Below are 52,519 nucleotides of genomic sequence, written 5' to 3'. Positions count from 1 at the left end.
ATCCAGTTGTTATGACTTTGGAAGCCATACTAGCCATCCCTGAGTATTTTTACTCATTTCGGCTAAACGAATCGCACACAAACCAATCTTATTATAGTGGTTCGAGGGGACATGATATTAATTGTTGACTGTTTACTGTTCATATCTTGTGATGTAGGGTGCGCGGGGCGCACCTTTTTGATGTAAGTGCGATCGAAAGTCTTCCTCAACCAATCGTCTCACCTCCAAAGTCGATAAATTCATCATTTGCGCCATCTGTTCCAGATTCATCCCAGAACTTAAAAGTTGACTTAAGAGGGGGGAAACGGCATAGTCGTGTGCGGCTCTTGGGATGCCAACGAAAGATAATTTGTATAAAAGTGATAATTGTAGCAAAACTTTTCAATATTGGCATAATACAAGCAGAGGCGCGATCGCTCCTGGGTGAATAAAGTATGATGAATAGTGTAAACATAAAAGACCTTTGCTAGGATAGTTATGGACAAAGAAGAATTGCTCATACGCTATGCCGATGGCGAGAGAGATTTCTCAGGAATCAGCTTAGTCGATGCCAATCTAGCAAACATGAACTTGAGTGGCATCGATTTCAGTGGTGCTGATTTGAGGGGTGCTAATTTCCGAGAAACCAATCTCAGCGGAGCGCATCTAGCTTCTTCTAACCTGAGCACTGCTAATCTCAGTCGCGCTAACTTAAGTAATGCTTGCTTAGAAGAAGCTGACTTCAGTGATGCTGACTTAGGACTGGCTGACTTGGAAGGTGCTAATCTCAGTCACGCTAATTTGTGGGGAGCTGATTTGACGGATGTTTATTTGATTGATGCTAATTGTACCTCGGCAAATTTTAGCATGACATTCTTGGTTGACGCGAATACTAAAGGTGCTAACTTTCAGGGAGCGCAGATAGATACCGCTATTTTCCAAATGGAAAAGATGCTGTTTACAGATATCATCAATCGTTATGCGGCTGGGGAAAGAAATTTCAGTGGCTTGATGGTAGAGAGTCCCAATTGCAGCCGGGAACGCAGGTCTTGGGAACTCGGACAATTAAAAGGATTGGATTTGAGCGGTATTATTTTGCGTAATAGTAGTATCCAAGAGCTCGGACCCTACATGAATGGAGTGATTTTGCGAGGAGCTGACTTGACTAGGGTTGATTTCGATCAAAGCAATTTTGAAGGAGCAGATTTGAGCAATGCTATTTTGCGGGAAACCGGTTTCTTCCAATCAGTTTTTGACCATGCCAATTTGAGCGGAGCCGACTTGACGGGAGCTGGGTTCTCGGAGGATAGTTTTTGGTGTGCCGATTTCAGTAGAGCCAAATTTAATAAGGCAAGAATAGGCAGTTTCAGCTTTATCTGCAATAATTTGACGGAGGCAACCTTCAAGGGAGCTATGTTACACAGTGTTTATTTTCAAAAAGCCAAGTTGACCAGAACTGACTTCCGTGAAGCCGACTTCGGGATTAAAGATGATCGTGTTTTCGGGGGCGACTTCCGAGATTGCCATTTTGAGGAGACGCTGATGCCCGATGGCAGCGTGCGAAACAATAGCTAAAGTAAATAAATAGACTTCCCATCAGGGAAGTCTATTGCAGCTATCAGGTGAGTTATCCTGGAAGGATAGCCTTCACTTCCTTAAGCTTTTTCTTGGCAGCAGAATTGGGGATATTAGAAAGAAAATCGTACTGACTGTCTTTCGGTAAATCTTTGTTAAGTCTGCCTTCCAATGCTTCTATCGTGATGGTAAAGGCTTGATCGTTCCACGCTCGATTTTCTGTTGTTGGTGCAAGACCATCTGGAGTCTTAATGGGATTTGTGTAGTCGAGCAATTTTTTAATGCTGTAGGAATTGTTAGGTATCCACCAGGCAAAGTGGATGTCGGGATACTCAGATTTGTTCTGGGGTGAAAAGCCTAAGACAACTTTCCAAAGTGCATCCGGTACTTGAATCTTTGTTGGATTTTTGGTATCTGTTCCCGGATGAAAACTGGCAAATTGGTTTGGGTTAGCATCTCCCCTTTGAATTGGGGTAACTCCGATCACATTTTCATTTGTAGGTAGGGGCCCGTAGGTTACTTTATCGCCACCTTGACCGGAACCTCCTGCAAAGAGTACGAACTGATAACCTTTTTTTGCAAGTTTTTGAAGTTCTCCTTCCTGAGTTGCCCAAACCCCTGAGTTTTGCTTGCTATCTTGAGGGATAATATTTGTGGTCAAAAACGTGGCTAGGTTATCCTTAATGCTTCTTTGGCGATCTGCTGAAGGAGTCAAGTGACCGCGAGCTGAAAGGAAGAAAGCTTTCTTTGTCCACAAAAACCGATTATATTCCTGCTTAGTGTATTTTTCGGCAATCTGAGGCTCAAAGTCGTAATCACCATCCTGAACCTTGTAGAAACTTGATCCAGGCAATTGAGGATCTTCAGCGAATTCGTCTGCTGCTCTGCCTGCTTTACCATCTGTCCAACCTTTGTCAAGTACCCAGCTAACCCAGTTCGGTGTATTTTTGGCACCATTGTACGAAAGAGTATATTGAGGCTTCTCTATCAAGTAGTTAGTTTGATAGGTGTTATTCAGCTCGGTTCTAGCATTATTAGGATTGCCAAACTTCAGCGACTCGCTGCGGAAAAAGACATTATCTAGATAGACAGGAATAGATGCTTCGAGCTTGAATTCAACAGTTGCCGGCTGACCGCGCAGTCTTTCTGGTACGTCAACATAGAAAGATTCAAAACCCTTTATCCCGTAATCTACTTTGAATTGATCTATTAGGTAACTAGCCGGAGCTTTATTACTGTCCGTTTGATTTTCAGATTTTTGAAGAGTTATTGTTTGAGAAAACGCTGGAATTGATGGATCTGAGGGTCGAATAGTAACATCAAGCGTACCTTTAGATTTGGCCTTAGAGCTATTGGCAATCTTTGGTGCGTGCAGATCGAATCGAAGAGCGCCCCAATCGGGTACAACAAACCGATTGTGAACAATTTCCTTCACCCCGCTGCTTTCTAACTTAAAGGCATAGTTTGGTTCGCTGTTTCCTTGGATGGACTTTACGTCCTCCAAACTTTGAACCAAATCAATGTTTGGATCGGATTGACCGTTGTGGAACGACCACCCAGGTAGACCCTTAGACAAAGGAGTTCGAGTCACTCCCTTCGGATCGAAAACAGCATCAAAATTCCCATTAAACAAAGTAGGAACCGCCGCGTCTCCTCGCATCCTGGCATCATAAGTATTGTCAAAATCTAGCGGGATACGCTCTACATTTGTTTTAGGGCGCGAACTATAACCGCCACCCAAAGCCGAATAAAACCAGCCCGTACCAATTCCCTCCCAAGGAGCAGTATCAACACCGTGTTTTGGGAAACTGGTTTCCGGCGTATACCAAGGGCTAACGCGAGCCGGGCCTGTCAAAACACTATTGCTAAATGAAAAGTCTTTATCGAACAACCGTTCCCGATACCCATCACCCCGCCGACGAAATAGAGGATTAACTTCTAAGTTTTCATTGGACGGAAAGTTAGTTGGAAACAAGTCAGATGTTCCTCCGTACCAACTCACAACACGTCCGTGTACATCTCCCGGTCTAATCACAGGATCTGTCGTAAACCCAGCACGGCTGTTATTGTAACCTGGGTTATTTTTATTAGTTCCCAAGAAAACCGACAAATCCGGTTCTCCTAACAGCGGAGCATTAGGATTGGGATTTTCTGACCTCCAACCTTCTCGTGGAAACTTAAGTCCTGGGGCCGTTCCCTTCTCAGTAGACGGTAGATTTGGAATATCGCGACCGGCCGGCGTAAATGTATTGCTCGATAAATTCGGGACTGTCTGGTAGTAATTATCGGCAAAAGTAACATTTTTCCACACCTGAACTTTCGGTTCGCGGAAATCGCCGAAATTTTTGGTCACCACATTTAGCGACGGTTGGTTGAAATCATGGGGGTCTAAAGTTGTCATCTGAAGGTCGCGAATATCAGAGTTTTCTTTGCCGCCAGCATCAGGAAAATAAGTACCCAAACGCTGAATAATTTCGCTGTTAACAACTGTACCCCGACTAAAACCAACAAAATGCAGCGGTGAATTGAAAAGTGCACCTTGTTTAGCCGTGCTAGTTTCATCCTTCAGCACTCCATCCAATTGCACGAGGGAAGTAAAGAAAGCATCTGCTGCTCCCTCTGTGAACCCTGAATCAGGAACTGCCGATTCATTATTTTCTGACCAGTTATTCAGCAGAACTAACGGTTGTTTTTTTGCCAGGTATGGAGCTATATAACTTCCCAGTTTAGTGAGATAGTTCGGGTCGGTTTTGGGATTCAAACCTGCTTGGAAGTCTGGGGAAACTGCCCCATATTTGTTGACAGGAACCCAGTAACCGGTAGGCAGGTCGTACCTCATCATCAAACCGCCACCGTCGATACCTGCATTGGCAATGCTGTTACCCATTTGGTAAAACTCTGAAGGAATTCCCGGCTCGTTAAAAAATGGAGGTTTAAAGCCGTGAGTCAGCACGGTGACGCTGCTGAAGGTATTGTCACCGTTGAGGGCTGGCGGTAGCGGCGTCCAGAAATTACCAAACTCCTCGTTGCGTTTTCCTTCTTTATTCCAAGCTTCAACTGCCCAATTATACTCCTGACCCGCCGTCAGTTTGAGACTGGGAGGAAGTGTAAAGCTGGTATTTGTTCCCTGAGTAAATGTTTTACCGCCATCGAAAGTCCACTTGCCGATATTGGTGCTATCTTTCTGCCAAGTCGCAGTTAAAATGCGGTTGGGATTGAAATCGTTTGCTTGACCGTGATAAGAAGATGTACTCCAAGGTTTTGTCAGTAAATCTAACTGCTGCGGTTTGCTCAATCCTTGATTGAAAAGGAATTCGTTACCGTTAGGGTCGGGTAAATCAACTACTTTATCCCAGGGCAATAAACCCTCACCTTCGTCAAACACGCTAACGAAGAGATTAACCTCTTCAATGTCCGGAGTAGGTAGATTGTCAAAAGTCCATTGGAACTTTGGGTTAAGGGGATTTTCTGAAGTCTCGCTAGTACCTATCGGCTCTTTCAAATCCAGCCAATCCAGCGGTGTCGCCGCCAAACCGCGAGGGTTAGTCACAGAAACGGGAGCTTTCTTGCTTCCCGGCGGCACGCCGTAAGTATATTGGTTATTCGCATCAGTCAGAATCTGAAAATCAGCAGCAACACTAACTGCCGGATTAATATTGTCAATTGGTATCGCCGCCAAGTCAGCAACCGTAGCATTTCGTGCCGTAGCGCTGTTAAACAACGGCAGCCCAACACCCCGACCTTTATTATCTACTTGGAATAGACTGGGGTTGGTCAGCGTTTTGACAAATTCCTCCACATCAAAAACATAAACTTTGCCGCCAGCACCGCTTAAATTTGGATAGGAAGCTTCATTCAGTTGACAGTTGACAGTTGACAGTTGACAGTTGAGGGAGACCTCTACCTGGAAGTCCGAGGATTGGAGTAATGAATAGTCGGATTTTAATTTCTCCCTAGAATGGTTCCGGCTTTAAACCAATTCTTTTTGGTAAAGAAACTTGCTATCACTTGACAGCGCTAAGTCGGTAGCGAATCCATCGGGAATTGGTCTAGTTGCCGCGATTAATTGCGGATTTGTTAGCGGGTCTTTGATAATGCCGATGTTGCTGCCTGCTCGCGGGTCTCCATCTATGCTGGGGATTTCTTGACCGAAGAATTTCGTGTCGGAATTGCGGCCGACCACAAAGGCATAACTGGCATCCGGCAGTACCGTTACCGCGACTCCCTCATTCACATCAAAATAATCAAAATCGGAACCCAGCCCTAAATTTGTATATCTGGTGGTAGCAGCAAAACTCACCGGGTCATTATTAGTAATTTCCAGTACCCCAAATCCCTTGCTATCTTTGCCGCTGTTCGTGAAGGTCATGGCTAAGGGATTGACGGTGCTTGCTATTCCTTCTAGCCCTTCGTCTGCTGTGATGCTTCCGATTAATTGATTCCACTTTTTGGGGTTCTGACTGGGGTCGCGGGGTCGGTCTTTGGGGTCGATATTAACAGCGTAAATTTTGCTATTGACACCGTTTGGTGCAGTAACAAATAGCTTTTTGCCGTCGCTGCTAAGGGCTATTTGCCGCAAACCGCTTGGGGCTGTACCGACTGGGATGGTTTGGGTGACTTGGTGATAGGTTGAGGAAAACGGGTTGATATCGAGAACGTAGATGGAGTTGCTGCCAGTTTTTCCGTCTGCGATGTAGGCGTATTCGTCGCGGGGGTCAATGACTATCGATCGACCTTCTGCACCGCTAGGCAAATTTATCGAGTTGATACCAGCGGTATTCGGCTGAGTGTCTACCTGCTGCCGCGTCATCGGATCGACCACAGCAACGCGCCCAGAGCGATCCATTACTACATAAGCACGGCTACCGTCGCTGGTTACGGTTAGTTCTCGCGGGCGATCGAGTATATCATCCGTGCCTACAGAAACGCTGGCAATGGACAAGTCGCTGGTATTAGTAGCTGCGACGACTGATTTGGGATTTGCACCGTTAATAATTGCAACTTTATCTGCTGTCCACTGCGCGGCAAAAATGTATTCTGTATTGTTTTCAATTCGGTAAGGACTGCTATCGTACTTAACCTCTTTTGCTGCTTCTGAAGGATTTGGGCTAACTTTTTCGTTTTGTTTGCGGCCCAGGACGATGCGGGATTCACCTAACGGTACGGTGTTGGGAACAAGAACAGCTATTTCAAATTGATTGTTTCCCAATGTGCGATTTTTGTCTGTCAAAACTGTTGCTTCGTAAGCTTGTTTGCCGACTATAAATTTGACGGTTAAGTCGCTGAATCGGCTGCCTAGCGGGTCGCCAAAGTTGTCTACTAATACATTGGTAGCCGTGATGAAGAGAACGGGTTGATTGTTGGGAAAAGGTTGATTGTTGCTGTCTGTAAACTTAAGTTCGGCTTAACAGCAGCAAATATGTGAATCTTGCTGCGCTTGTTAGCTTTTTTTACTCAGTCCAGGACGCACCAAGATCCAAGAAACCGGGTTTTTTGTCTAATTTATGGGCTGCGGCGGATAATTTTCGTAAAAAACCCGGTTTCTAGCCACTCGTGCGTAAGTCCTATTAATGATAAATTGTGATTTAATTGTTAAAAGTTTACAGATTCTTTATCAAAGTAATGTACTTTACTCAGCAAAAATACTTAAATTGTTGTAGGCTCGCATGGAAAGCCTACTCAAATTTACTGCCTTGAAATTACGGAACAATGTTGTTCCTTTCTTCATAATAAATGAAAGAATTTCCTGACACCTAAACATCCGAACGCTTTTGAAAGTAAAGGTTCGCAGCTTCTACAGTATAAGTCATGCGATCGCGCGCGATGTCGCTTTCAGCGATCGCATCTGGGTCGCTGCTGGGATATTTAATTTCTACTTGTTGGACTTGAGTTAAAATTGTCATCTTTCAATTTTTCTCAAAATTAATTTAATCTCCCATAAATCAGCCTTTTAAGGTTCGCAGCATCGGACTTCAGTCCTCATCAAATGAGAGAGGACTGAAGTCCTCACTACAAGCCTACAAAATTAGATTTTGCGTCCTGGACTTTTCGGCTAATCTGACTGTTGGCAGATACAGAGGATTTAAACTTTATTAATCCCTCTTTCTAAAATAATCATCTCCGAGCCAACAACCGGACTTCTAGCTATTAACTTCCCTTCCAAATTGGCAATTTGTAACTTGCTGAAATCGAGGGAGTTAGCTTCTTTCCACATTTGACTTGCGAGCTGATTTTGCTCTAGATCGCTGAGTTTGTACCAATCTTCAGCTACTTTGACAGTCAAAAGACCGATCGAGAAATCAGCATCAACAGACTTAACTAAACCGCCGCCGAGTCGATCGGTAATTTCAGCAACTTGATTTTGAATCGCAGCAATCAGAGACTGTTCCGGCGTCAGCGGCGGCGGCGGGATAATTTCTACAGGTTCCGGTTTTTTCGGAGCCGCTAAATCTGGCAAGTTGCTTTTAAAATTAGCGGGTGTAGGCTGAGAATTTGCGATCGCCTCTGGAGATTTCGCTGTTCCCGGCGCCACAAAATCGTCAAAGCTGGGCGGTAACTGCTGTGCTGCTGGGATAGGCACTTTTGCTACTTTCTGGGGCGGTTTTGCCGAGAAACTGTTGAGAGTTAAACCGATCGCAACGATGATAATTGCTGCTAACCCCGCGTTTAAAATTGGATCGGACAGCTTGGCGTTCGCAGATGCAGGTAGCAGATCCCGCACTAGACGCACAATACTTTGCCAAAGTACGCTGACTTTCTCTAAAAAACTGCCGCCCGTCGGTTTTGATACAGACTTTTTATCGAATTTTACCGCAACTTTTGGCGGGGGCGCGCTGTTAACTTCCGCAGCAACAGCCGGAGGAGTTGTTGTTGCTGAGTCAGAAGCGGTGGGCGCGATCGGCTTTTGGGCCTGCAACGGAGGTTCTGCTGCTAATTTTTTTCCCCCTTTTCCCAAATTCCCGATCGAAGCAATCAAAGCTTTGATTTTCTGATTTGTGGGAACAGCGCTGCTGGCCTTTTTAGCTGGGCTGCGAGTCGCGGCGGACTTTTTCGGCGAGTCTACCTCCGGTGTCGGAGATTGAGACGGTTCTGGAGTTGGTGGGTTTAGTGGTTCTTCTGACATTTTCTCTGCCTTGGAGCGTTACAAATATATATCTAAACAGGATAAATTTTAGTTGAGCCATCTCAGCCTTAATTTATCATTTCATTAGTTGTAACTGAATCAAAATGAGCATCAAACGCCGTCACTTTCTAATTTTAGGCAGTCTGGGCACCTTAGGTTTGGCCGGAGTCTGGAAAATGCTTCAGCTTCGGACTTCCTGGGGTACAGACGCCAACGCTGCTGTACCTTCTAACGTTGAGGCGCAAAGGGCGATCGTCCAATTGCCGGCCTCACCGCCTATTTTACGCTTTATTTCGGTAGCCGACACCGGTACCGGTGCTGAGGGTCAGTATGCTGTAGCTGGGGCGATGGCGCAATATCACCGGGAAAATCCTTTTAATATTGCTGTTCTCGCCGGCGACAATATCTACACTAACGGCGAATTTGAAAAAATTAATGCTGTTTTCGAGCGGCCTTATCAGCCGTTATTGCAGCAAAACGTCAAATTTTATGCTTGTCTGGGAAATCACGACATCCGCACTGCTAACGGCGATTTGCAAGTTAAATATCCGGGTTTTAATATGCAAGGTCGCTACTATACTTTTCGGCGCGATCCGGTACAGTTTTTTGCTTTAGATACCAATCACAATGCTGACTGGGAAAATCAGCTTGTTTGGCTGGAAAAAGAGTTGAGTCAGAGCAGCGCACCGTGGAAAGTTGTGTTCGGCCACCACCCGATTTATTCCTCTGGCGTGTACGGCTCGAATCAATCTTTTATTAAGACTTTTACGCCTTTGTTTCAAAAGTACGGCGTGCAGGTTTATATCAACGGACACGAGCACAGTTACGAACGCACTCGCTCGATTGACGGTACTACTTATCTAGTTTGCGGTGCCGGCGCGGGCACTCGTCCGGTGGGGCGTTCTGAGTGGACGGAGTTTTCTGCGACGCGCCTGAGTTTTGCGACGTTTGATGTCTATGAAGACCGGATGTTTGTCAGTTCTATCGGTACTGACAACCGGGTTTTTGACCGGGGAGTGCTAAAAGTGCGATCGGCTTAATTCACATTATATTCAGGAGCCAACAATATGAATAGGGGTTGGAGAGCCAATAAAACTGGTTTGGTTTTAGAAGCAACTGTAGAAGGTACGTTGAGAGGCCACGGATATCTCGAAATATGTCCCGAGTTGCCGAAAAAGCGCAAGCGAGATTGGCTCTTGCTCTCTACTGCAAATCCCAAGCGATATGCTAAACAGGTTTATATCGGGTCTAGCATTTATGAAACTGAAATAAATGTGGATTTTTATATTGTTGGTTCTGGTTCGTTTCCTCTCGGTCTAATTGTTGAGTGCAAGTGGCAAGAAGATAAAGGTTCCGTTGACGAGAAGTATCCTTATCTCAATTTAAATATTAAAAATTGCTATCGGGTTCCAACTATTGTGATCGTGGGCGGTGACGGTATGAGGCAAGGTTCGATCGACTGGTTTAAAAAACAAATTCCCGACAATCACAATTTGTTGGCAGTTTATAAGCTTGAAGCTTTCATTACCTGGGCCAACAAACATCTTTAATCAGGAATTACCTATCAATGCTTGTTGGTTGCCGATCGCCGTTGCGCTCTTCCCTACACTTGCATTTTTTGGGGAAACTGCTATTATTCACCGTAACGCAGCATTCAGAAATTTTTTTATATGTTTAAATAAAAAAAACGCTTTTTTTTTCGGGTTGAGATCTTGACTCTGACACTTTTAGGAAGTATAATTTAATAATGGGAATAGTGGAAAAAATAAATTTTTACTTGCCACTCCCATTATTAAATTATACCCCAAAAGTCCCGACAAATCAATAGGTAATAATTCCTTTTTTTCGGGCGGATTTTGAAACCCAGTTTCTACGATTTTTTTGTTTGGTAACGATAAATATACGAAGAAACCGGGTTTCACTTTCGTCACAGTTTCAGTGTTTATACATGAGGGCGAGAAACCCGGTTTCTATGATTTTTCCGTTGAATAACGATAAATATACGAAGAAACCGGGTTTCACTTTCGTCAAAGGCTGCCGTACAAAATATGTTTAGGTAGAGACTTTGCAAAGAGTGTTTATTTAAACTGAACTTATTAATAATTCCTTGACGGGGCCGCGCTTGCAACTCTTAGAGTTAATTCCCCTAGATGCTGATATTTCAATTAGTTTGGGGAACCGCTCTCTTGGAAAAGATTGAGGAACGCTGTAGATTTCTTTAATGAAATCGCAGTTAGAATTAGACAGCATAACTTTGACGCCCCGCTCGGCAAGTTCTGCAAAAACATTTCTCAGTTGAAGCTGTTCGGATTCTTTGAAATTATCCCGGCTGTAAGCGGTGAAGTTACTCGTGGTACTGATAGGATAGTAAGGTGGGTCAAAATAAACAAAGTCTTCGCTGCTTGTAGCAAAATCTAAAATTTCAGGGAATTTTCTGACTTGAATTTGAGCGGGCTTGAGTAAAGATGAGACCGATCGCAGTAAATCTGCCTGACAAATGTTAGGATTTTTGTATCTGCCTATGGGAACATTAAATTCACCTTTGGAGTTTTCTCTGTAGAGGCCGTTGTAACAAGTTTTATTCAGGTAGATCAGGCGCGCTGCTTTTTCTGTATCTGTGTTGCAGGAGCGCGATCGCACCGAGTAATAATATTCTTTATTGTCCTTGCTGTGCTCTGAAGCGTGCTCTAACAAAAGCTCAATCAGATCCTCAACTTTATCCCTGACACAGCGATAAGCATTAATCAACTCAGGATTAATATCTGTTAACACAGCTTGCACAGAAGGGTGCTGTTGTGCTAAGTAAAAAAATACGGCTCCGCCGCCCAAAAAAGGCTCGTAGTAAGTGGTGAACTTTTCAGGAAAATAAGGTTGATATTGTCCAATCAACCTAGTTTTACCTCCCGCCCATTTCAGAAACGGACGCGGCAAGACGAAAGAATGTGCGGCAGCAGACATTTAGGTAGAAATAACAGCCTTATAATGTTTATCACAACTAGAACTCAATAGAAATACTTCTGAAGTTGTCACCGGAGGTCGCGTGGCATTGAACAGACAGCGCCCGATCGATCGGCAAAAAGTTTTCGTTAGAATTATATATGTCAGCCTCACCGGCAAAAATGCCCGATCGCCCGAGGAGGCAGATTTAGCTCCGGCTGTGCCAAAATTGTCTAACTCGCTCACAAGTGTTACCAGTCAAAGATCGAGCTGTAACACTTTACCCCACCTGTACTCATGCAAGATTTCATTAATAACGTCTCTCGCTACCCCCGCTTTTTCATTACGATTTGTCTGGGGATTTTCTTTTTCCTGTTCGAGCGACTCAAGCCCCTGCTCGATCGACCGGCAACTGCGATCGCCCTGATTACTTCGATCGTAGCGACTTTTGTCTTTCTAACTTTTACACTGCGCGCCATGTTAGGCCTGAGTTCGGTTTAAAGGCAAAGTTGCTGCCGGTTTGGCGCCGGCGGACTCTGACAACCTATAGCCTATAAACAAGGCACACAGAGGATTTGGGGAAGTTGCAAATTTTGAGTTAAAAGTTAAAATACCAACTCCCGAATTAGCTGCAACTCGCTCGTGGCGATCGCACACTTAGCAATAGTCGCTGCGATAGATTGGAAGGGGAACTGAGTAAGCTAGTTACGTCAGCGCTCCTCAACCTTGGTGCAAGCAAACATTACCGAAGTGCAGGACAAGCATTTGGGGCGATCGAAATTCACCGGGGAACTACTGCACCTGTGTTTCCCCCATTCCCAGTTAAACCTTAGGAAGCGGCACACCCCGCCCCGCTTTCCTCTCCCGTTAACCTGACGGTATCACGAGAGTTTCCAGCGGACAAGACAGATGAAATTTGAACACATCTATCAATTTTTTCAAGACCCCCCTCCTGTTTATCTAAACAAGGAACTAGCAGTGTGCTACATCCTCTCGGTGTTATTGCGCTCAGATTCCTACGGTACAGAACTCATCGGACAACTAGAGAGGGAATTCCCCATCTACCGACTTTCTGATACCGTCCTCTACAGCGCTCTAAAATTTCTCGAAGATGAAGCCGTAATCACCGGTTACTGGAAAAAAGTAGAAGGACGCGGCCGCCCCCGCCGGATGTATCAAATCCTGCCGGAGTGGCGGCACCAAGCTCAAGACCTGGCTCGTCTGTGGCACGACTATATCGGTCAAGCCAACGGCGCGTCTGGGCGTCGGCCCCGAGCCTTAGAAACTGGTCACACGGGTTAGCCTGCGTTTGAATCGGATGCCTAAACCCTTGAGATGCTGGCGCTACTAGCAAAGCGAATTGCCTTCCTTGCCTTCGCTTTGCCAGCATCGCCGCACAGCGATTAGAGCAAAAAATACGACGTAAAATATCGTCACAGCAGCTACACTACGTCAGGACTTACGCATTGCCACTTGAGAATTAGGGATGATGGGGAGATATGGGAATTGGGTGATGGGGAGAAAAACGCCTTGCTGCAAAGCTTGTTGGGAATTTTGGTAAAAAAGTGTCTGCGTAAGTCCTCGATCGCTTTCGTCTGTAAACTTATGTAAAGTAATAGTAGATAATTTCACTTACACAAACTTCTACCGATGGATACTACTGTTCTTTCTTCAACCTTTGTGATGACGCTGCTGTTGGCTGTTGGCTTGTTTTTCTTCATCAAGGCCTCAGTCAAAGATCGAATCGAACAAGTCAAGCTTGCTTCCGAGAGCGCCCAAGAGTCACTGTTAACCCAGCTACAAGAGTATTTTGCTTCTAGGGCTTACCGAGTTGCAGCCGTCGATGCTCCCAACTATAAAGTCACTTTTGAGGGTTTTGTGCGGCCGAGTTGGTTTTTAGCTATTTTTTTAACCGTGCTGAGTGCAGGCGGCGCTCTGTGCTTGGGACTGGTTTTGGCAATGCTAGTTCCCTCGGAAGGTCAAATTTTCCTAGCTTTGGTACTGCTGTCGCCGCTGGCGGGAGTATTTTACTGGAAAAAAGCTGCACGCTCGGAGCAAGTTTCCCTCAAACTCGAATCAGTCGCTGACTCGGGAAGCCAAACCAAGAGCTTTGTTACTGTCAGAGCTCACCGCGATGAACTAGCAGCTATGCAAAAAGCTTTAGATTTGAAACCGCTAGAAGATTAAAAGTTGGGTGCGGAACGTTTTTTGATATGCTAGATGCCGTACTTAGACTTCCAGCAGACAAATCTATGACGGATTGTGGCTCTCTGGTTGGCTGTGCGTGCGATCGACCGTCACAGTCAAACGATTTTCGATTTATGCCACAGATGAATCTGGGCTCGGGAATTTTGGTCTAAAATTTTGGGTCGAGCGCTCCTAGCGTCGGGGGCTGGTATCCGTTTTTGGGCCCGCGTCAAAAAAAACCATTATCCTGAGAGTGCCAATTGTGCCGATCGCCCTTTCTTGGCGATCTATCTTGTTGCGATGGCTCCTTATACCCTAACTCAATCAGGACTTTTCGCGTAAATTTCAGTTGGCACTCTCCAGACAATGAGAACTATCGCGCTTTTGTTAAAAGAGCTAGAAAAACATTGCTGTCAATGTTTTGATCTAAACATTTCGAGCTATGCGCGACTGGCGGACACCACAGGAATTTTTTCTGCGGTTGCTTCCAGCATCACCTTTAAGCTGGGAAACAAGAAATGGTTCTCTTCTACGTATTGGGCTCCAAATAAACCTTTTTCAGCCCAGAAGTATCTGTCGGTGGTATGCTCGTTACGCTTGACCAACAGTAAAGCTGGGGGAGCAATGCCTTCGGCATGGATGAACTTGCGAGCCGCTGTTACGGGTTTATCTTCGCCGCTCTCGATGCTATATTGAGGCACACACTCTAAAATTCTGCGTCCTTCTTGTCGGCGGCGACTTTTGCGTTTGCGTCTCCTGGCCAATTTCTTTACCTCCTCTGTGAGCAGACAGTGTGAGCAGACAGTATGAGCAGACAGGTTTTGACATACTCCCCAGCCCTAAAGACATGGAGATTCTGGATTCAAACAGCTTTCCTCAAGCACAGCTTGTCTGATATTGCCGAGCATCCTAGGTTGATGCCCCAACCTATCTCAGATTTTTTGGATTATAGAGTTGAGACCGGATTTTTACATCGGGCGAATCAACAATATATGATTCAATCATCAAAGCCGTCCCGATCGGAGGGGGCTTTCGATCCAATTTTTAGGTAATCATAGCTACCAAATCCGAGGCCAGTATATCCGTTCTAGCTCAAAACTTCAACTGTTTTTAATATATCGACATAATCTTAACATTCGTGCCGATCGACAAAAGTGCAGCGGTTGTGGTATGGTGGCCCGAAACAGAGAGGGCAAAAGCCAAGAAGAGGGAGCCGTGGAAGCCCAGGGTCGGGGGTTTGGGGCAATTGTTGTTGGTCAGACAAAGCAGGAATTGAACTCCGGCTGCCTTCAACCAAAGGAAGACACCTGAAATCTAAAAGTCTCTTACCTGTAATCGGCGGCGTATCAATTGTAATTTACTTAGAATTCCGTTAGATATCTTAATGTGGCGCTCATGTTAATGCCAGCAAGTTCAGAATTTGTCAAGCTTTGCCGATCGCAGGTGGCGATCGCCGTCAGTTTGGGAGCGACATTCAGCGCGGTATACCTGACACAAGAGCTGGTATCCGGCAGCGAGGCAAAGTTGGTGCCGATCGCGGTTTACCCAGAAACCTCAGTCGCAGAGGAAGAAAATCAGGAGTTGAGGCTGGAACCGGCTGCAAGCTCGACAGTGAAACCGATGCCGCGGCTGGCGGAGCCGGCTCTGGCTGTGGAAGCATCAACGGTGGGGGCGATCGCACCCGAGCAGCTTCCGGGTTTTGAAAACCGGGACGATCGCTGCCAAGGCCCGGAGAACCTGTGGCAGCAGCGGAGGCAAATTGTGACGCCTCTGATACACGAGGGAGCTGTAATGGGTCTCCTGGTCAGCGGTAGGCAAGACAGGGCTTGGAACGATCGAGAAGAGGCGACTATGCAACAAATTGCTCGCACCTTGGCCCTTGCCTGCATTTTAGACCAGCGATCGCAGTGGATGCAACAGGAATTGGGCTCGGCTCGGCAAATCCAGGCTCAAGTTTACGACACGATGCACAATTTGCTGCACCAGTTCAAAAGTCCGCTGACAGCGCTGCGAACTTTTGGCAAACTGTTAGCGCGGCGGCTGGTACCAGAAGACAAAAACCGCAATGTGGCTTTTAGTATTGTCCGAGAGAGCGATCGGCTTTCTGAATTGCTCAGTCAGTTCGATCGCACCGTTGACACCGGCGAAGCAAATCTGAGACTCCCATCTGGCACTTCAGAAACAGCAACCTCCAATGTAGAATTAACCAGGCATTCTCCTCTGTCGCTGTCGCCTGCTGCTTCTTTAGAAGAATCCTGTTTTGTGGCATTCGTCTTAAAACCGCTGTTAATTTCCGCTCTGGCGATCGCATCGGAAAGGCATCTTTCATTAGTAGCCGACATACCGGCGGATTTGCCACCAGTCTCGGCGAACGATCGAGCTTTGCGCGAAGTTTTGAGCAATTTAATTGACAATGCTTTGAAATATAGCCCTGCCGGCTGCCAAATTTATATTAAAGTAAGGTACAAGGCAGCACACCGCCCGTTGCCTGCCGTAGCAGTTGCAGTCAGCGACACCGGCTCAGGAATTCCCCCCCAGGATTTAGAGCATTTATTTGAGCGGCACTACCGGGGAGAAAAAGCGCAGACAGAAATTCCCGGCACAGGATTGGGTTTGGCGATCGCCCGCGATTTAGTCCGCCAAATGCAAGGAGAAATCGAAGTATTTTCCCCTGTAAATCCTGACTGGCTGCCATCTGGAGAAGCTCATTTATATCCAACAGATTGCGGCACTACATTTGTGGTTTGGCTGCCGATCGAGAAGGAAGAAGTCCGAGGGAAGTCGGAAGAAGGAAGAAGAGATACACAGCAAGCTTGAGCGCGAGCCGTATTTTACGTTTAATCAGGTGGATTTACCAGAAAGAATTGGTTTAAAGCCCAAAGCTTTTTCGGGACAAATTAAAATCAGACTATTCATTACTCCAATCCTCGGACTTCCAGGTAGAGGTCGCACTCACAGGTCAACTGTCAAGCGGTCCCAGGTCCCAGGTCAACTGAATTAACACCCGTGTCAAACAAGAATGCAACTCGCTTGCCCGTGTTCCCAAGCATAATATTCATCAGTCACTGCCCATCTAAAATATAAAATATAAAATCTCAAATAGTCTAACAAACTCTATTGATTGGAGACAATTTTTATGAAGCATCTGCCTTTATTCGATAAAATTCCCCAGCTTTCAAATTTTTTAGAACTTCTAAAAAAACACTTTTTTACAGTACCGTTTTTAGCTATTTTCAACACTCTGACTGTCCTGATTTTGGGCGGGCTGAGCGTATACGCAAAACTCAACAACCAGGGAGACGGAGTTGAACGTTTGTTTAGCGATCCTTTTAATTTCTGGTTTCCTTACGAAGGCATTCTCACCGGAGTTTCCGAAGTCCTCTGGTGCATCCCAGTCGCAATTTGTGCATTTACTTTCGGAGTGCTGCGCCAAAAAGAGCCGCGCAGTCGATCGACAATATTCTTATTTTTTAGCGCTTTACTGCTGGCAGTCTTTTTCCTGGATGACAGGTTTCGGATGACTTTGATTCTTTCTCGGTTGGGAATATCTAGGAAATTAATTTATTTGTGTTATGGTAGCGGTGTTTTCCTTTACGCAATTAATTTTTGGCGATACATCAAAACCACTCCTTACCTGCCATTAGTCGCCGCATTGCTCTTGTTTGCTATCTCGCGGTTTGAGGATATTGTAGACTCTCGAAGTCTAGGAGTACACGCGATGTTAGAAGATGGCACTAAGTTATTAGCTCTTCTGAATTTAGCTTTGTACTTTTGGCACGTATGCGATCGAGAAGTTGGGCGGCATTTGACAGTTGACAGTTGACAGTTGACAGTTGACAGTTGACAGTTGATAGTTGACAGTAGTCCTGCCGTCCTGCCGTCCTGCCGTCCTGCCGTCCTGCCGTCCTGCCGTCCTGCCGTCATCAGTCCTGCCGTCCTGCCGTCAGTAGTCCTGCCGTCCTGCCGTCAGTAGTCCTGCCGTCCTGCCGTCATTAGTTAGAGGGAAAAATCAAGAAATAAGCAGGAGCGGCCAATTAACCATTAGCCATTAGCCATTAGCCCTTACCATTACCAATTACCCATTACCAAAAAACATTTCATACTTTTTTTGGATTCCTCTGCATAAAACTGTCAGGCCATCCCCGAAACCGCTCGAAATTAGGAAATTGAAAGCCGCGAGAATCAGGCAGTAACTTGGGGGTGGATTTCTCCCCCAAGTTCGCAGCATTCGAGGCAATTTCTTGCTCTACTGTTAACACATTTCCGTAAAGATTGGGAATTATTTCTTGACCCCCTGCCGTCAATCGATTGCGCGATTTTCGCATTGAAGATTTGGGATTGACCCCACAGATAAATCCGGGGGACGCAAGGATGAGCGTTGAAGATTTGGGATTGATTCCACGGATAAATCACGTGGCGGGTACCACCTTTGAAATTCTTGGTCAATCGATTGCGCGATTTTCGCATTGAAGATTTGGGATTGACCCCACAGATAAATCCGGGGGACGCAAGGATGAGCGTTGAAGATTTGGGATTGATTCCACGGATAAATCACGTGGCGGGTACCACCTTTGAAATTCTTGGTCAATCGATTGCGCGATTTTCGCATTGAAGATTTTAGATTGACCCCACGGATAAATGCGGGGGACGCAAGGATGAGCGTTGAAGATTTGGGATTGATTCCACGGATCGATCGCGTGGCGGGTACCACCTTTGAAATTCTTGGTCATTTCCAAATGCTGCAATCCCTCTTGGATGTACCGATAGACAACATTCCAAAAAAACTTTGGATAGCCTGCTCGCAAGTCTGCCGGATGGCGGTAGCCTAGAGTTTCATTAGTACCTATTTCTTCAAATTCATAAAACAGCGCCGGCATTTTTTGCAAGTAGCGGGGGTCGCTGAGTTGACCGAGCAAATCTGCTGCCCGCACTAAGCCGGGATAGCTGACAGTACAAGAGTGTTCTTCGCCGTTCGGTACGGGGAAGCGGGTCAATTCAATATTTAGCAGAATCGCCTCCGCATCAATCAAATCGTGAGCGAAAAAATGTTCTTGGATGAATATTAAAGAAGCTTTAGGATTTATAGAAAACTCAGTTTATATAGCCTTTATCAAAAAGATGAGGTATGTCTGGTAATTGCTAATTGGTAATTGCTAATTGGTAATTGCTAATTGGTAATTGCTAAGCGATATGTATTACAAGCTTTCTGGGGTTTCTCTCCGGTAAAGATGGTCTTCGTGTGTGCGTTCTCCCTGGTTATCGTAGCATAATTTGGTATACCTCATCTTTATGAGCACCGCTATATCAAGACCGGCAAACACCTCAACGATTTGGAAAGGCAGGTTTTTGTCGGGACTTGGCAAGGACAAACCTACGAGCAGATTTACCCATTAAACCCGGAATATGTGGAAAAGGATGTGGGTTACAAGCTGTGGCAGAAGCTGTCAAGTGTATTGGGGAAAAAGTTACAAAAAAGAACGTGCGAGGAGCGATCGAGCGATCGAAGGCGCGGCAGGGAATGCGATCGGTCGAGCATCTAGAACAGCGTTTCGGGACTGAGCCTAGAAACGTTCATTCAGTAGACCGCTTGACAGTTGAATGAAGGCGATCGTTTGCGGCGTCATTTGTGGAATTTGCAAGCATACCAGGAGTTAGCAGCGGCTTTTAGCAGGGTGGTAGCAGCTACTGAACCTGTAGAGTTAGAATCAGTGCTGGCGTTTAAGTTGCACAGTTTGGGGCTGGTGCAGTGGCGGGGAAATGAAGTAACTGTGCGCTTTGAGTTGTACCGTCAGTATTTTAGCGATCGACTAAAATGTATTTAAGATTCATCTAACTTACAACACTCTTGCTGGAGGTAATAAAATGCCGTCTCCATTCCCTGGGGTAGACCCTTACTTAGAAAATCCTGAATTTTGGCCGGAAGTTCATCACCGCTTAATTACTGCGATCGCCGATGCGATCGGGCCTGCGCTGCGCCCGAAATACCGAGCTGCAATTGAAAAGCGGATTTATTTGAGCGATACAGAAGATAGCGATTTGTTGGGAATTCCTGACGTGACAGTATTCGATCGGCCTTCCACCGCCAGCCCATCTGCTGTGGTGACTGCAACGCTGCGGCATTCCGAACCGATGACAGTTACGGTACCAATATTGGAAGAAGCTAGGGAAGGCTATTTAGAACTCCGAGAGGTAGGTACAAATCGGGTCATCACAGTCATAGAAATTCTTTCCCCGAAAAACAAACGCACTGGCAAAGGTCGAGAGGAATATGAAAACAAGCGACAAGAAGTGTTGAGAAGTGCCTCTCATTTAGTAGAAATTGACTTGCTCAGGGCCGGGAGACAAATGCCTGTAACGGGCGGGACTAACACGGATTATCGCATTTTAATTAGCAGGGCTAATCGCCGTCCAAAAGCTCAATTGTATGCTTTTACAATCCGAGAAGAAATTCCACCCTTTCTGTTGCCATTGCAGCCGGGAGATACAGAATTTCAGGTGGATTTGCAAGCTTTGTTCGGCGGTGTTTATGACAGAGCCGGATTTGATTTGTCGATCGACTATACTCAGCCGCCTGTGCCGCGACTGAAGGAAGGGGATGCTGTTTGGGCTGATGGGCTTTTGCACGAAAGGGGATTGCGGTGAACGGGGAGTTATTTCGGGCGATCGATTAAAATATTATCACCAAGAGGATAAAAAATCTTGATTCCCTTTGAATATATCGTCACTGGCTCGCCAGTTTCTCTACAAACTAATAACCGAGCCAAACTTCAAGAGTGGAAAGCCAAAGTCGGTCAAATAGCCGCCGAAGCTATGCCAATGGGAATGCCAGCAACTAGCGAACCAGTTCAAGTCATCATCACTCACTATTGCTTTACTCAAATATCGGATTTAGATAACATTATCAAGCCGATTGTAGATGCGATGAAGATTTTAGTTTACGTTGATGACAGGCAAGTTACCGACCTCACAGTAAAACGGCGCAAACTTACGCAATTCGTCGATTTTACTGCGATATCTCCTTTGATAGCTGAAGCTTTGGCTGCGGGCAAAGAATTTATCTATGTTAAAATTGACCTACCCACCGAGCCGATGGAGCTAAATCAATGATAGCAGCCATAGAAAAATTAGAAGCAACAGAAATTTCAGAGATTGCCGATAAATATCGCCAGCAAGGTTATCAAGTGTTAGTAAAGCCGAGGGATTATGAGTGGCAAAAGTTTATTCAAAATCAGGAAATAGACTTGGTTATTTGTACGGTTAAAGAATCTGTCCTCGCAGCATTAAAACCGCGTTCTCCTGAGTCAAAAAGTCAAAAAACTTCCGAAGAAGAGATGATGGAGCCTTTGTATGACTATCGCCAGCACGATTTATACGATATTCAGGTTTACATGGCAAGAGCATCAGAAATGATGGAAAAAGGTAACTTCGAGATCGCTACTTGTTCGATCGCGGTTATTACTGAAGCAGTGATGCGGATGGTAGCCGAACATCACTCGATTAATTTTGAAATTCAAGAGCCGCCAATTTTGGCTCAAACATTCCTGGCTCACGGTTTGATGAATGAGGAGGATTATGAAGTTTTGGTGACGGCGCTGGAAATTCGCGATCGCGTGATTTTCCAGCGAGAAAAAGTTACTGTGGAACTCAATTTGGCGCGCCGCGCTTTTGAGGCATTGCAGCGTCTTTTAGGTCAATCGGGGCAAGTTGAAGAGTAATTAGGCTCTCAAGGGCGATCGGGCAAGGTTATGTAGGGCAAGTGGCTCAAATGGGAGTTCCTCTAAATATACCGTTTGACTTGTACGATTATCCAGGTTCTGAAACTTCTAAAAAGACGGATGAAAAAACAGGATATCGGACTTGCAGCTTGCTTTGTATGCCTGTTTGGAATCCCGATGGCGAGTTGATTGCTGTCACGCAGTTAATTAATAAAATTAAATCGGATGGCGAGGCTAAATCGATTGATTTATCTATGAAAAGTGTGCCGGAGCGTTTTCAGGCAAGTTTCGATTAAAGCGATCAAAACTATATGCAAATTTTTAACAATCAAGTGGGAGTGATTTTGCAAAATGCTGAATTGTTGGCGGCTGTTAAGCGGCAGGAACAAACTTTGCGAAATAATTTGAATTCGCCCGGTGCTGATTAGATGGAAGAGGAGAGGGGGAGAGGGGGAGAGGGAGAGGGGGAGAAATTATTACAGGGCTTATGCACTCCGACCAAAGAAACCGGGTTTTTTACCATTATTAAAGGCTATCGACCAGTATTTTCGTAAAAAAACCCGGTTTCTGCCTGCAGGACTACATTACCAATTACCAATTACCAATTACCAATTACCAATTCCCAATTACCAATTACCAATTACCGATTACCGATTACCAGGGATTGCCAATCATGGTGAAGGCGGCCCAATAATAAGGATGGGAAAGGACTCGATCGCCCCGCGCGGCAATTTCCGGAGGCAAAATTAGAGTCACAGAAAGCCCTTCGACTCGCAGCAGCCCGTCTTGAATCCGCACGCGCCCCCGCAGCATCTCCAATTGCGCCCGCCGCAAAGCCTCGGTTTTAATCGTCAAATTGCCCTCGCGTCTGGGGGCCCGCAACTGCCGGTAAAACCCCGTCATCAGCCCCAAAGTTCCCTCATCGCTGACTTCCCACAAACTCGCCAAAGCCGATCGCGCACCGCTAGCTACCGCCAAACCCGCAAACCCCAACTCCGCCTCTTCGTCGCCCAAAGCGGTACTGCACGCGCTTAAAACTAACAGATTCACCGGCGGAGAATTCCAGCGCAACTGCCGCATTTGATCGATACGCAATTTAGTATCCCACAACTGAATGTAAGAATTTTTCGGTTCCCCAGGCTGGAATTCGCTGTGAGTGGCTAAGTGAATGATGCCAAAAGGTCGATTTGCCCGCTGAGCTTGCAAATTTCCGAGGGTAAAATCTTGATTCAAAAATGATTTTCCGCGCGTCGGCGGCGCGATCGACTCCAACTCCACCGGTACCGCAGGTAATGGCGCTTTATCTTCAAATACCGACGCGCCCATCGCCAAAACTTCATCGTCAGCAATATTGTCGTAGCGGATATCAGTCAAACTCAGACTCGGCATCACGCTAATGCTGTATTTTTCTACTAAAAATTCCTTCCCGTCGTGAAGGGCAGCAAACGGCACGCTGCGCAAACCTGCTGCCGGAATTACAATTAAATTGTCAATATTTAAAGCTGTCAATTCTGCGGCCATTGGCGCAATTAACCACCGATAAAGTTTTTGCGCTGCATCCAAATAACTAATGCTGCTTCTTCTTCTGGGATTAGTGATTTCGCTTTGCAAAGCCTCGGCTAGTTGCAATACCTGCCAGCGCGTTGTCGCTGGAACTACAACGCGCATCGGTTGAGCGTTTGCTGTGACTAACACTAATTCTAAATGCTCCCCGCTAGGAACATCGGAAACTTCTTTGCCTGCTGGTGGCAACCTCTGGGCAAACTTATCTGCGTCTAGGCGATCGGGGTGGGGGGTGAGGTTTTTGCTCGCAGGTAATAGATTAGATAAATCCTGACTTGCCACCAGCACCGAACCATTTTCTGGGGCGGCGGCCCCGTCCGCTCCGCTGACCCAATTCATATAAATGATTGCCGATTTTACGCGGGTAATTTCTTCGTTTTTGCGAAGAGTTTCGTAAATTACCGACATATTACTAATCGGCGTTTTTGCGGGCAATTTGAGATATTTTTCGTACTCGCGAGTGAAGCTTTTCTCAAATGCTAAGATTCCCGATTCCATCGCATCCAATCTGCGAGAAGGAGCGAAAATATCCGGGCTAATTGGGGAATTCTTGTCTCGATTTTCCGCTCGCAATTCTACTTGCAAAGAGGCAGGAAGTGACGGCGCAGGAGGAGGAGTTACGGGCACTGGAATTGGTGCGGGAATTGGTGCCGGAATTGGTGCGGGAATTGGTGCCGGAATTGGTGCGGGAGTTGGTGCAGGAGTTGGTGCGGGAGTTGGTGCGCTTGGTATAATTAGGGAAATCAGATTTGGTAAACTTCCTTGGGTGTAAGTTTCCCCAAAAGACAGACTCGGCACAATGGCGTTTTCTGCGCCAGCATTAATGCTTCCCCTGGTTCCATTGTCGATCGCGCCGCCAACTACAAAAGGTCGATCGCTACCGCCGCCGTGGCGAATGGCGATCGCCCCCGCCCCCGCACCTCCGGCAGTAGAAATACTGCTGGAAATATTGCCGGATATATCATCGGTAAAAACATTGTTCGATCGAAACAAACCGAGGGTTGTCACATCAACGTTGCCACCTGTGCCGCGTTGCTTGCCGCCTCTAGCGTCGATCGATCCCAACTGAATGTTACCAGCGGCGCTCAGGGAGACGGCGCCGCCGTTTCCCTGAGCGCCGCTGGAGTTGAGATCGAGAGCGGCAATTCCCGCTTGCGAGGTGAGGGCAATATTGCCGCCGATCGCTCCGGAAGCGTTCAAAGCTCGGGCAGTTAAAGGGCCGGGATTGCTGTTGAGCGCGATCGCGCCGCCTGTTCCCCTTGCTGACGAAGAGTCGAGATCGCCTGCAACTACAGTATTGCCCTCAACCCGAATGCTCCCGCCACTGGAGGTAATATTGCCAGTCCGAACCTCGCCGCGAGTTGCTTGCAGTTTCACCCTGCCACCATCCGTCCTTAAATTACCCTCTAAGAGGACATTTTCTGCTTTGATATCGGCTGCCAAAGCGGCCGCGGTATCCCCCCGAAGGGTAGCAGCATCTCGGGCGTTCACGGTCAAACTGCGCGCGGTAATTCTCGAATTCGCCGTCACGCTATCCGCGTGGGCCCAGAGCAGGCCCAAGCTCTGAGTTTGACCGACTGAGCCCCCAAAAGTAATGTTGCCGCCAGCGCGCAGCGTCAAATTATTTGCCCCGCCTGTGGTGCTGTCGAGGGTATTGGCAAAAGTGATATTGCCGGTACTGGCGGCTAGGGTGGCGCTGCGCGAGACTGTGACGGCACTGTTGAAAGCGATGTCGCCCGCAGTCGCAATATTACCCGATACCTCGGTACTGCGGCTGTGGACGTACAAACTCGCCAGCGGTGCAGCTTGACCGACTGTACCGCCGAAGTACACTCGCCCAGCGTCAAGTCTGAGGGCGCGAGCTCCGTCTAGGCTGCCGTCCAAGAGAATGCTGCCCCTAGCTTGAGTGCTCAAAGCTGCATCAGCATTCAGGGACAGGTTGCCTGTAAAAGTGAGATCGGCGCCGGATGTGGCAATGTTGGCGCCGAGAGCGGTTTGGGGCGCGTCGAGAGTGATGGCAGCGCTGCCGGTTGTTCTGAGGGGATTGTCGATCGCGATCGAGCTGCCTTGAAGTGTCAGCGGGCTGTTGAAGGTAATGGGTGCGACGATCGCGATCGAGCTGGTGTTGGCGCGCCCGATCGCGATCGAACCGAAACCCCCCGCCAAAGCAGCCATATCCGTTGCAGTCAAGTCCAAAATCCCCAAAATATCGCCGGTGCCGCCGATCCGAATTTCTCGGCCGTCGCTGGGTTGCAAGCGAATTGTTCCCCCCGCACTGCTGGCGGAGTTGCTGCCGCCTCTGAAGTCAATGCCGTTAGCAGTGAGAGCGATGTTGCCGCCGTTAGCATTGAGTCCGCCCAGAGAGATGCTGCTGGCGAAAATGTTGATGTTGCCTCCTGGAGTCTCGATTAAATCGTTGGGGTCATTGACAAAAAACACTCCGCCTGCTGTAAATGTTACGCTGTCTCCCGTTCTCGCTTGCAGTCCAAGTTTGTTATCCGGCAAGTCTTGGACGGTGATGTCGCCCGGGGTGTCTAGAACCACGTTGCTGCCGGCCGCCATCTGTTCTAGCTGCACCTCTGAGATCGTCGATGTTTCGCTGGGTTCTGCTGTCGGTTCGAGTGTCAGACCGCTCGATCTGGGGCTGGTTTCGCCGTTACCGCCGACGATCGCAATATTTGCCGGATCGAGCCACAAAGTGCCGATCGCACCGTGACGCGCGCGGGTATCGACCTCTCCTTGGAAAGTTAAAGCATTTTTGCCCGAAACTTCGACTCTACCGCCGTTACCTGCGGCTGTGCCGCCGATCGCAGTAATATTGCCGAAGAAGCGAGTGGTATTGTCTGACCAAATTACCGCACTGCCGCCGTTGCCGCGGTCGATCGCGTTTGCTGCGATCGTAGAATCGGGACTAACGTATGTTACCTGGGCGTTCGGCACCGGTTCCGCGCCCCGGAAACCGCCTCCGACGCGCACAACTCCTCCGCCCTGGGTCCCCGAAGCATTGATATTTGCGCCGAACAGTCCGACTTTTTCCCCTAAAATATTGACTGTGCCGCCTGTTGCGCCCTCCGGGGCAAATACATTTACAGAACCCGAGACGATCGCACTTCCGGCATTTACCGGCACTGTTTGGCCGCCAGTCAGTATTAATTGCCCTTGTTCGTTAGTGGTTAAACCTGTGGCTGAGGCTACGCCCGGGCCCGTCAGCAACTGAGGCAAAGCAACCGGGCCGATCGCCGATTTTTCTGACTGCAAAGACGGAGTAATTTCTAAACTCAATAAGTTACCCGTTTGACTGATGCGGACTGCATTGCTTCCCCCAACAGCAGCCACAGTAATTTGACCGCCCGGGGCGGATAATTGCCCAGTATTAATCACTGTCGGGCCCAGCAAAGTTAAATTTTGACCGCTGCCAACTGCTAAGTTTCCGGCATTGACAATTGCACCGACTTGTGAATTATTAAAATTAAATTGATTGGGATTTCCCAGTAAAGCTTTGTAATCATTAATTCCGGTCGAATTGAACCAGCGCTCGCCGAAACCGATACCTGTAGCAGTTGTCGCGAAAAAAGACCCCGGCACGTTCAATTGGGCATTTTGACCGAAGACAATTCCTGCCGGATTCATTAAGAATAAATTCGAGTTCCCCCCGCTGACAGAAATCAGGCCGTTAATGACCGAAATATTGCCGCCAGAAATCCGCGCTAAAATATTTTGAATATTTGGATTAGTTAGAAAATTCGCGATTTGACCTTCGCTGAGATTAAATTGGCTGAAGCTGTGAAACAGATTTGCGCCGTTTCCTGACAGTTGTCCGCCGCTAATGTTTAAGCGATTTTGCTCCTGATTGACCGCAGTATTCGTGCCGTCATTCGCTGGAACGACAGGCTGCGATCGCACTGCTAGCGGTAGCAGCCAAAAACCTAATGTCAAAATTAAAACAGAGCGAAAATAGGTCATTAATCAGTTGACAGTTGATAGTTGACAGTTGACAGTTGACTCCGAAAGCAGTTGACTCCGAAAGCAGTTGATAGTTGACTCCGAAAGCAGTTGATAGTTGACTCCGAAAGCAGTTGATAGTTGTCATTATGGGAGCATCCCGATTTTGTAAGAAGCGTTTTTGTTTGAGTGCTGTCCCGCTCGCTTACCTATATATCGCTTATATCGCTTCGAGAACTCACAGCGTACACTCCTGAAAGGAAAATTGGATGCTGCCGTCATTAGTCATCAGTCATTAGTCATTTGTCAGAAAGAAGAGGGAAGTCAGAAAAGCCAATTACCCATTCCCCATTACCCATTTTAATCTATTGTAGTTTTGATTTTTTTTGCTCTGTAATGTTCCGCGAAAGTGCCAATAAACTTAAAAAGGTCGATCGCGGGCGGACACAGCGCTTGGCCCCTGGGTGCAAAGGGTGCCTGAACAAGCGCGATCGCCCGAGCCAACCACCCATTGCTAGAATATCGGAAATACACGCAGATTTTATATTTGTCTGTCGCCGGTGTCTTGACAAAATGCCCCCAGAGTCCTAAGATTGGAGCACTGATGGGATGGGAGGGCAAAAACCTACAAAATAACTGCCTCCTATAACAAAGTTAAAAACAACAAAATATTGATGCTTTTAGATACCACCCATGCAAACTCAAACTTTCCCATTTCTAAATGAACAAGTAGTTGAGCGGATATTTGCGTCAGGCGAACTGACTCGCGATGACAGACTGCGAATTCAGTCAATGCTCTTAAATGAGTCGATCGGCGAAAATGAATTGAGCTTAATTGAAAGAGTCATGGAAGGCGTAGTCAAGGGCATACTTGACGTGCTGAATTAATTGAGAAATTGTGTTCGCCTATCTAAACATAGGGTGCGCTTCCACCGCGCACCATACCCTAATTTGTTATAAAATCGAAAATCCTTCTAAAAATCATCATCGGGACTCTCATCGGAGCTCTCATCGCGACGCACAAGTTCCGAAGGAGGCCTATCGCTACTCCAAGCCCACCACACGGCGCCGCACTGGCAGCGGTAAAATTCTTGCCACTTGCGGCGGTTGGACTCGGTGTATACTGGCGATCGGCGATTAATCCAGACCTCAGCGGCATCCGTGCAGCTAGCAGCGCACTTGGGACAGCAAAACTCAGTAGCGTGAACCGCCGTCGCAGTCCATTCGGGAGGATGTGGAGCAAAAGCTTCCATGTGTTAGAGTTTCTATTTAAACTGCTGGTAATTACGGGAAATCAACGGTTGCTAAAGAGCCGCTCCCGCTCGCAATGACACAAGCAACGACATAAGTACGCTGTTGAGTGCGTAATTCATCGGCCAGTTATTTTTTTGGCATTTGCCGTCCGATGAATAGTATAACTGATGTGGTGTAAGCCGTCGATCGGAATTCTCAGCTATTTCAAGGACTAGGCTCATGTCTATCTACAACTTTATCTCATTTCTGGGCATTTTTGGCTTGTGCGCGATCGCCTGGATTTTTTCGGAGAACCGCAAAGTACAGTATATACCTTGGCGCGTCATCATCTGGGGCATTGGCCTGCAATTAGTCTTAGGATTTTTAGTATTCCTGTTCCCCCCAACTCGCATCGCCCTAGAGTGGTTTACAGGCTTGCTGGATGGAGTATTCACCGCTGCTGATGCCGGGGCGAGATTTGTATTCGGCACAAACATTGTACCAAAACCCGGTCAAGACCCGCCAGTTAATTTAGGATATATTTTTGCCTTTCGAGCTTTACCGACAGTCGTATTTTTTTCCGGCCTCATGGCCTTGCTTTACAACATCGGCGTAATTCAAATTATCACCGAAGTTTTTGCCAAAATATTTTACATGACAATGCGGTTGAGCGGCGCGGAAGCACTCAGCGGCGCCGCCAATATTTTCGTAGGAATAGAAGCAGCAATTGTCGTCAAGCCTTATTTGGCAAAAATGACTCGTTCCGAACTTTGTGCAATCCTCTCCTGCTGTTTTGGAACGGCCGCTTCATCAACTTTAGCAATTTACGTCAGTTTTCTCAAGCCAGTTTTTCCAAATATTTTAGGGCATTTAGTTTCAGCCTCAATTATCGCCATTCCCGCTTGCTTTGTCCTCTCCAAAATCTTAGTTCCCGAAACAGGAACACCGCTAACAATGGGCGGCATTCCCAAGGAAGAACCGAAACCTCAAGGCCGCGAGTTTGTGGGAGAAGAAATTGCCGACAATGACGGTGAGATCCGCAAACAAGAGACAGTTGGCGGAGAACCCATCGAACGGGTTAGCCCTTTGGATGCAGCAATTATTGGCGCTTTGGACGGTGTGAAAATGGCAGTCGCCATCGCCGCTGTTTTGATTTTAATCTTGGGCTTAGTTTCCTTAATCAATCAATTCTTTGGCTGGCTAGCAGTGTTGCCGGCTCCCATCGGCACAATCTTTAGTTTTGTCACCCTGCAAAACATTCAAGGAGTCTTATTTTACCCGCTAACCTTGTTAACCGGAGTTCCCTTTGAGGATTCTTGGACAGCTTCGGTAATCATCGGACGGCGGCTGTTGGAAACGGCGATTCCGCCCTATCAAAGTTTAGCAGAAGCGGCGGCAAAAGGACTGATTAGCGATCGCACAGTTTTAATTGTCAGTTACGCCCTTTCCGGTTTCGCCCACCTCGCCTCCGTCGGCATATTTGTCGGCGGTACAATCGCCCTAATTCCTTCCCGCCGCAAAGACATTTCCGAACTCGGTTGGAAAGCCTTATTTGTCGGCACCTTAGCCACAATGATGATTGCCTGCATCGCCGGCTTATTTGACACCGGAGACTCCAGTATTTTAGGTGCTCAGAAAGCCCCTGCTGCCCCGATAACAGCCCCCGTTTCGCCGAAACCAGGAGCATCCCCAGCCGCGACTTCCAAGCCCTCAGTTGCCCCAGCAATTGCCAGCCCGAAGCCTTCGCCGAAGAGTGAAAAAGCAGCTCCAAAAGCTCAAGAATCTCCTAAATCTGAATCCAAGAAAAGCCCTTAATATCTTCTAAGGACTTGTAGGGGCGGGTTAACCAACAATATTTGTCAATAATTGACAATCTCTAAAACCCGCCCTCACCCAACAGTAAATCCCCGCATACTAACAGTTATATTTTCGTATTCGATCGAAATCAAGGTTGATGTAGTTTATTGGTTGTGTGGGGGCGGGTTTCTGTAGATTATTGATGAGAGTTAAATATGGTTGGTTAACCCGCCCCTACGAGTCCCTGATAGATTAGATAAGATTGTTTTTTTTGCAGATGCAATTACCAATTACCAATTACCAATTACCAATTACCAATTACCAATTACCAATTACCAATTACCAATTACCCAAAAATCAATGAATCCCGAACCAGAAATTCGCCGCCTGTTAGATGTGATGCCCGCCTCCGGCCGCATGACGTGTAAAATTATTAATAAGCCTCAACAATCCACGGTAATTGATTGCGATTTTCCTTTGCCTTGGCATCAATCTCGCCCGATTTATATTAATTTTGATTTGTGGCGGCTGCTATCTAAGCCGCAGCGGGATTTATTGATATTGCGGAATGTCAGTTTTCTGGGCAATTTTAAGTGGTTTAAGCCGGATATTTATCAAGGTGCGGCTCTGGCGGGAATTGTCGGAACAGTTGTAGAATTGTTGCAGGGAGATGCGATCGGCACTGCGATCGCGGGCGGTTTGACGGGACTGGCGATGACTCGAATTTGGCGCGACAACCGCAGTTCGCAAGTAGAGCTAGATGCCGACGAAACGGCGATTAGAGTGGCTCTAAGGCGCGGTTACAGCGAAGCGGAGGCTGCGGGACATCTGCTGGGGGCGATCGAAACTGTAGCGCAGATTGAAGGGCGCAATTTGGATTTTAATGAATTGATTCGCTGTCAGAATTTAAGGGCGATATCGGGTATTTCGGCGGTGGGCGTGCCCGATAGTGTCAGGCAAGATTGAAATGGACGCACAGGCGGTCAGAAACCGGGTTTTTTTAGGAAAATATTTCGTTGGAGCATCGTAGATTAGGTAAAAAACCCGGTTTCTTGGGTATTGATATAATCAAGACGGAAACCCATAAAATCGACAACTATGCTACTCCTGCCACAACGGGAAAACCTGCGCGAAACTCTACCCATAGAAGGAGCTGTCCGCATTGAATTAGTGGAAGGCCTACCAATGTTTAGAGCCTCCACAACCGTCAAAAATCGAATAGCAGAACTGTTGGACAAACAACAAACTTTACCTCTCAATCCTGACGAAGAACAAGAACTCAATCTTTACGAAGAAATCGACGATTACCTCAGTTTTGTCAACAAAACTGTCCGCAATCTTTTCCTCAACCAGATTCAGCCTACTGTATAGAAATTTTGGCTTTACCAATCAGTATCAGCTACACCACACAGCATTAGAAATCCTCCCTTGGGAAATTCGCCCATTCTTCGCTACGAACTTCATCTATATCAGCCGCAGATGGTGCGATTCCCAAATCAGCACATAAACCCCACAAGGATTTGCGGGGAGTAGGGCGAACGACAACTAACTCTCGTTCTATCTCAGGAACCATCCACTTAATCAACCGTAACTTTTCGGATAGAAACAACTGCTTAACAAGACTGAAAACTGCCTCGAAAGTCATGTTTTTATCTGGGTATGTTCGATCGATATAATTTTAGCATTTTTGCTAAGCGCAAAAGCGATCGCCCTTGATACTGTTGCGACTGCGGCAAGCTTCGCTAATGCACTTATTTTAATGATTTTAAGCGAAAGCGCGATCGCCCGATCGATCTCCTAAGACTCCTCCTCATCTACTCGCCGACTGAGATAATCCGGCAACTCATCAAAAGATACCCCCACCAAACGGCAAAAATCCCTCATTTGCCGAACAGTCATGGTAGGTTCGTCTCCCTTTTCCCATCGCCGTACCGACGAAGCCGACACCCCCATCCGCACAGCCAACTCTTCTTGGCTCAAGTTAGCGTCCTCTCGCAGTCTCCGAAAAGGCAACTCATTTTCTGGTTGCCGTTGACGTTGCCTTTTTTTTACCATATTATTTTAACTATCCAATTTAAGCGCTTAAATTAAGCGCTTAGTGGCACAGCCATAGCCAAAACAGACTGCACTAAAAATCAAAGGTGCAAGTCTGTCACTTTCCTATGGGCAAACATACCCAATTTAGAATACAGCCATGAACACCCCAGAAACTACGAATTCCTGGATTATTTACCGACTGCTGCCCAACTTTCAGCGCTTACCCATCGGACAATTTCGCAGCCGCAGCGAAGCAGAATCTTCCCTGAAAGTCATCCGGCAACTGCTACCCAATACCGAATTAATACTTGCTTTCGAGATTGGGCCCGAAAATCCAACTACCGAACTCATTCAGCCCCCTGCTAAAGAGCCAAACTTGCCAACTTCAGTTAACCGAGAACTCCTGAAAATCTTCCTTATCAGTTCTCGTCCTGCTGTTTCCCGCATCATTCATTCTTTGCACTGCAATAATTTTGCCTGCGTTTCTGACTGGAGTCCACTTGTCCCGACTCAAAATTCCGGTGAAGTGATGAGCGTCTTAATTAAATATTTTGCCGCTGACTCTTAGTGACAGTCGAGTTCTCGTCTTTGTAGGGGCAATTCTCCGTGGTTGCCCCTTATTTATGACCGAGAACAATGATAAACTTGATATTCATACCCGTCCACCGCTGGCCAATCGCGGGATTCAAGCTGACACTTTTGTGCTGCTAAATTGACAGGTGCGCGAAAGTTCACCAACCACAAATCAAGCGGACGTTCCAATTGACTGAGTGTTTTGTCAAGTGTCCCCGCCACAATTTCCGGCGCATCCCTTCTCTGCTTAACTAAAAGAAACTGTGGAGAATCAAAGGCTTTAACTTCTTGCTTCTTCCTAACATCCGTTACATCCGTTACATCCGTTACATCCGTTACATCCCGTACATTGCTCGCTGCCGAACCCTTCTTCCTAACATCCGTTACATCCGTTACATCCGCTACAAAATCCGTTGCCGAACTTCTTTCCCATTCCATCCCTATCCCCATCAACTCTCCAATTTCTACATGAGTCTTTTGAGTAGTAGCAATTAACACGGGAACTTTCGAGACTTCGCGGATAATCGGAATTAAAAGGTCTGGTTTGTAATATTTGCGATAGCCGAGATTGGAATTTACTGTTACACCGCTCACAAAACCCATTGCTAAAATTAGCAGAACTGCTTTTTTCCCAGCAATTTCAACAGCAGGTAAATTAAACCATTGACTTTTGATTGTAGGTGTGTTAAAAATAACTGCCAAGGTTGCTCCTAACAGCAATATTACCCCCGGAAAGTAGACGAAATTGTATCGAGGGCCGCGAGTTAGGTCAATTCCTAGAATGTATGCAAAGCTGAAAAATAGGAAAATTGCTCCGATCGCAAATCCGCCGAAAATAACAGTACCTAAACGACTATTTGGCATTCTTAAGGAATTTTTCAGAGCGCTCAATAGGATGGGAAGGGCCCAAATAAAAAATATTGTCATGCCGATCGCAGATCCAACTACTACGGCCAGATTTGGCGATTCCACGGGAAGCAGGGATATGACAGCGATCCATCCCGCCAAAGCTTGGAAAATCGGCGCGATCCAATCTACAAATGTGCGATCGCCGCTGACAATCCAATTCGTGAGCTCGCTGCCGTACTTGTTTGACAAAAATATTGGCAGCCAAACTAAACCGCCAGCTAAAGTCCCGATCGCTACGGCGAAAAGCCTCCAGAAAATTTGAGATTGCCAAATATTCGGCTGCTGACTGTTGGTAATTGGCAATTTCCCATTAAACTGCTGCCAGATTACAGCAATCAATGCTATGGCTTCGGCACACAAAGTCAGCGCGAAAAAGTAGTGAGAGGCAATTCCCAAACAGTTAACAACTACCCAAAGCAGCGCCGCCCAAATTGGCAGGGGAGCGCGCTGTTGCAGCTTTTTTGCAGCTAATGTCAAGCAAAAAAGAGAGGCAATAACTAATAAGATTCCTAAGGTATAATGGCGGGCTTCTTGAGCGAGATAAATGCCGTAGGGAGAAACTGCCATCATCGCGGCCGCACATTGACCGACTAAACGAGAATTGAACGCAAATTTGCCTAAAAAGTAGATGGCGGGAACAGAAATCACTCCCAATAAGGCCGGGAGCGATCGCCCAATCCACACTAAACTATCCTCCGAAGGCCCAAACAACCGCATCCACCAGTGGGCTACCATAAAATACACCGGCGGATGGTTGCTTTCTAGCAGCAAATGGTTTAAGACATCTGCAATGCCAGCATCCGCACGGAATTGCAGCGGTTGTAGTAGAGTGGAAAGTGCGATCGCGCGATCGAGCGGCACCCCGCGAAAACTGTTGCCCAAACTAAACACTAGAGTCGAAAACTCATCCGTCCACAGCGGTTTCGAGTCCAAATTGGCAAAACGCAAAATACAGGCGATCGCCATCCACAGCAAGAGCAACAATAGTTGTTTGTTCTGACTCAAAAGACTATATCCTTCTTTTAGTTTTTCCCGCGCTTGTAAATTACAATCGCTCGTTGTTGCATTCCCAGCCAAGAGAAATATGGTATGCGATCGAACTCCTCATATCCAGGCTTTGGCTGCTTGCTAGCAACAATGTACTCATCATCAAATACCCACGGCCCTAATCCTGTCAAATTAGCATCCTGCCATTTTTTAGTTTTGTATATTCCCATGAAATTGTCACTATTGTACCATCCATTAAAAGTATCTATACCGCGAATTGATTCCGACTTCACACCATACACAGTCATGAGTTTATTTTGAGCAGCCGTTGCTGCACTGTTCCAACCCATATAGTCCTGAAGGCAAACTACACTGAAAATGTAAAGAAGCGTACAACTAAAAGTTGCCAACCTGAGTGCACCTTTGAGCTTAAATCGGTTCATTTCGTAGGCCAAAAGCAAAATCGAGGGCGGCAGTGCCGGAATTAAATATCGATCGAACACGAATAACCGCCCTGGATTGTAGGCTACAGCCAGAAGAATCAATCCCCACAGCAATAAAAAAAGTCTTTGATGCGTTCGCTGCTGCAAAACATTATTTTCGTTTTGTTGCAGCCGCACATCGTCAAGTAGATCGACACAGTTTAAAAATATTAGTCCTGCCACTCCCAGTGCAGCGAATGTTACAGGCCACCACCATCCACCAATACTAACTACTGGCTGTGGGTTGATATCTGGCAACTGAATGTGACCCACCGCCAAATCAAGCAGATAATCCCCTTTTAATAGAGGCATTCGCTCTGCATAGCGCTGTAACCACAAAGCTTCTTTATGAAACAATATACTTAGAACAATAAATAAAATTTTAGGTAAAAAAAACACTGTCAGCGATACCAAGCAAAACCCGACAAAAATAGCCCCCCGCTTCCGAGTCCAAACATCGTGTTTGCGAACTATTTGCCAAAATTTACCAGCACCCAAAGGTAGAGCAAAAAGTCCCATATAACAAAGTGAAACTGGAATGTGGCGAAACCCATCCATAGCTGACATTAGAACTCGTCCCTGGAGGCTTTCAAAAATAGGAGTTCCAGCATCTTTAATTGTCCCTAAATAGAGAACAATCGCCGTCGCCGCCAGCCACGGGCAAATCAAAGCAAAAACCATAGACCAAGATACGCGATATTGTTTTTGCCACCAAAGTACGAAAACAGTCGCAGCAAAAGCAACAGGCAACATTACCCCAAATTGCCTGACAAAAAAAGCGACAACTGCAAAAAAGCTGCCCCAAAAAATTAGTTTTGCACTCGGTGTTTGCAGCGCTAGCAGGAAAAATAGCCCTGACAGTATTGACATTGCCAGAAAAGGCACGTCGGTCATAAAGCTGTACGATAAATTTAAAACTAAAGGGTTAATGGCTACCAGCACCCCGCAAAGTAAAGCCAAGTTTCGAGAAAGACCCAATGCTAATCCGCAGCGGGCCATCGCCCACGCGCCAACAACGCTTAATACTAAAGTCGATACTCGCAAAATAGTGAAGCTAAAACCAAAAATTTTGCAAAACAAAGCAGCCCAATAAGCTTGCGCTGCGAGAGTGGCGGCGAGGTAAGAATGACCCCGGTACTGACCTTCTTCCAGCAACCTTTGGACAGCTTTAGCGTGTATCCAATCGTCGTTGAGCGAGAATTCACCTACGGGCGAAACTAATAGATTAGTTAATAGCAACAGCAAGACCAAAGGCAAAAACAATGATTGATTGGTGATATAGCGCCTAGTAGTGGCTGAGAGTACAAACAATTGTTGATTCATAAAACTACCTTACTTGCAGGAGCTTAAAGTCGTCACTGAAAGGCTGACTTTTTTATTTCTATTTATTGCGGACGATCGCTTTGGATGTCAAGAGCGAGCGTGAATTTTGCTCTGTCTTTGTCCCTGTATGCCCCGAGCGCTGTCGGATTTTCCTAGTTTCTAATCAACTTCCGTCACCCGCCAGCTCAACTTCATATTGATCCAGAAATTCCACAGAGTTACAGCCAAAATCGCAATTAAATTCGCCAAATATTCATTCATCCCAAAAACATTAAACATCAAATTAACCAGCAGCACATTCAAAATCAAACCCATCAAGCAAATTGTATTAAATTTCAACAGCCGTTTGAAGCGCTGGCGATTTCCGGGCTGCCGCTTAGAAATATCCCCAAAAGTCCACAAATCATTCCACAAAAAGTTACTGATAATTGCCAATTCAGCAGCAACGATCAGACTGCGAGTCAGCTCCAAATGGAGGCTGTTCCGCAGCACGTACAAAACCCCCATATTCACAAACACGCCGCTGAAACCCACGATGCCAAATCGCAGAAACTTACCCATCGGCCAGCGGGAAAAGCGCAATATGAGCAAATGCCGCAAATACTCAATATACTGTTTCCCAGTAACTTTGCTCTCGCCTTCTTTCCGCTCCTGAAATACATAACCAACTTCTCCAATCCAGCGGATATTGCCCCTGCCGAGCACTTCAATCAAAATTTTGTAACCCGCAGGATTCATAGTTTGGCCGGCAATACAACTGCGGCGTACCATAAAATAGCCGCTCATCGGATCGGAAACTCGGCCCACCACTCCCGGCAGTACAATCAATCCGACAGTTTGAGCTCCCCGCGACAAAAATCTCCTGATAACGCTCCAGTCGCTCACCCCGCCCTCGGCAACGTGACGGCTCGCAGCGGCCAAATCGGCTCCCCGCTGAATTTCTGCTAAAAGCTGCAACAGCGTCTCCGGCGGATGCTGCAAGTCGGCATCGATGACGCCCAAAACCTCGCCCCGAGCGGCCTGCCACCCGCGAATTACCGCTGTGGAAAGTCCCCGCTCGTCTTCCCGGCGCATCACCCACAATTGCGGATATTCGGCTGTTAGGGAGAGGGCAACTTCCCAGGTGCGATCGGGACTGTTGTCATCGACTACAATTAATTCGTAGTTACCGGGAATGCTGCCATCGAGCAATTTGCTCAATTGTTCCACAATACTTTTGACATTCTTGCACTCGTTGTAGGTGGGAATCACCAGGGAAAAATAAATGGGCGGTGTGGGTGCGTCTGTAAAAGTTGAACCACAACTCCCTACAGCAGGAATTTGCAAAGGCCCAGACGGCACTGGTAACAGGTGATTTGCTTGGTTGACGCTCATAAGTTTAGTTCCCACAAAGTAAAGGATGGTTTGTAGGACTTGAGATTTTACATTATCGTTCCTCTATGATTGATTCGTTAAGATATAAAAACGCCTTAATTATAGGCAGTAATTCTGTAGCTGAGCTAACAAAAAAACTGTGGATGCAATTCTCGATCGAGCTTTACAAGGTTATAACATCTCTTCCGCAGAAGCCTTGGTGCTTTTGCAGCAAAGAGATCCTGACGCGCGAGCTTCTATTCAAACAACCGCTGACTTGCTGCGCCGGCGACAATCAGGGGATACTGTTACCTACGTTATAAATCGCAATATTAATTTCACCAATATTTGCGAGCAGCATTGCAGTTTCTGTGCGTTCCGCCGCGACGATGGAGATGAGGGCGCTTTTTGGTTAGATGCAGCCCAAATTCAGGAAAAGGCAACAGATGCAGTGCAGCGGGGTGCGACGGAAATTTGTATGCAGGGCGGCTTAAATCTTCAAGCTAAGCAGGGCGGCGCATCTTTGCCTTATTACGTGCAATTGGTGAAAAATATTAAGGATAAGTTTCCGCAGTTGCACTTGCACGCTTTTTCGCCGCAAGAAATAGAATTTATTGCCCGACAAGATAATCTGAGTTTCAGCTATGTAATTTCGGCTTTGCGGGATGCGGGAGTCGGTTCGATGCCGGGAACCGCGGCGGAAGTTCTCGACGATGCGGTGCGCAGAGTAATTTGCCCGGAAAAACTAGATTCGGCAACTTGGTTAGAAATTGTGGGAACTGCTCACAGTCTGGGTTTGCCTACAACGAGTACGATGCTTTGCGGGCATATTGAGACCGCCGAACAGCAGGTTTTGCATTTAGAAAAAGTGCGATCGCTCCAACAAACAGCAATTAACAACAACTATCCAGCGCGCATCACAGAATTCATTTTACTGCCCTTTGTCGGCAAGGAAGCACCGGCTCCTTTACGCAGTCGAGTCGGCCGCGACCAACCAATTTTAGCAGATACACTTTTGCTCACCGCTGTATCGAGAATCTTCTTGGGAAATTGGATTAGCAATCACCAGCCGAGCTGGGTAAAATTGGGTTTAGCAGGGGCTACAGAGGCTCTGAAATGGGGCTGCAACGACATCGGCGGCACTTTGATGGAGGAACACATTACTACAATGGCCGGTGCGGTTGGCGGCAGTTGTCAGTCTGTGGAAGATTTGCAAAATGCGATTAGTTCTTTGGGCAGGGATTATCAGCAAAGAGATACAATTTATCGACCTTTGGGGGTTGACAAATTGGCAGTAATAAGTAGTAGGATAAATTGAGCGATGTCTTATAGCGAGTTCACCTCAATTATCAAAGTTAAACAAGCCTTTGGATTAACAACTGTAGAAGGGCCGCGATTTCTACCGCAAATAACTCCGATCGCTCCGAGTGCAACCCTGACAGATTTTTTGGCAAATAGTTTACCCGTAGCTGTGGCGACAGGTAGCGAAAAAGCTCGATCGGAAATGATTATTACTCCGGTACTGCTGGAAGTCAGGAAGATTTTGCAGCAGAATATTAGCTTGTTTTCGGGGGAAGACTTTACGGTTGATTATGAAAGTGGACTAAACGGGATTTGTGATTATTTGATTAGTCGTTCTCCAGAAATGTTGGAGATTGAAGCACCCGCAGTGGCGGTTGTTGAGGCTAAAAAAGCTGATTTGAAGACAGGAATTGGACAGTGCGTTGCAGAAATGGTGGCAATGCAGAAGTTTAATGAAGCGAAGGGGAAACCAATTTCAGTTATTTATGGCAGTGTCAGTAACGGCACGCAGTGGCGATTTCTCAAACTAGAGGAAAAAATTGTATCGATCGATCTTAATGACTATGCCTTGCCTCCGGTGGACGAAATTTTGGGAATGCTGGTTTGGATGGTACGAGATGGCTGAATAATCGCGATCCTCTTCGAGGATCGCACAGCAAGTTCGCGAACTCTTAGTCTCAATAAAAAATCAAAGTGGGTTACATATCCTGGTAAACTAGGATAAACAGTCCCCTCACTTATCGGAATATATTTTTGGAGTCAATAATGTCTGAAGAATCAACCATCTGGATTATAACCGAGGAACTCACTGAATCTAACAGTGTTACTGGAGCCAAGGGTAGCATCGATGTTGGCGGTTCCTTGAGTTCAAAAGTCTCTGAAAAGGTAACGAAGATTGCTAGCAAGCGCGTGCCGATCGACGTAATAGCCTTGAAAGCTCAAATGAGCGGTTTGCTCAAAGTTATGGGAGAGTTATTCGATCAAGCTGAGCAGCAGAGTGGGATGAAACTAAATGAGGTTGAACTCTGAGTAGAAATCAACGGTGAAGGTCAAGTAAGTCTAATAGGAAGTGGGGGTAAAGTAGGGAATAAAGGCGGAATAACCCTAAAATTTACTCGTCCCTGAGTCAACAGTTAAATTCTCTTATAAATCCTATAGGTGAATGGGCAAAAATTGGGCGATCGCAATTGGCATTAACCAATACTACAACCTGCAAGACTTGAATTGTGCCAAGCGGGATGCAGAGTTAGTGCGAGATTTTTTCCTCAACGAAGCGGGATTTGAGGAAGTTTTTTATTTCTCTGATGAATCGCCAGCCATTGAAAAAGTTGCTGGTCAACCTATTGTGCAAATTCCCACCCAACCAACTTATGCCAATCTACGGCGATTTCTTCGGAAACAGTTTGAAGATCCATTGATGGAACCCGGAGACAATTTCTGGTTTTTCTTCAGCGGTCATGGGTTGCGCTATGCTGACCGCGATTATTTAATGCCCTGTGATGCCGATCCAGGAGATGTGGAACACACTGCAATTCCCATCAACTACGTGACAGAACGCCTGCGTCGCTGTGGGGCAGATAATGTGGTGTTGATTGTCGATGCTTGTCGGGATCAAGGGCAAAAAGATGGACGTGGAATAGGAGATGAAAAACACCAAGGAGTCATTACTATTTTTTCCTGTAGTCCTAATGAAAAATCTTATGAAATAGAAGATGAAAATTTGCGACAAGCATCGTTCACATATGCCTTGCTAGAAGGTTTACGGCTTCAGGGAGAAGCTAACTGTGCGACTGTTGAAAGACTGTATCAACATTTGTCTCATCGCGTTCCCGAAATTAATCGGCGTTATGGAAAACCTCGACAAACGCCCTATCTCAAGGCTGAACCTCCCTACAAAATGCACTTTATTCTGCTGAATAAACTGGCAACTATCAAAGATGCGGAACCGTTGAAATTTCAGGCCGCAACGGTCGAAGCTGAAGGCGATTTAGAATTGGCAGAACAGCTATGGATTAGGGTGTTAGGCGTTTCTTCAGTTGATAGAGATGCACTCCGCGCAATCAAAAGAATTACTTTGAAACAGTCAGGACAGCACAGTAATTCTCAATCTCCCATCGTTACCAATATATCGGGATTGAAATCATCAGTATCAGAACTTGCCAAACCTCAACCAGGAAGACAATCGAATATAGAAGAAAAATTGAGTGTGAAAATGAGCGATCGAGTAAGCTCAAATCCCTCAGAAATACCTGTTATAGCCAGTAATAAACTCAGGGGAGTATGTGCATCTGCAACAGGAGTAGAAGTAGCTAAAATGACTTTGAGCCGAAAAGGGTTGACCCAAAAGGGACTTGCTCAAAAGTGTTATACGTCTGTATCAACAATTTCTCGATTTCTGAAACAACTGCCAATTGAGAGTCAAACATTTGAAATTCTCTGCAAAGCTCTAGACCTAACGCCAGAAGCTATTGTAGATAATCTTGCTGCCGTTCCATCTATCTCCAATAACAAACAAATTAAATCCTCTGAAAATTTACCTTCTCCTGCTACTACCCACACTTTTGAGTTTGAGGTAATCTCGATCGATCAAAAAGGACAAACAATAGATCGTCGTCATCAAATAGCAGAACACCGCATAGAAAAACTTGGTAATGCGATTGTGTTGGAAATTGTGTTGATACCGGGCGGTACTTTTATGATGGGTTCGTCGGAAACTGAGTCAGGAGGAATGAACAACGAAAAGCCTCAACATTCAGTAACCATCAAACCTTTTTTAATAGGCAAATACCCTATTACCCAAGCACAGTGGAAAGCGGTTGCTGCTTTTGGCAAAGTGAATCGAGATATTGAACTCGAACCGTCCCACTTCAAAGGTGCAGATCTGCCTGTGGAACAAGTTTCTTGGTACGATGCTGTTGAATTTTGCGATCGCCTTTCCCAAAAAACAGGACGCGAGTATCGCCTCCCAACTGAAGCAGAATGGGAATACGCCTGTCGCGCTGGAACTACAACCCCTTTTCATTTTGGAGAAACTATTACCCCCGATGTGGCGAACTATGACTGCAACTACAGCTATAAGTCTGGGCCAAAAGCGAAAGGAAGCTATCGCAAGCAAACAAATCCTGTCAAAAGTTTTGCATTTGCCAATGCTTTTGGATTATTTGATATGCACGGCAACGTTTGGGAGTGGTGCTTAGATTACTGGCATGAAAGCTATCACGAAGCATCCACAAATGGAAGTGCATGGTTGACTGACAATAACAGTAATTCGCGGGTGTTGCGAGGCGGATCTTGGTTAAATGCTCCGACAGATTGCCGATCGGCGTATCGTTACAACTGGGATTCAGACGATCGAGTCAAGCGCTTTGGTTTTCGGATAGTTTGTCCTATTGTGTGAACTCCATAGCCTTTGAATTGCTTATTCGTCTGTCTCTGATTCTTCCTCTCCCTCATCCCACGTCGGTGTATAAGTTGAATTTGGAGGCTGAGTTTCACCTGATTCTATAGCTAGCGTTTTGCGATACTGTTCTGCTTCCGCAACCTTGGTAAATTGAATTTCAGCTTTTTTTACAGTTTGAGTTTCTGCTGCAATCTTTTCAACTGCCGAACTGATTTCATCTAATGTTACCTTAAAAAACTCCTTGCGCTCGTTAACTTTGTTGACGCTTTTATCTCGAAAATATTGATGCAATAAATTCTCTGTTTCTGGAACGTTTTCAGAAAAAATCATTGCATGAATATCAAAGGGAAATGGCACAGATGCTCCACTTAGTTCTTTAATGCGATCCTCGGGATCGATTCGGCGCGTCATCCCAATTTTATAAACATTATCTCCAAAAGAACCAATATTTGAAATGATGTATACATATCCTGATTTTGTCATCTGAGCGCGAGAAATTGCATTTCTTTGCTTGGCAAGAGCCTCTTCAAGTTGTAGATTCATCTGTTGCAACTTAAGTTCTAATTGTTCTCTCTGTTGACCTGTAGCTTGTTCTATCTCTCGTCGAGCTTTTTCTAAAGCTTGTTCGCGAAGCTTTACTTCTTGTTCCGCATTTTTTCTCGCTTTTTCTATCTCCCGACGTTCTCTTTCTTCTTCGCGCATTTGCTCTCTGATTCTCCGCTGTTCTTCAGCTTCCTCCTGTTTTTTCTCCAGAAACTCATGAGTAAAATATAGTTCTTCTAGTTTGAGAGCGCGATAACTAGGCATGATTTGACAGCGATTAGTTTCTGAGAGCTTATTCAAGGTTTCAAAAGCTTTGTTAATCCTTGTTTCTAATTTATTGGCATTGTTATATTTAACCTGAAGAATTGCAGCATCGCACTCGCCATTAAATGCTCTCAGTATCAGCGTGAGAAAGTCATCGGTCATTTTCTTACCTTTTTTCTTGCTGCCCTCTACTTCCCAGGGTACATGACAGATAGCAGCAGTCTTATCTTTGAGCATTTTACTTTGTTGTTTTCTAATTTCTTCAAGTCGGCGCTTGTATTCTTCAGAACTGCCAAAGTTATACTTTGATTTATAAAATCCGAAAGATTGAACGGATTCTGATTCTTCAACTTCACTGAGTTTCTGCTGGAGGTTCCTAATTTTAGCATTTAGTTTTGCTTGTTCGCTTGCAAGTTGGTCGAGTTCCCCTTGTTTGAGATTTATGTTAGAATCTAATTGCTTTTCAAAGTCCTCTTTGGAAAAGAGTGAATCATATTTACGTAAAAGCTTTTTATGTTTCGCTAGTTTCAGTTGCGTGTATGTCAATGCGGCAGCTAGAACTAATGCTGCTACTGTGAGGAGTGTTGACAACATATAACCCTGCATTTCTAATTGAATACATCTTAATATAACTGAAAGCTTGTGAATTGGGCAAGTTTCCAGAAATTTAGCCCGATCGCCCGCGAACACATATTTATCCGCATCAAGTGAAGTTTGCGACAATCAGCCGATCGCACTTTCCCAAACTCACATCTTGCACCATTTTCAACAACAGGCTGGACGGCCTGTTCCACAATACATTAAATTAGCGCTCTTTCGCGCTTGTCCCGCAGTCCGCCAGGGGTTGAAACCCCTGTCTCAAAGCGAAAGTCCTCTGAAGAGGACTGAAGAACTCATTAGTCCTCTTCAGAGGACTTTAGCTATTAGCCAGGGAATTCATTCCCTGGCGGGCTGGGGGCCTTTCCGTTTAAGCAGAAAATGAAATTAAACCTTAAACTTCTCCACAATCCGTCTCATCGCTTCCTCCACATTCTCGCGACTGTTAAACGCCGAAATGCGGAAATAACCCTCGCCCGCCGCACCGAAACCAGAACCGGGTGTTCCTACCACATTGCAAGTTTCTAGCAACTTCTGAAAGAAATCCCAACTCGACAAACCGTGAGGCGTTTTCACCCACACGTAAGGCGCATTTTCGCCGCCAAAAACTTCGATTCCGGCCGCTGTCAATTTCTCGCGGATAATCGCCGCATTTTCCATGTAAAAATTGACTAATGCCTGAATTTGTGCTTTGCCTTCCTCGGAATAAACCGCCTCTGCACCGCGCTGCACGATGTAAGAAACTCCGTTAAACTTAGTAGCTTGGCGGCGGTTCCACAATTTCCAAATTTCGACATCTGAACCGTCGGCTGCTTTTCCGGTTAAAGTCTTCGGTACTACTGTCAAGGCGCAGCGAGTACCTGTAAAACCGGCATTCTTTGAGAACGAACGAAATTCGATCGCACAATCGCGTGCCCCTTCAATCTCGTAGATAGAGTGCGGCAGACTCGGATCGGTAATATAGGCTTCGTAAGCGGCATCGAAGAAAATAATCGAACCGTTCGCCTTAGCATAATCTACCCAAGCTTGCAAGTGTTCCTTCGTTGCAGTTGCGCCCGTCGGATTGTTGGGAAAACACAGGTAAATTAAATCGACTTTCTTGTCTGTGGGAATTTCGGCTGTAAAATTGTTGTCTGCGGATATTGGGAGGTACACAAAACCTTCGTACTCGCCTTTTTCGTTCGCATCTCCCGTATGTCCGGCCATGACGTTAGTGTCTACGTACACGGGGTAGACGGGATCTGTAACTGCGATCGTATTATTGTTGCCAAAGATATCGAGAATGTTGCCGCAGTCGCACTTAGAACCGTCAGAAATAAAGATTTCCGAAGCATCAATCTCGCATCCCCGCGATTGGAAATCGTGCTCGGCAATTTTCTGCCGCAGCCACTCATAACCTTGTTCCGGGCCGTATCCTTTGAAGGTATCCCGCGAACCCATGTCTGCTACCGCTTTCACCATCGCCTCGCGACAAGCCGCTGGTAGGGGTTCCGTCACGTCGCCAATCCCCAGCCGGATGATGGGCGCTTCGGGATTCGCCTCTGCGTATGCTTTCACTCTGCGCCCGATTTCGGGAAACAGGTAGCCGGCTTTGAGTTTCAGGTAGTTGTCGTTGATAGTTGCCATAGTGCGATCGCTCTAAATGTCGTAGAATAGCTTATACCATTTTAGATTTTAGATTTTAGATTTTAGATTTGAAGAATTGAAGAATTGAAAAATTGGGAATGACTGATGACTATGGGGGTTGGCAGCTTGCAGGCAGTTGCATTCTGTTTTGAAATTGGTATTACTACTAATCGTCTTTCTCAAGCAAAAGGAAGTTCCGCAACAAATTTTATCAGGGATTTAACGGATTTAACGGATGGATATTGAGGAGCGAGGGAAGATTTTCCCCGTTCGGACACTCGAACACTCTGAAAATCCGCCATCACAGGCAATCTGCACAGTCGATCGCAGCCATTGACAAAAAAATCAAATCTGCTTGTATAATGAGAATAGTGTGCAGCGCAGAAGCTATTATGGATGAGATCGAGTATGCCAAACTCTATCAAGAACTGGCGGCAATTCTGAATGAGTTTCAATTGGATTGGGTAGTTCAACAAGTAGCGGATACTGTAGAGATAGGTAAAGTAATTGAAGAGCGATCGCTCAAAAGAAAGACACCGCTGCTCAAGATAGAAGATTATACCGCAAAAGAACAACTTTTGCTGTTAATTGATGCTGTGGAACAAGCGACGGTCAATACTTCCGAAATGGAAGACGAAATTGCTTATTTCTTGAAAGTAGAATCAGAAACTTCTCCCCTCGGCACAAAAATTATCTTTGCCAATTCAGGCGCCCAAACAGCCCAAACAATCGAGTTTACCTCCAGCGTGACAGCCCCACGCCACAAACAGGCGATCGCCCTCAAGCAATTACTTGAAAAACTGCCCTCTGGGCCCAGCAACTACGCCATCAATGCCGAAATTAAGAGCAAATTAAAAAGCTCGATCGATCCAGATTTCCACGGAGCGGCAGAACAAGCCAGCATTTTTGACGCTTACCTATTCACCATCCTGCTCAAAGCAGTTGCTAATGAAGGCGGCAATATTTATTACAACAATGTTTTAGACGACGAAACACCGAAGTATTTAACGTTTAGAAAAACAGCGGGAAAAATCCACGGAACGGCACATCCATACACCCATGCTGTGGTGGAATTTCCCGACAAACCAGCCCTAGAAATTCACCTCGGAGTCAAAGTCCAAGGCAGAGCAGGAGTTCTACACAACTGCAACGTTTTAATTTTGTACCAAAAAGAAGCGAATATCTGCCGCTTGCTCAACCGCGAGCCCCGACACTCGCAGGTAATTTTAGCGGTAAAATCTGAACACTGCACCTCGGAACTTCAACTAGAAATGGCCGGTGCTTTTATCGGATTAGCGTCAGATATTCGCTACGAAGGCGGCAGCTATTTCATTTCTAACAGTTACTCGCAACCCGTAGCAAAACTGCTAACTACGGCTCGCAAAAAATGGGAAATAAACATTTTTCCTAGAGCCACAAACGATGTCCACCGGCTGATGTACTCGTTTCAAACGATCTTTAAAGACTTTAAGGCGAGAAACTGATTTCATTAAGATAAGACGGCCGTTGAAACCGCATCTACACAAACTTTCGTCCGCCGGACGCCGACTGAAGATAAGAAGGTAATTTTAAGGCTTTGCCTTCAACCCGCTCCCGTCGGGTTTCGTTTGACTTTCTGGCGGTTTCAACCGCCCGGTCTTCTTTTTCCCTCTTCCTTCTTCCCTCTTCCTTCTTCCCTCTTCCTTCTTCCCTCTTCCTTCTTCCTTCTTCCTTCAAATTCTGCTAGATTAGCCAAGAATAATCTATCATGTTGCGAGCACCCGAACCTTACGAATAATGTTTAAGAAAGATAAATCTTCCCTGCTGTTTACGATCGGAGCAGCCACACTTCTGATCGGTTTAGGCATCCTCGCGTACTCGATCGTCATTTCCCGCGGCCGGGCCAAAGATTTGCCGGCGGGAGCAACCGTTGTCCCCCAAGATGCGATGATGGCTCTATCCATCACTACCGATGAATCGCAGTGGAAAAGACTGCGAGAATTTGGCACGCCGGAGTCCAAAGCTTCGTTTGAAAGGTTTTTAAGCGAATTGCGCGATCGCCTCCTGACAAGCAACGGTTACGCCTACGGACAAGACATTCAGCCTTGGGTGGGTAACACAGCAATGGTGGCCTTTCTGCGAAACAAAACAGCAATACCAGTCCCCCCGCCCGCACCCAACGCGCCCCCGCCTCAGCCAATTCAGCAGTCAGTAGCAATTATCCTGCCAATTGCCAACCCGATTAAAGCCAAAGAATTATTAGCAAAACCCAGACCCCTCAACCAAGGAAAAATGGTAGAGCGCAATTATAAAGGGGTGCAAGTCACAGAAACTCAAGGTATACCCGATCGCAATTTCTCAGTCGCGGTACTCGGTACAAACTATCTAGCAGTCACCACAGATCCCACCGCCACAGACAGAATAATCGACACCTACAAAGGCGAACCATCCCTCGCCAAAACCCCGGGCTATGCAGACGCCATCGGTCAAATCAAAGATTCCGGTGCCTTCGGTCAAATCTACGTGAATATGCCCGTTGCAGCAGCCTTTACAGCCGCAAACTCATCCCGCGAAATTTCGGCGGAAAACCTCGAAAAACTGCAACAAAATCAGGGATTTGCCACCACAGCGACGCTGGATGCCGAAGGAATTGGATTCAAATCAATCTCTTGGCTGAAACCAGACTCTACGATGCGTATAGCAGTAGAAAACAACGCTCTAAAAATGGCTAACCGCCTGCCCAGCAATACAATCATGATGGTATCCGGCGGCAACTTGCAGCGTTTGTGGCAAGACTACGTATTGGGAGCCGATGCTAACCCGCTTGCTCCGATTAATCCCCAAGTTTTGCGCACTGGTTTAAAATCCACTACCGGTCAGGATTTAGATAAAGATTTCATCAACTGGATGGCGGGAGAATTTTCTCTATCATTAATACCGGCCCCGGCGCAGAATCCCAAAGACAAATTTGCTGCGGGATTTGTATTTATGGTGGAAACAAACAACCGCAGCGCCGCCAATAAATCCCTGAAACAGCTTGATGAAACGATGAAAATGAAAGGGTTTAGAGTTGAGGAAATTCAAGTCGGCGGTCAACCTGCTACTAAATGGACATCGGCGTTTGGAGGGATTACGGTAACTCGCGGCTGGATGAATGATGTAGTGTTTATCACAGTAGGAGCTCCCGTGGTTGACTCGATTGTTCCGGCGCCGAAAAGTCCGCTTTTAAGTAGCGAATTGTTCCAAAAAACTGTCCGATCGCAACTTAAGCCTCACAACGGCAATTTCTTCATCGACACCGAGAGTGCGTTTAACCCGAAAAACCTAGCTTTGCCGGAGTTTCCTCCCAGCCAAAAAATCTGGATTGACGCCACGCGGTCGATCGGCGTTACAGCGGCCGTCATTGGCGATCGTACCACCCGCTACGACGCTTTTGTCGGTCTCAAAAAATCCGACCAATCCACTCCTGCACCACAGCCCTCACCGAGTCCATCTTCACCGAGTCCATCTTCACCGAGTCCTGCTTCACCGAGTTCATCTTCACCGAGTTCATCTTCACCGAGCCCTGATGCACCGAGCCCTGATGCACCCAGTCCCTCGCCCACCGTCCAAACTTCACCCAATTAACTTTTAAATCATTCCAAAAATCCGCCGTGACAACCCGTTTAACAGCAACAGGGCGATCGATTAAAACCGAAAAGCAGCCGAGGGAAACTGGCAATAGCGGATTTGACTCGAAGAGGGAAATTGAGCCGGATTTAATATCATGTCTGCGGTAACAACAGCAGTTAAAAATTATGGTCGCGACCGCAGACATGATATTACTTATTCTGGTCATAATTTTAATTGCAGACAATTTTAGAGGCTGATTAGTTGTTTTTTATAAAAGGAAAGGAAAGATTTTTTACCGGGATTTTTCCTGGTCTGTCTTGGACGCAGAAATCGGGTTTTTTAAGCCACATAATTCCTGGCAACTGTCAATCACAATTAAACCCCCAGGTTTCTGTCCGAGTGCGTCTGGGACTGCGGTTTTTTTTAATATGTCATGCGGAAGATACAGATTCTAGGCATTACGAGTTATATTTAGATTAGGGAGAAGATACGGGGTAATTGCATATGCTCGGGTCATTTTTACTCATTTAATCCTCAACGCACTCGGACGCCAGCAACTTGGTTGCTTCATGAAGATAACGTCTTAAACCGAAATTTTTATAAGAAACCGGGTTGCGTTACCAGATTCCTGTAATTATATATTTTACCCTTTAAAAAGCTATGAAAACAGCCAAAAATAGTCAAATTCCGGCAAAATTCCTGTCTAAAGCAAAAATCAGCCAACTGGCACTTTTTCTGCAAATAGTCTTAATAAATCTTTACTTTGTGCAAGCAAAAGCCGAAGGTCAAACGATCGTGCCAGCGGCGGACGGAACTGGCACGACAGTCACGGACGCAACCCCAACCGGAACTACTGTGCCGCAAACTCGCTTCGACATTGAAGGCGGACAATTATCGAGCGATAAACAAAATCTGTTCCACAGTTTTACACAATTCGGCTTGTCGGCAAATCAGATTGCCAACTTTATATCAAACTCGAACATTCGCAACATTTTAGCGCGCATCGGCGGCGGCAGCCCCTCGATTATTAACGGCTCAATTCAAGTAACCGGCGGCACTTCTAACTTGTTTTTGATGAATCCTTCCGGCATCATATTTGGCAACAGTGCCAGCTTAAACGTGCCGGCTTCTTTCACCGCAACCACCGCCACGGGTATTGGATTTGGTTCTAACTCGTTTAACGCTGCCGGTACTAACACCTATACATCTCTGACGGGCGCGCCCAATTCCTATGCTTTTGGAGGCGCTCAAGCGGGGGCAATTATCAGCACGGCCGACTTAGCAGTCAAGTCAGGGCAGAACTTAACCTTGCTCGGCGGCACCGTTGTCAGCACGGGCAACCTGTCGGCCCCAGGCGGTAGAATTACCGTCGCATCAGTCACCGGGACAAATTTAGTGCGCGTCAGCGAGTCAGGCAGTTTGCTGAGTTTGGACATCGGGCCGTCGTCAGCGACAAGCACCACTGGAACAGCGCCCGCATCCTTGCCCGAACTGCTCACAGGCATCGGTCAAACGAACGCTACAGGCATCAGCGTCAATGCTAGCGGTCAATTGGTACTCACGGGGTCTAACCGAGTAGTAGCTGCGGGGGACGTTGCAGTCAAAGGTGCAAGCGCTAGGGCGATCGAAATTCAAGCAGCCAACAGCATTGCAGCCAGCGGAAACCTGACGAGTTCCCAAGGCGCGATCGTCCTACAAGCCAGCGGCGACATTCGCACTGTCGATCTCAACTCCAACTCCACCACCGCAGCAGGCGGCAACATCAACGTCACCAGCCGTACAGGAAAAGTAGAAACAGGCAATATCAACGCAGGCTCGAGCGACAAATCCAGCAACGCCGGAAACGTGAGTATTGCAGCACCCTCAAGCAGCATTCAAACAGGGTTCATAGACGCCAACTCCGAAGAAAAAAAAGGTGGCGAAGTCACCATCAAGGCGAGCAACGACATCGAAGTAACCCGTATCAACACCCAAGGGCGAACAGCCGGAGGAAATATTGACATTACAGCAGGTCGTTATTTCCGAGCAACAGGCACTTTCAAAAACGATAGCAACTGCTTGGCGCAAGCTTGCAGCATTGCCGCCGCCTCGACTGGTAGCGGAAATGGTGGAGATATCACCATTCGCCAGGGCGGCCAAGCCTTGAACACAGTTTTCAGCGTCGGGCCCGACTATAACAGCTTGAACGGTACTGCAGGCAGCATTGCCACTGGGGGTAAGAACAAGGAAAATGTGATTGCATCCGGAGCTTATTCAAGTTCAAAGCCTCAGATAGTACAGCCGACGAGAATTAACATTACGGCTTCTTCAGTCTCGCCAACACCCGAACCGACTCCCGCGCCAACTCCGGCACCGACTCCCGCGCCAACTCCGGCACCGACTCCGACGCCAACTCCTGCACCAACTCCGGCACCAACTCCCGCACCGACTCCCGCACCGACGCCCGCACCTGCGCCGGCTCCCGCACCTGCGCCGGCTCCCGCACCTGCGCCGGCTCCCGCACCTGCGCCGACTCCCGCACCGACACCTGCGCCGACTCCTGCGCCGACTCCTGCACCGACGCCCGCACCGACTCCCAACCCCCCGCCAGCACCCAGGCGAACTCCTGCACCGACACCCGCACCTGCACCCGCACCGACACCCGCACCTGCACCTGCACCGACACCCGCACCTGCACCTGCACGGACACCCGCACCTGCACCTGCACCCGCACCCGCACTGACACCCGCACCTGCACCTGCACCTGCACCCGCACCCGCACTGACACCCGCACCTGCACCTGCACCCGCACCTGCACCTGCACCTGGACAGACAATTACTGAACCCAGCGTACCAGTATCAAATTTGCCACCAGCGCCAACGATTACTCAAAATCAAACACCCGTACCCGCACCTGCACCTGCACCTGCACCTGCACCTGCACCTGCACCTGCACCTGCACCTGGGCAGACAATTACTGAACCCAGCGTACCGGTATCAAATTTGCCACCAGCGGCAACGATTACTCAAAATCAAACACCCGCACCTGCACCTGCACCAGCACCCGCACCTGCACCTGGGCAGACAATTACTGAACCCAGCGTACCGGTATCGAATTTGCCGATCGCACCGACCGCAAATCAAAATCAAACACCGGTATCAAATGTGTCGCTCGCGCCGACCGCAAATCAAAATCAAACACCGGTATCAAATGTGTCGATCGCGCCGACCGCAAATCAAAATCAAACACCGGTATCAAATGTGTCGCTCGCGCCGACCGTAAATCAAAATCAAACACCGGTATCAAATGTGTCGCTCGCGCCGACCGTAAATCAAAATCAAACACCGGTATCAAATGTGTCGCTCGCGCCGACCGTAAATCAAAATCAAACACCGGTATCAAATGTGTCGCTCGCGCCGACCGTAAATCAAAATCAAACACCGGTATCAAATGTGTCGCTCGCGCCGACCGTAAATCAAAATCAAACACCGGTATCAAATG

General features: G+C 46.7%; 46 protein-coding genes and 1 pseudogene. 27 read left to right on the top strand and 20 right to left on the bottom strand.

Annotation, left to right across the window (positions count from 1 at the left end):
- Positions 1-132 precede the first annotated feature (132 nt).
- The gene (locus QUB63_RS32470) at positions 133-270 is read right to left on the bottom strand and encodes a hypothetical protein (RefSeq protein WP_332949500.1); all 138 of its coding nucleotides are present in this window, start codon (positions 268-270) and stop codon (positions 133-135) included.
- Between the two features lie 207 nt (positions 271-477).
- Here QUB63_RS32470 and QUB63_RS32465 point away from each other — a divergent pair, with 207 nt between their 5' ends.
- Positions 478-1,554 (top strand): pentapeptide repeat-containing protein, encoded by a 1,077-nt coding sequence (locus QUB63_RS32465; protein WP_332949499.1) that lies wholly within the window; start codon positions 478-480, stop codon positions 1,552-1,554.
- A 52-nt stretch (positions 1,555-1,606) separates the two neighbouring features.
- On the opposite strand, the gene QUB63_RS32460 is transcribed toward QUB63_RS32465, so the two are convergent.
- The 4 genes from QUB63_RS32460 to QUB63_RS32445 all read right to left on the bottom strand — a co-directional run bounded on the left by QUB63_RS32460 (position 1,607) and on the right by QUB63_RS32445 (position 8,677).
- On the bottom strand, positions 1,607-5,353 hold the full coding sequence (locus QUB63_RS32460; RefSeq protein ID WP_332949498.1) for a DNA/RNA non-specific endonuclease: 3,747 nt from the start codon (positions 5,351-5,353) through the stop codon (positions 1,607-1,609).
- A gap of 171 nt (positions 5,354-5,524) precedes the next feature.
- Positions 5,525-6,784, bottom strand: coding sequence for a YncE family protein (locus QUB63_RS32455; protein WP_332949497.1), 1,260 nt, complete (start codon positions 6,782-6,784; stop codon positions 5,525-5,527).
- A gap of 523 nt (positions 6,785-7,307) precedes the next feature.
- Positions 7,308-7,457, bottom strand: a complete 150-nt coding sequence (locus tag QUB63_RS32450) for a hypothetical protein (RefSeq protein ID WP_332949496.1) — start codon at positions 7,455-7,457, stop codon at positions 7,308-7,310.
- A 179-nt stretch (positions 7,458-7,636) separates the two neighbouring features.
- Positions 7,637-8,677, bottom strand: a complete 1,041-nt coding sequence (locus tag QUB63_RS32445) for a hypothetical protein (RefSeq protein WP_332949495.1) — start codon at positions 8,675-8,677, stop codon at positions 7,637-7,639.
- Positions 8,678-8,781: 104 nt separating this feature from the next.
- Between QUB63_RS32445 and QUB63_RS32440 the strand changes: the two genes are divergently transcribed.
- Together QUB63_RS32440 and QUB63_RS32435 are read left to right on the top strand one after the other, a co-directional pair.
- Positions 8,782-9,717, top strand: a complete 936-nt coding sequence (locus QUB63_RS32440) for a metallophosphoesterase family protein (protein ID WP_332949494.1) — start codon at positions 8,782-8,784, stop codon at positions 9,715-9,717.
- A gap of 27 nt (positions 9,718-9,744) precedes the next feature.
- On the top strand, positions 9,745-10,227 hold the full coding sequence (locus QUB63_RS32435; RefSeq protein ID WP_332949493.1) for a PD-(D/E)XK nuclease superfamily protein: 483 nt from the start codon (positions 9,745-9,747) through the stop codon (positions 10,225-10,227).
- 532 nt (positions 10,228-10,759) lie between these two features.
- Here QUB63_RS32435 and QUB63_RS32430 read toward each other — a convergent pair.
- On the bottom strand, positions 10,760-11,635 hold the full coding sequence (locus QUB63_RS32430; RefSeq protein ID WP_332949492.1) for a DNA adenine methylase: 876 nt from the start codon (positions 11,633-11,635) through the stop codon (positions 10,760-10,762).
- Complete coding sequence (locus QUB63_RS32425) at positions 11,636-11,860, bottom strand: hypothetical protein (RefSeq protein ID WP_332949491.1); 225 nt, start codon at positions 11,858-11,860, stop codon at positions 11,636-11,638.
- 51 nt (positions 11,861-11,911) lie between these two features.
- Here QUB63_RS32425 and QUB63_RS32420 point away from each other — a divergent pair, with 51 nt between their 5' ends.
- Complete coding sequence (locus QUB63_RS32420; RefSeq protein WP_332949490.1) at positions 11,912-12,115, top strand: DUF751 family protein; 204 nt, start codon at positions 11,912-11,914, stop codon at positions 12,113-12,115.
- Positions 12,116-12,523: 408 nt separating this feature from the next.
- Positions 12,524-12,916 carry a PadR family transcriptional regulator gene (locus QUB63_RS32415; RefSeq protein ID WP_332949489.1) on the top strand — a complete coding sequence of 131 codons (393 nt, stop codon included), beginning with the start codon at positions 12,524-12,526 and terminating at the stop codon, positions 12,914-12,916.
- 150 nt (positions 12,917-13,066) lie between these two features.
- Here the strand turns inward: QUB63_RS32415 and QUB63_RS32410 are convergent, their stop codons facing one another.
- Positions 13,067-13,246 (bottom strand): hypothetical protein, encoded by a 180-nt coding sequence (locus QUB63_RS32410; RefSeq protein WP_332949488.1) that lies wholly within the window; start codon positions 13,244-13,246, stop codon positions 13,067-13,069.
- An 18-nt stretch (positions 13,247-13,264) separates the two neighbouring features.
- On the opposite strand from QUB63_RS32410, the gene QUB63_RS32405 reads away from it, so the two are divergent.
- Positions 13,265-13,801, top strand: coding sequence for a cofactor assembly of complex C subunit B (locus QUB63_RS32405; RefSeq protein ID WP_332949487.1), 537 nt, complete (start codon positions 13,265-13,267; stop codon positions 13,799-13,801).
- A gap of 440 nt (positions 13,802-14,241) precedes the next feature.
- Here QUB63_RS32405 and QUB63_RS32400 read toward each other — a convergent pair whose 3' ends face one another.
- Positions 14,242-14,565: a DUF3155 domain-containing protein gene (locus tag QUB63_RS32400; protein WP_265233835.1), complete on the bottom strand. Its 324-nt coding sequence runs from the start codon at positions 14,563-14,565 to the stop codon at positions 14,242-14,244.
- A 637-nt stretch (positions 14,566-15,202) separates the two neighbouring features.
- On the opposite strand from QUB63_RS32400, the gene QUB63_RS32395 reads away from it, so the two are divergent.
- Together QUB63_RS32395 and QUB63_RS32390 are read left to right on the top strand one after the other, a co-directional pair.
- On the top strand, positions 15,203-16,618 hold the full coding sequence (locus QUB63_RS32395; protein ID WP_332949486.1) for a sensor histidine kinase: 1,416 nt from the start codon (positions 15,203-15,205) through the stop codon (positions 16,616-16,618).
- 319 nt (positions 16,619-16,937) lie between these two features.
- Positions 16,938-17,624 carry a hypothetical protein gene (locus QUB63_RS32390; protein ID WP_332949485.1) on the top strand — a complete coding sequence of 229 codons (687 nt, stop codon included), beginning with the start codon at positions 16,938-16,940 and terminating at the stop codon, positions 17,622-17,624.
- A 274-nt stretch (positions 17,625-17,898) separates the two neighbouring features.
- On the opposite strand, the gene QUB63_RS32385 is transcribed toward QUB63_RS32390, so the two are convergent.
- Together QUB63_RS32385 and QUB63_RS35235 are read right to left on the bottom strand one after the other, a co-directional pair.
- The gene (locus QUB63_RS32385; protein ID WP_332949483.1) at positions 17,899-18,126 is read right to left on the bottom strand and encodes a hypothetical protein; all 228 of its coding nucleotides are present in this window, start codon (positions 18,124-18,126) and stop codon (positions 17,899-17,901) included.
- A gap of 117 nt (positions 18,127-18,243) precedes the next feature.
- Entirely contained in the window at positions 18,244-18,831 is a 588-nt protein-coding gene (locus QUB63_RS35235) for a hypothetical protein (protein ID WP_442921818.1), read from the bottom strand.
- A 401-nt stretch (positions 18,832-19,232) separates the two neighbouring features.
- On the opposite strand from QUB63_RS35235, the gene QUB63_RS32375 reads away from it, so the two are divergent.
- From QUB63_RS32375 to QUB63_RS32350, 6 genes are read left to right on the top strand one after another with little or no spacing between them, the layout of a single operon-like run.
- Positions 19,233-19,403, top strand: coding sequence for a hypothetical protein (locus QUB63_RS32375; protein ID WP_332949482.1), 171 nt, complete (start codon positions 19,233-19,235; stop codon positions 19,401-19,403).
- Positions 19,396-19,623, top strand: coding sequence for an AAA-like domain-containing protein (locus QUB63_RS32370; protein WP_332949481.1), 228 nt, complete (start codon positions 19,396-19,398; stop codon positions 19,621-19,623). The genes QUB63_RS32375 and QUB63_RS32370 overlap by 8 nt, the downstream gene beginning before the upstream one ends.
- A 40-nt stretch (positions 19,624-19,663) precedes the next feature.
- Positions 19,664-20,443, top strand: a complete 780-nt coding sequence (locus tag QUB63_RS32365; protein WP_332949480.1) for a DUF4058 family protein — start codon at positions 19,664-19,666, stop codon at positions 20,441-20,443.
- 57 nt (positions 20,444-20,500) lie between these two features.
- On the top strand, positions 20,501-20,908 hold the full coding sequence (locus QUB63_RS32360) for a RusA family crossover junction endodeoxyribonuclease (RefSeq protein WP_332949479.1): 408 nt from the start codon (positions 20,501-20,503) through the stop codon (positions 20,906-20,908).
- Entirely contained in the window at positions 20,905-21,516 is a 612-nt protein-coding gene (locus QUB63_RS32355; RefSeq protein WP_332949478.1) for a hypothetical protein, read from the top strand. The genes QUB63_RS32360 and QUB63_RS32355 overlap by 4 nt, the downstream gene beginning before the upstream one ends.
- Positions 21,516-21,812, top strand: coding sequence for a GAF domain-containing protein (locus tag QUB63_RS32350; RefSeq protein WP_332949502.1), 297 nt, complete (start codon positions 21,516-21,518; stop codon positions 21,810-21,812). The genes QUB63_RS32355 and QUB63_RS32350 overlap by 1 nt, the downstream gene beginning before the upstream one ends.
- Before the next feature lie 358 nt (positions 21,813-22,170).
- Here QUB63_RS32350 and QUB63_RS32345 read toward each other — a convergent pair whose 3' ends face one another.
- Positions 22,171-27,042 (bottom strand): CHAT domain-containing protein, encoded by a 4,872-nt coding sequence (locus QUB63_RS32345; RefSeq protein WP_332949477.1) that lies wholly within the window; start codon positions 27,040-27,042, stop codon positions 22,171-22,173.
- A gap of 672 nt (positions 27,043-27,714) precedes the next feature.
- Between QUB63_RS32345 and QUB63_RS32340 the strand changes: the two genes are divergently transcribed.
- Positions 27,715-27,909: a hypothetical protein gene (locus QUB63_RS32340; RefSeq protein ID WP_332949476.1), complete on the top strand. Its 195-nt coding sequence runs from the start codon at positions 27,715-27,717 to the stop codon at positions 27,907-27,909.
- Between the two features lie 86 nt (positions 27,910-27,995).
- On the opposite strand, the gene QUB63_RS32335 is transcribed toward QUB63_RS32340, so the two are convergent.
- A complete protein-coding gene (locus QUB63_RS32335) occupies positions 27,996-28,274 on the bottom strand; it encodes a hypothetical protein (protein WP_332949475.1) in 279 nt (92 codons plus the stop codon).
- Positions 28,275-28,494: 220 nt separating this feature from the next.
- Between QUB63_RS32335 and QUB63_RS32330 the strand changes: the two genes are divergently transcribed.
- The 3 genes from QUB63_RS32330 to QUB63_RS32320 all read left to right on the top strand — a co-directional run bounded on the left by QUB63_RS32330 (position 28,495) and on the right by QUB63_RS32320 (position 31,422).
- On the top strand, positions 28,495-30,069 hold the full coding sequence (locus QUB63_RS32330; RefSeq protein ID WP_332949474.1) for a NupC/NupG family nucleoside CNT transporter: 1,575 nt from the start codon (positions 28,495-28,497) through the stop codon (positions 30,067-30,069).
- A 342-nt stretch (positions 30,070-30,411) separates the two neighbouring features.
- Positions 30,412-31,017, top strand: a complete 606-nt coding sequence (locus tag QUB63_RS32325; RefSeq protein WP_332949501.1) for a DUF3318 domain-containing protein — start codon at positions 30,412-30,414, stop codon at positions 31,015-31,017.
- A 132-nt stretch (positions 31,018-31,149) separates the two neighbouring features.
- Positions 31,150-31,422, top strand: coding sequence for a hypothetical protein (locus tag QUB63_RS32320; protein WP_332949473.1), 273 nt, complete (start codon positions 31,150-31,152; stop codon positions 31,420-31,422).
- A 43-nt stretch (positions 31,423-31,465) separates the two neighbouring features.
- Here the strand turns inward: QUB63_RS32320 and QUB63_RS32315 are convergent, their stop codons facing one another.
- On the bottom strand, positions 31,466-31,696 hold the full coding sequence (locus QUB63_RS32315; protein ID WP_332949472.1) for a hypothetical protein: 231 nt from the start codon (positions 31,694-31,696) through the stop codon (positions 31,466-31,468).
- Between the two features lie 152 nt (positions 31,697-31,848).
- Positions 31,849-32,106 carry a helix-turn-helix domain-containing protein gene (locus QUB63_RS32310; RefSeq protein ID WP_332949470.1) on the bottom strand — a complete coding sequence of 86 codons (258 nt, stop codon included), beginning with the start codon at positions 32,104-32,106 and terminating at the stop codon, positions 31,849-31,851.
- 139 nt (positions 32,107-32,245) lie between these two features.
- Between QUB63_RS32310 and QUB63_RS32305 the strand changes: the two genes are divergently transcribed.
- Positions 32,246-32,656, top strand: coding sequence for a hypothetical protein (locus QUB63_RS32305; RefSeq protein WP_332949469.1), 411 nt, complete (start codon positions 32,246-32,248; stop codon positions 32,654-32,656).
- Between the two features lie 53 nt (positions 32,657-32,709).
- On the opposite strand, the gene QUB63_RS32300 is transcribed toward QUB63_RS32305, so the two are convergent.
- From QUB63_RS32300 to QUB63_RS32290, 3 genes are all read right to left on the bottom strand, one after another.
- Complete coding sequence (locus QUB63_RS32300; RefSeq protein WP_332949468.1) at positions 32,710-34,575, bottom strand: glycosyltransferase family 39 protein; 1,866 nt, start codon at positions 34,573-34,575, stop codon at positions 32,710-32,712.
- A 17-nt stretch (positions 34,576-34,592) separates the two neighbouring features.
- On the bottom strand, positions 34,593-36,362 hold the full coding sequence (locus QUB63_RS32295; protein ID WP_332949467.1) for an ArnT family glycosyltransferase: 1,770 nt from the start codon (positions 36,360-36,362) through the stop codon (positions 34,593-34,595).
- Between the two features lie 159 nt (positions 36,363-36,521).
- Entirely contained in the window at positions 36,522-37,736 is a 1,215-nt protein-coding gene (locus QUB63_RS32290) for a glycosyltransferase (RefSeq protein WP_332949466.1), read from the bottom strand.
- Positions 37,737-37,875: 139 nt separating this feature from the next.
- On the opposite strand from QUB63_RS32290, the gene cofH reads away from it, so the two are divergent.
- From cofH to QUB63_RS32270, 4 genes and pseudogenes are all read left to right on the top strand, one after another.
- Complete coding sequence (gene cofH, locus QUB63_RS32285) at positions 37,876-39,033, top strand: 7,8-didemethyl-8-hydroxy-5-deazariboflavin synthase subunit CofH (protein ID WP_332949465.1); 1,158 nt, start codon at positions 37,876-37,878, stop codon at positions 39,031-39,033.
- A gap of 3 nt (positions 39,034-39,036) precedes the next feature.
- Complete coding sequence (locus QUB63_RS32280; RefSeq protein WP_332949464.1) at positions 39,037-39,642, top strand: hypothetical protein; 606 nt, start codon at positions 39,037-39,039, stop codon at positions 39,640-39,642.
- A gap of 140 nt (positions 39,643-39,782) precedes the next feature.
- A pseudogene (locus QUB63_RS32275) lies at positions 39,783-40,142 on the top strand (Pepco domain-containing protein).
- Between the two features lie 37 nt (positions 40,143-40,179).
- Positions 40,180-42,414: an SUMF1/EgtB/PvdO family nonheme iron enzyme gene (locus QUB63_RS32270; protein WP_332949462.1), complete on the top strand. Its 2,235-nt coding sequence runs from the start codon at positions 40,180-40,182 to the stop codon at positions 42,412-42,414.
- Positions 42,415-42,435: 21 nt separating this feature from the next.
- Here the strand turns inward: QUB63_RS32270 and QUB63_RS32265 are convergent, their stop codons facing one another.
- A complete protein-coding gene (locus tag QUB63_RS32265; RefSeq protein WP_332949461.1) occupies positions 42,436-43,947 on the bottom strand; it encodes a DUF4041 domain-containing protein in 1,512 nt (503 codons plus the stop codon).
- Positions 43,948-44,208: 261 nt separating this feature from the next.
- A complete protein-coding gene (locus tag QUB63_RS32260) occupies positions 44,209-45,447 on the bottom strand; it encodes an LL-diaminopimelate aminotransferase (protein ID WP_332949460.1) in 1,239 nt (412 codons plus the stop codon).
- A 392-nt stretch (positions 45,448-45,839) separates the two neighbouring features.
- Between QUB63_RS32260 and QUB63_RS32255 the strand changes: the two genes are divergently transcribed.
- The 4 genes from QUB63_RS32255 to QUB63_RS32240 all read left to right on the top strand — a co-directional run.
- Complete coding sequence (locus QUB63_RS32255; RefSeq protein WP_332949459.1) at positions 45,840-46,931, top strand: hypothetical protein; 1,092 nt, start codon at positions 45,840-45,842, stop codon at positions 46,929-46,931.
- 292 nt (positions 46,932-47,223) lie between these two features.
- A complete protein-coding gene (locus tag QUB63_RS32250; RefSeq protein WP_332949458.1) occupies positions 47,224-49,053 on the top strand; it encodes a DUF3352 domain-containing protein in 1,830 nt (609 codons plus the stop codon).
- A 26-nt stretch (positions 49,054-49,079) separates the two neighbouring features.
- Positions 49,080-49,205, top strand: a complete 126-nt coding sequence (locus QUB63_RS32245) for a hypothetical protein (RefSeq protein ID WP_332949457.1) — start codon at positions 49,080-49,082, stop codon at positions 49,203-49,205.
- 493 nt (positions 49,206-49,698) lie between these two features.
- Positions 49,699-52,519: two-partner secretion domain-containing protein (locus QUB63_RS32240; RefSeq protein ID WP_332949456.1), on the top strand; the 2,821-nt coding region annotated here is incomplete at its 3' end.

Source organism: Microcoleus sp. ARI1-B5 (assembly GCF_036705795.1).
GTDB lineage: Bacteria > Cyanobacteriota > Cyanobacteriia > Cyanobacteriales > Microcoleaceae > Microcoleus.
The sequence above is the reverse complement of the archived record's forward strand: the minus strand, read 5'-3'. Positions and strand labels throughout refer to the sequence as shown.

What these genes read in the sequence shown, in the direction of transcription:
- QUB63_RS32385 (WP_332949483.1), bottom strand. Translation starts at nt 18,126, where the DNA reads ATGCGAAAATCGCGCAATCGATTGACGGCAGGGGGTCAAGAAATAATT.
- QUB63_RS32430 (WP_332949492.1), bottom strand. Translation starts at nt 11,635, where the DNA reads ATGTCTGCTGCCGCACATTCTTTCGTCTTGCCGCGTCCGTTTCTGAAA.
- QUB63_RS32310 (WP_332949470.1), bottom strand. Translation starts at nt 32,106, where the DNA reads ATGGTAAAAAAAAGGCAACGTCAACGGCAACCAGAAAATGAGTTGCCT.
- QUB63_RS32340 (WP_332949476.1), top strand. Translation starts at nt 27,715, where the DNA reads ATGCAAACTCAAACTTTCCCATTTCTAAATGAACAAGTAGTTGAGCGG.
- QUB63_RS32395 (WP_332949486.1), top strand. Translation starts at nt 15,203, where the DNA reads ATGCCAGCAAGTTCAGAATTTGTCAAGCTTTGCCGATCGCAGGTGGCG.
- QUB63_RS32305 (WP_332949469.1), top strand. Translation starts at nt 32,246, where the DNA reads ATGAACACCCCAGAAACTACGAATTCCTGGATTATTTACCGACTGCTG.
- QUB63_RS32450 (WP_332949496.1), bottom strand. Translation starts at nt 7,457, where the DNA reads ATGACAATTTTAACTCAAGTCCAACAAGTAGAAATTAAATATCCCAGC.
- QUB63_RS32260 (WP_332949460.1), bottom strand. Translation starts at nt 45,447, where the DNA reads ATGGCAACTATCAACGACAACTACCTGAAACTCAAAGCCGGCTACCTG.
- QUB63_RS32290 (WP_332949466.1), bottom strand. Translation starts at nt 37,736, where the DNA reads ATGAGCGTCAACCAAGCAAATCACCTGTTACCAGTGCCGTCTGGGCCT.
- QUB63_RS32255 (WP_332949459.1), top strand. Translation starts at nt 45,840, where the DNA reads ATGGATGAGATCGAGTATGCCAAACTCTATCAAGAACTGGCGGCAATT.
- QUB63_RS32330 (WP_332949474.1), top strand. Translation starts at nt 28,495, where the DNA reads ATGTCTATCTACAACTTTATCTCATTTCTGGGCATTTTTGGCTTGTGC.
- QUB63_RS32325 (WP_332949501.1), top strand. Translation starts at nt 30,412, where the DNA reads ATGAATCCCGAACCAGAAATTCGCCGCCTGTTAGATGTGATGCCCGCC.
- QUB63_RS32270 (WP_332949462.1), top strand. Translation starts at nt 40,180, where the DNA reads ATGGGCAAAAATTGGGCGATCGCAATTGGCATTAACCAATACTACAAC.
- QUB63_RS32320 (WP_332949473.1), top strand. Translation starts at nt 31,150, where the DNA reads ATGCTACTCCTGCCACAACGGGAAAACCTGCGCGAAACTCTACCCATA.
- QUB63_RS32405 (WP_332949487.1), top strand. Translation starts at nt 13,265, where the DNA reads ATGGATACTACTGTTCTTTCTTCAACCTTTGTGATGACGCTGCTGTTG.
- QUB63_RS32415 (WP_332949489.1), top strand. Translation starts at nt 12,524, where the DNA reads ATGAAATTTGAACACATCTATCAATTTTTTCAAGACCCCCCTCCTGTT.
- QUB63_RS32440 (WP_332949494.1), top strand. Translation starts at nt 8,782, where the DNA reads ATGAGCATCAAACGCCGTCACTTTCTAATTTTAGGCAGTCTGGGCACC.
- QUB63_RS32365 (WP_332949480.1), top strand. Translation starts at nt 19,664, where the DNA reads ATGCCGTCTCCATTCCCTGGGGTAGACCCTTACTTAGAAAATCCTGAA.
- QUB63_RS32420 (WP_332949490.1), top strand. Translation starts at nt 11,912, where the DNA reads ATGCAAGATTTCATTAATAACGTCTCTCGCTACCCCCGCTTTTTCATT.
- QUB63_RS32335 (WP_332949475.1), bottom strand. Translation starts at nt 28,274, where the DNA reads ATGGAAGCTTTTGCTCCACATCCTCCCGAATGGACTGCGACGGCGGTT.
- QUB63_RS32390 (WP_332949485.1), top strand. Translation starts at nt 16,938, where the DNA reads ATGAAGCATCTGCCTTTATTCGATAAAATTCCCCAGCTTTCAAATTTT.
- QUB63_RS32470 (WP_332949500.1), bottom strand. Translation starts at nt 270, where the DNA reads ATGAATCTGGAACAGATGGCGCAAATGATGAATTTATCGACTTTGGAG.
- QUB63_RS32345 (WP_332949477.1), bottom strand. Translation starts at nt 27,042, where the DNA reads ATGACCTATTTTCGCTCTGTTTTAATTTTGACATTAGGTTTTTGGCTG.
- QUB63_RS32445 (WP_332949495.1), bottom strand. Translation starts at nt 8,677, where the DNA reads ATGTCAGAAGAACCACTAAACCCACCAACTCCAGAACCGTCTCAATCT.
- QUB63_RS32355 (WP_332949478.1), top strand. Translation starts at nt 20,905, where the DNA reads ATGATAGCAGCCATAGAAAAATTAGAAGCAACAGAAATTTCAGAGATT.
- QUB63_RS32465 (WP_332949499.1), top strand. Translation starts at nt 478, where the DNA reads ATGGACAAAGAAGAATTGCTCATACGCTATGCCGATGGCGAGAGAGAT.
- QUB63_RS32280 (WP_332949464.1), top strand. Translation starts at nt 39,037, where the DNA reads ATGTCTTATAGCGAGTTCACCTCAATTATCAAAGTTAAACAAGCCTTT.
- QUB63_RS32295 (WP_332949467.1), bottom strand. Translation starts at nt 36,362, where the DNA reads ATGAATCAACAATTGTTTGTACTCTCAGCCACTACTAGGCGCTATATC.
- QUB63_RS32315 (WP_332949472.1), bottom strand. Translation starts at nt 31,696, where the DNA reads ATGACTTTCGAGGCAGTTTTCAGTCTTGTTAAGCAGTTGTTTCTATCC.
- QUB63_RS32435 (WP_332949493.1), top strand. Translation starts at nt 9,745, where the DNA reads ATGAATAGGGGTTGGAGAGCCAATAAAACTGGTTTGGTTTTAGAAGCA.
- QUB63_RS32250 (WP_332949458.1), top strand. Translation starts at nt 47,224, where the DNA reads ATGTTTAAGAAAGATAAATCTTCCCTGCTGTTTACGATCGGAGCAGCC.